The organism is Paractinoplanes tereljensis, assembly GCF_016862435.1.
Classification (GTDB): domain Bacteria; phylum Actinomycetota; class Actinomycetes; order Mycobacteriales; family Micromonosporaceae; genus Actinoplanes; species Actinoplanes tereljensis.
Genome location: NZ_BOMY01000011.1, coordinates 1 through 46,097 on the forward strand (window position 1 = coordinate 1; position 46,097 = coordinate 46,097).

Consider the following 46,097-nt stretch of genomic DNA (forward strand, 5'->3'; position numbering starts at 1 on the left):
GGCGCAGATGCGCCGCCCGCCGCCGTGAAGTGCTGACCGCCCCAGCGTCAGCACTGCTTCCATTGGAACTGGACCAGGGTGTAGACCTCGCCGTCCGAGGCGCGCATCGAGATGTAACTGCGCCGCGTCGAGGTGCCCGCGTAGACCCGCAGCTCGGTGTTGATGTTGAGACTGCGGGTGACCCCGCAGGGTGCCCAGACCAGATCGGCGGTCTCGGTGATGTCGGTGGCCCGCCAGCTGCCGTCGTACGGCCCGGTGAACGGGTGGTCGACGTAGTTGTTGTCGGACGAGCCCTGGAAGTAGTAGTTGGCCCGTTCCAGCGCGGTGGCCCCGGTTTCCAGGTGCATCTTGCCCCAGTAATCGGCCCGGGCAATCGCGAAGGTGAACCCCTGCGGGATGTGCACGAGCACGTTGACCTGGCAGTTCTTCCGGAAGGCGGTGGGGTCGGTGGTTCCGCCGTCCTCGGCCAGGTACTGCGAGTAGGAAATCTTGAAGGCGGTGTTGTCGGACTGCATCGCGGCCGACGCGGTGCCGGCCGGGCAGCCGGAGCCGTTGACGGTCTGCACGTCGAGCGTGACCTGACCGCTGGGCGGGGTGAGCACGGTGTCGGCCCGGGCCGGCCCGGACAGGGACAGCGCGGCGAGCACGGTGGCGGAGGCGAGTGCGGCCAGCCTGAAGGTCATCGGGGTTCCCTCCTCGGCGATCCAAGGTATTAGACATTGATCGATATGTATGAAGCGATCGAATGCTAGCCTCCCTCGCGAGCACTCAACAAGTGTTAATTAGTTTGCTTATCAAAGGTCTGATCAAATCAACGCATTGACGCTCATCTATGAAATGTCTACCGTGACCCGCATCCCGAGAGGTCGCTGGGGCCTTTTCTGGAAGGAGTCCAAATGCGAAAGGCGTTGTACATTTTCTGCGCCATGCTGGGGGTGTTCGCATCGGCCTTGATAGCCGGTCCGGCATCCGCGGTCGGCTATCTCGATCTACCCGTCCCACCACCCACCGACCGGATCGTCATCGACGTGGTGACGGTCAACGGTTCGGGCTGCCCGGCCGGCACGGCGGCGGTCGCGGTGTCCCCCGACAACACGGCCTTCACCGTGACGTACTCGCAGTACACGGCACTGGTCGGGATCGGCGCGACGTCCACCGACTGGCGGAAGAACTGCCAGCTCAACATCGTCGTGCACGTCCCGAGCGGCTTCACCTACGCGATCAGCAAGGTCGACTACCGCGGGTTCGCCTCCCTCGAAGCGGGCGCGACCGCCCTGCAGAAGGCGAACTACTACTTCCAGGGCCAGTCGCAGACCGCGTTCGTGACCCACAACTACGCCGGCCCGCTGGGCGATGACTGGCAGAACAGCGACGAGATCCCGATCGCGTCGATGGTCTGGTCGCCCTGTGGCGCGCTGCGCAATCTCAACATCAACACGGAACTGCGGGTGGCGGCCGGCACTTCCGACCCCAAGAAGACCACGAGCTTCATTTCGATGGACTCGACCGACGGCGCTCTGAACACCATTTACCACTTCGCCTGGCAGAACTGCCCCTAGAACGAAAGGGAAGGCGCCGGCCGGAATTGTTCCGGCCGGCGCCAAGCCGTGCCCAAAATCGAATTCAGCTGGCGGCCAGTGCCTCGGTCGGCGCCAATCGCGCCGCTCGAATCGCCGGATAGAGGCCCGCGATCGCGCCGATCACCACGGTCGCGCCGACCCCGCCGGCCAGGGCCCACAACGGCACCACGGTGGGCCACTTCTGGGTGGTCGAATACGCCCCGGTGACCAGATAGCCGAGCAGCACCCCGGCCGCCCCGCCGAGCAGCGACAGCAGCAGTGACTCGGTGACGAACTGCGTGCGTACCTGCCCCTTGGTCGCGCCCAGCGACCGCCGCAGGCCGATTTCCGCCCGCCGTTCCAGCACCGAGATCACCATGGTGTTCGCGACGCCGATGCCGCCCACCAGCAGCGCCACCGCGCCCAGTCCCAGCAGCAGGGCGGTGAAGGTGGCGTTCGCCGTGCGCTGCGCGACGAGCGCGTCGGACGGCCGGGACACCTTCACCTCGTTCGGCTGCTGCGGGTTGGCGGTCGGCCCAAGCACGTTCCGGACCGCCTCCACCTGCGACTCGATCGCCCGGGCGTAGACCGTGGTCGGGTGCCCGTCGAAGCCCAGGTAGGTGGCCGCCGCCGACCAGCCGACCAGGGCCGCCGAGTTCAGCTCGGGCGCCAGCGGCACCGGATCGAGCACCCCGAGCACGGTCCACACCCGACCGTTCAGATAGACCGTGGGCGGGTGGCCGAGCCGGCGGGCCGCGTCCGAACCGAGGACCACCGCCGGGTACCGGGCGGTGGCGGCGTTCAGCCAGGCGCCGCCGGACAGCGCGGCGCCGACCGTCTTGAGCAGGCCCAGGTCGGCGGCGAGCACGGCCAGGCCGCCGGTCTGCCCGGCCGGGATCCGATCGGTGCGGTAGACGTTCACGTCGTCCACCGACCCGGTCGCGGTGGCCGACAGCACCGGGCCGATCCGCCGGATCATCGGCACCGCGGTGTCCGGCAGGTCGGAATTCTTGCCGAACATCGTCTGCCCCGGCGTCACGGTCAGCATGTTGGTGCCCAGCGCGGCCAGGGCCCGATCGAGGTCGGCCTGGCTGGACGCCGAAATCCCGACCACCGCGGTCATCGCCGCGATGCCGATCGCGATCCCGAGTGCCGACAGCACCGCGCGCAGCGGTCTCGCCCGCAGCCCGGTGCCGCCCAGGCGCAGCAGGTCGGACGGGCGCAGCCGGGCCGGAGTGAGTGACACTCAGACCACCTCCCCGTCCCGCATCGGCACCTGCCGGGGCAGGCTTCCGGCGATCTCGTGATCGTGGGTGATCACCAGGACGGTGGTGCCGGTCGCGTTCAACTCGCGCAGCAGTTCCACCACCCCGGCCCCGGAGACCGAGTCGAGGTTCCCGGTGGGTTCGTCGGCGAGCAGCACGGCCGGATCCCCGGCCACCGCGCGGGCGATGGCGACTCGCTGCCGCTCGCCGCCGGAGAGCTGGTGCGGACGGTGGGTGAGCCGGTCACTCAGGCCGACCCGGACCAACGCGGCCTCCGCGCGCCACTCCCGCTCCCTTTTCGGTACGCCTGCGTAAAGCAACCCGTCCGCGACGTTGGCCACCGCGTCCCGCCCCGGCGCCAGGTGGAACTGCTGGAAGACGAAGCCGATCCGGCGGGCCCGCAGCGCCGACAGCTGCCGGTCGCTGAGCGTCGCCACATCGTGCCCGTCGATCTTCACCCGGCCCTCGGACGGCCGGTCCAGCGTGCCGATCAGGTGCAGCATGGTGGACTTGCCCGACCCCGATGGACCGACGATCGCCACCAGCTCGCCGTACTCCACGGACAAATCCACCGACCGTACGGCGGTCACGCCACCCGGGTAACTCTTGGTGACCCCGGACAGCTCGATCACCTGACTCATGCCGGCACCCCCACCTTGGTGCCGTCCTCCAGGCCCGGGCCGGTGACCTCGACCTTGCCGTCGGCGAACAGGCCGGTCTCGACCGCGACGATCCGGGTCGTGCTGCCGTCGACGACCTGCACGCCGTAACCGCCCTCGGCCAGCGCGAGCAGCGCCCCGACCGGCACGGTAAGCACGTTCTTGCGTTCCGACGACGTGAAGTAGACGGCCACCGACGCCTCGTCCAGGCCGGTCGGGGCGCCGGAGAAGCCGATCGTCACCTCGAGCAGAGTGGTGTCCGGCTGGTCGCCCTGGCCCTCCTGCACCGTCGTACCCACCTTGATGATCTTGCCGTTGATCTTTTTGCCGTCGGGCATCTCGACCTGGACCGCGGCACCCGGCTTGGCCAGCCGCTGCGAGGCCATCGTCATCTTCACCGTGGCGACCAGCACGGTGCCGGCGTACTTCAGCAGTTCCGTGCCGCTCATCGCGGCGGAACCGTTCTCGGCGGTGACCGAGTCGACCCGGATCGCGGTCGCGGCGTAGGCGATCTGGCTGGTCTCCACCCGGCCGGTCTCGCTGAGTCCGAGGTCGTCCTGCCAGTCCTCGACTGCGGCGGCGGTGGACGACGAATAGGTGCTGTCGACAGTGAATCCGCGATAGCCGAGCGCCCAGAGGTTCTTCTCGAACTGCTTCACGTCCGCGCCCTTGACCCCTGGCGCGAGCGTCCGATAGGACGGCAGCGTGCCGTAGAGCAGCACCACCGGCTTGTTGTCGATCTTGTAAAGGGTCTGCCCCCGTTTGACCAACGCGCCGGAGTTCGGCAGCCAGGTCACCGTCCCGTTCGACTTGGCGGCGAGCGTGCTGGTCAGGCCGTGGCCCAGGGTGCCGTCGTGGGTCTCCCGGTCGACAAGCGTCTCCCGGGCGATCTCGGCTGTGGTGGGCGTGGTGTTGTCGCTGGCCCCGGCGCTGTTCCCGGACGGGTCGGGCAGGTTGAACACGGTGACCGCGGTGGCCACCGCCCCGACCGCGACCACCCCGGCCACGATTCCCGCGGTCCGCCGGGCGCTCATGGGGCTTCCCTCTCGACCACGGTGCCGCGATCGTCGGTACCACCGCCGACCGACGTGCGCTTCTGGGCGCCCTCCGGCACGTACTTCGAACAGGCCTTCTCGGCCTTGTCGAAGGTCGGGTCGCCCGGCCCGGTGCCCAACTTGGTGGCGTCGATGGCGATCCCGCCATCCGGTTGCGGGTCCGGGAAGTTCGGCACGCCGTTCTCCCGCATGCACTTGGCCATGTTGCGCGACCGTTCGAGGTCCTCGGCACTCGCCTTCGGCGGCACGCCACCGTTCGGCAGGTACTTCTTGCAGGCCTCCTGCGCCGCCTCGACCTTCGAGCGGTCGACGCCCGGGGGCTCGACGACCGCCATCTTGCCGCCCGACGGATCGGGGAACCAGCTGAGGCCCTGGTCCCGCATGCACTGCGAGAACTTCACGTCCGAGTCCGGGTCTTGCGAGGTGGACACGCTGGCACTGGCGCTCGGCTTGGCGGTGCCGGTCTGTGCGCTCGCCACCTGCGGATCGTTCGACGTGGTACGCCCACACCCGGCGACCACAAGGGCCGACATGAGGGCGAGCGCCGCGACCGTCCGGGTTCGCATCGTCGTCTCCTTCACCGGCGGCCGGTCGGCCGCCACGGGACGAAGTACAGCGATCGACCGGTTTCCCCACCGTCACGAAAAAACGTGACGCCCAATTGACGCCCGCGCGCGGCACGATGAGAGGCATGCGCATCCTGGTGGTCGAGGACGAGCCGCTGCTGGCCGACGCGGTGGCTCAGGGTCTGCGCCACGAGGCCCACGCGGTGGACGTGGCGTACGACGGCGCGGCCGCCCTGGAACGCTTCGGCGTCAACGACTACGACGTGGTGGTGCTGGACCGCGACATCCCCGCGGTGCACGGCGACGACGTGTGCCGGGTCATCGTCACCCAGGGCGAGACCCGGGTGCTGATGCTGACCGCCGCGGCCGGCATCGACGACCGGGTCACCGGGCTGTCCCTGGGCGCCGACGACTACCTGCCCAAGCCGTTCGCCTTCCGCGAGCTCTCCGCCCGGGTCACCGCGCTGGGCCGGCGGTCCCGCCCGGCCGCCCCGCCGATCCTGCGCCGGGCCGGCATCAGCCTCGACCCGCATCGCCGCGAGGTCCACCGGGGCGGACGCTACGTTCCGCTGTCCCGTAAGGAGTTCGCGGTGCTGGCCGAGCTGCTGCGCGCCGACGGCACCGCGGTGTCGGCCGAGGTGCTGCTGGAGAAGGCCTGGGACGAGAACGCGGATCCGTTCACCCACGCCGTACGCATGACGATTTTGAAATTGCGCCGGAAGCTGGGTGAACCGCCCGTGGTGCTCACCGAGCCGGGAGTGGGGTACCGAATTCCATGAAACTCACCGTCCGCACCCGGCTGACCCTGGTCTACGGTGGCCTGTTCGTGCTGGCCGGCATGGTGCTGCTGGGCGTCACCTACGTGCTGGTGCAGCAGCGCCTGCCGACCGCGGTGGCCGGCGAGGCCTCCTTCTCCCGGTCCGAGACGCTGACCCCGGACAACGGCCCCGGCCCGCAGGCGGTCGAGAAGATCATCACCGGCACCCAGGACACCGCCCTGCACACCCTGCTGACCCAGGGCCTGATCGCGCTGGCCGTGGTGAGCGCGGCCGCGATCGCCCTGGGCTGGCTGATCGCCGGCCGGATGCTCCAGCCGCTGCACCAGATCACCGCGACCGCCCGGCGGATAGCCACCGCCCCCGACGCCGACCGCGGCCTGCACGAACGCATCGCCCTGACCGGCCCGACCGACGAGATAAAAGAACTGGCCGACACCTTCGACGTGATGCTGGCCCGCCTCGACCACTCCTTCGACGGCCAGCGCCGCTTCATCGCCAGCGCCTCCCATGAGCTGCGCACCCCGCTGACCCTGAACCGCACCCTGCTGGAGGTCGCCCTCACTCCCGACGGGGTCTCGGAGGAGGTCCGGCAGCTGGGCACCACCCTGCTGACGATCAACGACCGGCACGGCCGGCTGATCGACGGCCTGCTCCTGCTGGCCCAGTCGGACCGCCCGGTCTCCGAACGCTCCTATGTAGACCTGGCCGACATCGTCGACCACGTGGCCGTCTCCGACACGGTGAAGGTGATTGCCGAACCGGCCGAGGCGGCGGTGGCCGGCAACCCCGTGCTCCTGGAACGCCTGGTGCAGAACCTGGTGGAGAACGGCATCCGGCACAACATCCCGCAGAACGGCTGGGTCCGGGTCCGCACCGGAATCCGCCCGGACGGCTGGGTGATCCTCGAGGTGAGCAACTCCGGCCCGGCCATCCCCCGCTACGAGGTCGCCGGCCTCTTCGAGCCGTTCCACCGATACGGCAAAGAACGCCTGCACTCCCCGGGCGCCGGCCTGGGCCTGTCGATCGTCCGAGCGGTGGCCAAGGCGCACGGCGGCCAGGTGACGGCCACCGCCCGCGACGAGGGCGGCCTGATCGTCACGGTGCTCCTCCCGCGAGCCCTCTAGGTAGCGGCCGGCACGGCCTGGTCGGCTGGGGCGGCGGCGGTTTCGGTGGGGACGGTGGTGCGGCGGGCCAGACCGATCACGCCCAGGGTCATCACGATGGCGGCCACGGCGACGACGACACGGCCCTCGGTGCCGAAGCGGAAGGTCTCGTGGAAGACGACCACGCCGGCGATCGCGGCCACGATCGGGTTGGCGACGCTCACCGTGGCCAGCGGCGCGGCCAGGCCCGCGCCCCGGTAGGAGAGCTGGCTCAGGACGTAGCCGCCGATCCCGAGCAGCACGACCAGGCCGGCCTGGACCATGGAGACGTTCTCCAGGCCGTCGTCGGTGAAGGCCGCCATCACGGCCTTGGACAGGACCGACGAGATGCCGAAGGCCACCCCCGCGGCGGCCGCCAGCAACATCGCCCTGGTGCGGGGGCCGGCCGTGGTGGCCGCCCCGACCAGCCCGACCACCAGGATCAGCGTGATCAGCGCGAGATAGCGGGCGTCGGCCGAGGTGAGCAGGGACGGTCCGGCGGACTCCACCGAGAGCGACATGATCAGGCACAGTCCAGCGACGGTCAGACCGGCGTCTATCCACGCCGGGATGCTTATCTTGGTGCGATATCGAAGTGCCGAGATGGGCAGGGCGAACAGCAGGGTCAGCGTGCCCAGGGCCTGGACCACCGCGACCGTGCCGAAGTTCAGGGCGATCACGTGCAGGCCGACCCCGCCCGCCGTGAGCACCAGCGCCACCACCCAGCGGGCCAGACCCCGTTGGCCGTTCTTGGCCAGACGTTCCTGTGCGACGGCGGCCCCCGCATAACTCGCCGCGGACAAAACAGACAGCGTGACAGCCCAACCGAGCGAAGCCATAAACACCCCTCTTTGAGCTTGCCTCACGTACCCCCGTCTCAGCCTCTCGATTTCCTGGGATCTTGGCGTCATCCGCACGGTGTAAATCCATCTGCGTCAGTCGCGGTACAAGACCGAAAATGCCTTTCGGTACGCGGACCAGCACTGCCACGATCGTGGGCATGACGGACACGCCCCATACCCGGATCGGCTGGCTCGACCTGCCGGCGGCGGTTCGTTTCCGGATCGAGACGATTGTCGGTGGCGGCCGGGTCGAGACGGCCGTGTCGCAACGGGGTGGCTTCTCCCCCGGCACCGCCGATCGGGTCACCACCGAGACCGGCCGGAGAGCCTTCGTCAAGGCGGTGCACCCGGCGATCAACAGCCGCTCGGCCGAGCTGGCCCGGATGGAGACCCGGGTGAGCACCGCCCTGCCCCGCACCGCTCCGGTCCCGCAGCTGCTGGGCGCGTTCGACGACGATGACTGGGTGGTCCTGGTCCTCGAGGACGTCGACGGCGCCCAACCCCGTACCCCCTGGGTGGAAGTTGAATTCGACGCGGCCCTGGCCGCGCTCACCGAGTTGGCCGCCGCCGTCACCCCGTCGCCGGTCGGCGATCTGCCGACGACCGCGGAACGCTTCGCCGAGGATTTCGCCTCGTGGGACCGGATCGCCGCCGACCCGCCCGCCGACCTCGACCCGTGGCTGGCCGGGCGGCTGCCCGAGCTGGCCACCGCCGCGAAACGCTCGCTCGACGCCCTGAGCAGCGGAAACACCCTCGTGCACTGCGACATCCGGGCCGACAACATGCTGGTTCGCCACGACGACGGCCGGGTGGTGATCGTCGACTGGCCGTGGGGCGCGAACGGGCCCGAGTGGGTCGACCGGCTGCTTCTCGGCGTCAACGTCTACGTGCACGGCGGCGATCCGGCGCGGGCCCTGGACACCGTCGACCCGGCCGTGGTGACCGACTTCCTGGCCGGCCTGGTCGGCTATTTCGAGCACATCTGCCGCCTGCCGCCGCCGCCCGCGATCCCCACCGTGCGCGCCTTCCAGCGGAGGCAGGCCGACGCCCTGCGGCCCTGGTTGCGCGAACGCCTCTGATCCGAAAACCTCCCAGGGCCGTATAAATGGATACGGCGATCGCACCAGATGGGAGGTCCGGCACACCTGCCCGGACCAGGCCCGACCGCGCATTAGTCTGGGATGTCTGGGCTTCGGCGTGGCGGCCCGGACCGCCGAAAAATCCTCACACGGAACGGAACACGATGATCGACCAGGCCAAGGTGCGAGTCCTCCTGCTGGAGAGCATTCATCGCGACGCGGTGACCCGGCTGGAAGCCGAGGGGTACTCCGTCGAGTCCGTGCGCAACGCGCTGGACGAGGTGGAGCTGATCGAGCGGATCCAGGGCGTGCACCTGCTCGGCATCCGGTCCAAGACTCAGGTCACGGCGAAGGTGCTGGAGGCCGCCGACAGTCTCGTCGCGGTGGGCGCGTTCTGCATCGGCACCGACCAGATCGACCTGCACGCCGCGTCGGCCGGCGGGGTCGCCGTCTTCAACGCGCCGTTCTCCAACACGCGCTCGGTGGTCGAGCTCGCCATCGCCGAGATCATCTCGATGACCCGCCGGCTCACCGAGAAGAACGCGCTCATGCACGAGGGTGTCTGGGACAAATCGGCGGACGGCGCGCACGAGATCCGCGGCCGCCGGCTCGGCATCGTGGGGTACGGCAACATCGGCACCCAGCTCTCGGTCCTCGCCGAGAACCTGGGCATGCACGTGTCCTTCTACGACACGGCCGACAAGCTCGCGCTGAGCAACGCCCACCGCTGCGCCTCGCTGGAGGAGCTGCTGGAGACCTGTGACTTCGTCACGCTGCACGTGGACGGCCGGCCGGGCAACCTCGGCTTCTTCGGCGCCGACCAGTTCCGGCGGATGCGGCGCGGCTCGCTGTTCCTCAACCTCTCGCGCGGCATCGTGGTCGACCACGTGGCCCTGCGCGACGCCCTGGCCAGCGGCCACCTGGCCGGCGCGGCCGTGGACGTCTTCCCGACCGAGCCGAAGGGCCGCGGCGACGAGTTCGTCTCCGAGCTGCGCGGCCTGCCCAACGTCATCCTCACCCCGCACATCGGCGGGTCGACGGAGGAAGCGCAGTCCGACATCGGCGACTTCGTGGCCAACAAGCTGGTCCACTTCGTGGAGGACGGCAACACGACGCTGAGCGTCAACCTGCCGGGGGTGGCGCTGCCCGAGCAGGACGGCATGAGCCGCATCGTGCACGTCCACCTCAACACCCCGGGCGTACTCGCCAAGGTCAACAGCATCCTGGCCCAGCACGCGGTGAACGTCGAGGGTCAGCTGCTGAGCACCCGCGGGGAGTACGGCTACCTGATCACCGACATCAGCGGTGGCTACAGCGACGAGGTGCTCGACCAGCTTCGCAACATGGAGCAGACGGTCCGCCTGCGTGTTCTGTCCTGAACTGAGGTAAAGAGGGCCGGCCTGGAAGGGCCGGCCCTTTACGCGTTCTCGACCGTCAGTGACGTGATCCGGGCGCCGGCCGTGACGTCGTACCGGTTGGCGACATCCCAGCCCTTCGGCGTCAGCGTCGAACCGGCGGCCACGTCCTTGAGCGTCCGCGACCCGGCCACCACCGTCTGGGCACCGCCGCCGACCTTGATCCGCACCGGGTTGGCGGCCGGCGACTTCAAAATCAGCGAATCAACCGCGCCATTGATCTTCACCGGAACGGTTCCGGTCGGGCGGGACAGGGTCAATTGGGCCGTACGCATCCCGGCGACCATCTCCAGCCCACTGATCTGCCCACCGCTGACGTCGATGACCTGCTTCTCGGCGTACCCGGAGAACCGCAGCGCCCAGCGCACCTTGGCCGCCAGGACCACCTCGATCTCCCCGCCGGTCCCGTCGCCGTCCTTGCTGACCTGCAGCTTGATGTCGTCGTTGCGGATCGTCGGGTTGGGCAGGAAGCCGGCGTCGTCCGGTGTGGAGATCCGGTACAGGTCGTCGCCGAGCTCGCCGATGGTCACCTTCACCGAGTTGGCCCCGGCCAGCAGTTCGAAGCTCGCCTTGGTGCGGTTGTCGAGCGGCGCGCTCACCGTCCGCTTGCCGGGGTCGCCGGCGCCCAACTGCAGCACCCCGTCCAGCTTCTCGTCGGACCCGGAGAAGTAGACGACGCCGACCACCGCGCCGGCCAGCACCACGATGGCACTGAGCACGATCATGCCGATGGTGACCGCGCGTGACTGCCGCGGGGCCGGAACCGGCTCGGCGGCCGGTTCCCGTTCCCGATCGTGCCGGACGACCCGGCGTTCGCCGGTGTCCTTGCCCCAACTGGCGATCTCGCCGGAGGGAGCGCGAAGTGCACCGGACGGGCCGCGGAGCGCACCGGATCCGGATGAAGGCCAGTTCGGGACGGCGGCCGGAGCGGGCCGCCGCGAGTCCTGTCGCCGTACCGGAAGGTCGTCCTGGGAAACCGCCGAAGCCGGCGAGAACGCCGGCGGCGAATAGGCCGGCGGCCCGGAGATCGGCTGCCCGGCGGTCGGCGACGAGGTCGGCGAGAACTCGAAGGACCCGGAGAAGTCGTCGGACGCCATCGACGGCAGCGGCTCGTACCCTCCCGAGGAAGCCCCCGCGGAAGCGGGCGGCCCGGACGTGGGCGCCGAGCGCTTGGGTGAGATCGGTCCGTCGCCGAAGCCGAACGAGGCGCGACCCGAGCCCCGCGACGATGCGGCCCCGGAATCCGTCTCGGCCTCGGACGGCATGTCGGTGCCGTCGGTGAACCAGGATCCGCCGGTGGTCGAATCAGCCGGCGGGTGTGCGGGCGGACGGCGATAGAGGGTGTCACCCTCCCTGCCGCCCCGTCGGTTGCCGGTGGCCATCGGGTCGGCCACCGCCACATCGGACGCGTCGTCAGCTGCTTCTCGATCCACAGCGTGTCTCCCCTGTCGCATCGCCGGTCAACCCGGCTATCGCCGGTCAACCCGGCTACCCCGACAGAGGTACGTATTTGAAGTTCACGCGGATGAGTGCCGGTGCCAACTACTTAGAGTTAATGCCGATCCTGGCTGAGCAGGCCCCGCCGGGAGGCGATCGCGACCGCTTCCAGCTGGCTGTGCGCGCCCAGTTTGGCCAGCACCGCTTTCACGTAACCCCGGCAGGTGTGCAGGCTGATGCCGAGCCGCCGGGCGATGGCCCGGGCGTCCAGGCCGACCGCCATCAGATGCAGCACCTCGTCCTCGCGGACGGTCAAGCCGCCACCGCGCGGCGCGGCCACCGGGGTAGTGCTGCGCAGCAGCCGGGCGAGGATGTCGGTGGAGACGGTCATGCCGCCGCCGTGCGCGGTGCGCAACGCGTTCAACACGTCGCCGAGGGCACCGTTCTTGGAGAGGAAACCCGCCGCGCCGGCCGCCGTCGCGCGCCCGACCAAAGCCGATTCATCGCTCGCAGTGAGGATCACCACACGCGTGTCGGGCTGCCGTACGCGAATCAGCTCAGCAATCGCAATACCGTCCGCATCGGACAGTTCCGGATCGAGAAGGATCACATTGGGCTGGAGCTGTGCGGCCAGTTGCAGAGCTTCCGCACCGGTGCGTGCGTGCCCCACGTATTGCAGGTCGGGCTGGCCGGCCAGAGCGTGTCCGAGCAGCTCGGCAAACGTCTGGTGGCCGTCGACGACGAGGACGCTGATCGCTTCGCCGTTGTTCATGCGCCACCTTTCAACCGAACGGACCTCGGGAAGTCTACGGAGTACCGGCTCTCATCTTTGCCCTACCAACAGCCTGCCGCTGCGACGGGCCGGATCCGTTCCGCCGGTACGCCCGATGGCTGGATGAGGCTAACCGGCCGTGATCACCAATCTTTCGGTTGATCTGGCCCCCTCGCGTTAGGGCTTGCCGGTCAACTCTCTCAGACGCAGAGTTTCGATTCATGTTCGACATCCAGCTCTTCGGCCGCATCGAGGTTCGCACTCGGGGCGAGCGCCTGGCGGGCCGTGACTTCGGCGGCGAGCGCCCACGGCACCTCCTCGCCCTGCTCGCGCTACGTGGCGAGGCGTCCATCTCGGAGCTGGCCGAGCAGCTGGGCACGAGCAAGAAGTCCGTTGAGGCCGACTTGTCGGTTCTTCGGAAGCACCTCGAACCGGGCGTAAGCTCCCGCGACTCGGTAATCGGCAGCCACCGCGGCCGGCTGCGCCTCGACCCCGAGCGGGTCCGGGTCGACGTGGCCCGCTTCGAGGAGCTCATCGCCGCCGCCGAGGGCCGCCCGGCCGCGCGGGCCGCGAAACCGCTCACCGCCGCCGCGTTCCTGGCCACCCGCCCGCTGCTGGAGGACGAGGACGTCGCGTGGGCCGCCGAGGCCCGCAGCGAATACCGCGCCAAGCTCGTGATCGCCCAGCGCGCCGAGGCCACGCCGGTCAACTGACAGACTTGCGGGGTGACCACCCTGCTCCCCGTTCCGCTGGCTCCGGAGATCTCGCTCTACCTGGCCGGGAAGCGGGTCGGCCTGTTCGACCTCACCGGCGGCGAGTTCCGCAGCGACGTACCCCCGCCGTTCTGGGCCTTCGTCTGGGCCGGCGGGCAGGCTCTGGCCCGATATGTCCTGGACCATCCGGAAACCGTGGCCGGTAAACGCGTACACGATCTGGCCTGCGGTTCCGGCGTGGCGGCCATCGCCGCCGCCCGGGCCGGCGCCGCGCACGTGGCCGCCACCGACCTGAACCCGGACGCGGTAGCGGCCGCCCAGCGCAACGCCGCCGCCAACCAGGTCACCGTCAGTGACACCCCGGATCGTCCCGAGGTAATTCTGGCCGGCGATGTCTTCTACAGCCCCGCGGTCGCGCCCGCGATCACCAAAATTCTTCGCGAGGCTCGCCGAAATTCGGTCGATGTCCTGGTTGGCGACCCCGGACGGGGGTACTTCCCGGAGCGGCTCTTCACTGCGCTGACCGAGTACGTCGTGCCCGTACCGGCCGCGCTGGAGGAAGCCGAGACGCTCGCGACCACCGTCTGGCGGATGCGATGAGCGTCACTCTCCGCACGAGAAAACCGAGATGCGTTCATCACGCAACCAGTTGTACGCTGCACGCATCCACCCAAGGCCACTCAGGCAGGTAACGCACGTGCATGAATCGGACAGAGCTACTGGTCCGGGTCGTTTGGCCGACGAACTTGTGCGGTTCTTCCGGCTCGGCGCGCGGGCCAAGAGCATGCTCAACAAGGGCGACTTCGGCGCGGAGTTCTCCGCACTGATGCTGCTCTTCCCGCTGCGCTTCCACGGCCCGATGCGCGTGACCGACCTGGCCGAGGTCAAGCAGGCCGACCCCTCGACGGTCAGCCGGCAGACCGCTCAACTCGTCAAGGCGGGCCTGGCCCGCCGCGAGGCCGACCCGGAGGACGGGCGGGCATCGCGACTGGCGATCACCGAGGCCGGCCTGGACGCCTGCCGGCAACTGCACGACGCCCGCGAGGACATGCTCGCCGAGGCGCTCAGCAGCTGGCCGACCGAGCGCGTCGAGGCATTCATCGAACTTTTCACCGAATTCAACACGGCGGTCGAGACGCACCTCCGCAGCGCGCCGGCCGCGACACCAGCACGGGAGATCGCGTGAGCAACCCCGAAACCGCCGCACCACCGGCTGCCAAGCCGAATGCGGAATTCACCCACCGGCAGATCCTGACGATCCTCGGCGGCCTGATGATGGGCATGTTCCTGGCCGCCCTGGATCAGACGATCATGGCTACCGCGACCCGGACGATCGCCGACGACCTGCACGGCTTCGACATGCAGGCGTGGGCCACCACGGCGTTCCTCATCACGTCGACGATCTCCACGCCGCTCTACGGAAAGCTGTCCGACATCTACGGCCGGCGGCCGTTCTTCCTGTTCGCGATCGGCATCTTCATCGTCGGCTCGATGCTCTGCGGCCTGTCCCAGAACATGTACGAGCTGGCCGGGTTCCGCGCGATCCAGGGTCTCGGCGCCGGCGGCCTGATGTCGCTGGCCCTGGTCATCATCGGCGACATCGTGCCGCCCCGGGAACGAGCCCGCTACCAGGGCCTCTTCCTGGCCGTCTTCGGCACGGCCAGCGTCATCGGCCCGATCCTGGGCGGCTTCTTCGCCGGCGCCGACACCATCCTCTGGGTGGACGGCTGGCGCTGGGTCTTCTACCTGAACGTGCCGATCGGCATCGCCGCCATGGCGGTCGTGGCCCGGGTGCTGCACCTGCCGCACCAGCGCACCGACCACCGGATCGACTGGCCCGGCGCGCTCAGCCTGATCGTCGGCCTGGTGCCCCTGCTGACCGTGGCCGAGCAGGGCCGCGCCTGGGGCTGGGGCTCCGGCCGGGCGCTCGCCTGCTACGCGGTCGGCGTGATCGGCATCGTCGCGTTCATCTTCGCCGAGCGGGCCTACAAGGACGAGGCGCTGCTGCCGCTGCGGCTGTTCCGCAACCGCACGGTCGCCGTCGGTGCCACCTCCAGCACCATCCTCGGCATGGCGATGTTCGGCGGCCTGATGACCGTCCCGCTGTACCTGCAGATCGTGAAGGGCTCCTCGGCCACCATGGCCGGCCTGCAGATGATCCCGTTCGTGTTCGGCATCATGGCCGGCTCGATCACCGCCGGTCAGCTCATCGCCCGCACCGGCCGTTACCGCATCTTCCCGATCATCGGCAGCTCCCTGATGCTTGTCGCGCTGGGCCTGTTCGCCCTGATCGGCGCGGACACCCCGCTCTGGCAGACCATGCTGATCATGGTGGTGATGGGCCTCGGCCTGGGCGGCAACATGCAGCCGATGATCACCGCGGTGCAGAACGCGGTCGGCCCGCGGGAGATCGGCGTGGCCACTAGCTCGGTGACGTTCTTCCGCTCGATGGGCGGCACGCTCGGCACCGCGGTCTTCCTGTCGGTGCTGTTCAACGTGCTTCCCGGCAAGATCGGCAACGCGTTCAAGTCGGCCGAGTCGACCACCGACTTCCAGGCCGCCCTGGCCGCCAACCCCGACCAGGCGAAGATCCTGCAGCAGGCCACCGCCGGCGGCGGCAGCAGCGACCTGAGCGACACCTCGTGGATCAACAAGCTCACCGACGTCCTGGCCCACCCGTTCAAGGTCGGTTTCTCGGACGGCATCCACGTGGTCTTCCTGATGGCCTTCGCGATCATGGTGATCGGCCTGATCGTGGTCTTCTTCCTGCCGGAGATCCCGCTCTCCCAGCGCTCGGCCCAGCAGCAGCGGGCCGACGACATCCTGGCCGCCGAGAACAGCGACGGCGTGCCCGGCGAGGTGGGCGCCGGCCCGCTGACCGACAAGGTCAACACCTGAGATTCAACAACCACTTCGGGCGTACGCCCGGAGCACCGTGAAACGAAGCCGGGGCCGCCACGCGGTCCCGGCTTCGGCCGTTCTCAGCCTTTGCGGGCAGCCGCGGCCGCTACCAGCCGGTCGGCAACGGTTCGCCGGTCCAGGCCGAGCCGCTGAGCGGTCTCCCCCAGCACGTCGTAGGCCTCGCGGACCCCGCAGCCGCGCTGCGCGATGATCACGCCGACCGCCCGGTCGACGGTCGCGTCGGTGCTCGTCTGGTCCCGCCGGCGCAGCTCACCGAGCAGCACCTCGGCGTGGTTGACCAGGGCCATCGCGGTGATCAGCAGATCCGGCGCGAGAGCACCGGTCCGATCCAGGTAGAGGCTGACCGCGCCGACCTCGGCCCGCGGAACGTCCAGCGGGATGGCGACCACCGCGTGGATCCCGGCCTCCCGGGCCGGCCCCGCGAGCTGCGGCCAGCGCTCGTCGGCGGGCAGGTCGTCGGCCGTGGTGAGGGCCCGGGTCCGGGCCGCGTCGAGCCCGGGACCGATGCTCAGCTCGTGCCCGAGCTGGTCCAGCCGTTCCCCGGCGGCACCGTGCGCGGTGCAGGTCAGCGGCCCACCCTCGCCGATCAGCGTGACCGAGCAGCGAACCGTGCCGGGCACCGCGTCGAAGGCGTGGGCGGCCAGGCGCTCGAGGGCCGCAGCGAAGCTCTCCGCGCCGAGAAGCCGCACCGACAGCTCGTGCAGGAGACCGGCCAGTTCGACCGCGTGCGGGCCGTTCAGGGCCGCGGAACGCACACCGTTGCGGGTGCGCGCACGACGGCTCAGCAGGCGGGCGGGACCACGCCGCGGGGACGAAATCCGGCGATTCGGGGCAGACACCCGGCGCATATTGCCATGACCATCGACAGACACGGAAGTTCGTTGCCCCTACCGGGTGGTCTTGCCGGGTATGCGGGTCATGACGATCTTGATACCCACCCGGGAAGGCCCCCGAAACACAACAACGCCCCCGGGTAAACCCGGGGGCGTTGCCACAAGACGTCGGTGTGCATGTCGCCTCTCGGCGAGTGGCACAACACGGCTCCAGCCGAACGGTATTCCGTGAAGGCATTAGTGGTGAGGCCCGGGGACACTGGACACACCGACATCTGCTCTCAACGGTCGACCCTCGCCCGCGATTCCTTAGGGTGTTGTGACGCGGAGCACAATCGGGTCGCCGGTATTCTCGTGGGCATGAAGGGGCTGTGGACGCCGGCGTGGATAGCGCGGCATGTCCTGGCCCTGGCCGCCGTGACGGTGTCCCTCGCGCTGGGCTGGTGGCAGTTCAGCCGCGCGAGTGGGGGCAACTCACTCAGCTGGGGTTACACGTTCGAGTGGCCGGTCTTCGCCGGGTTCTTCGCGTTCCTGTGGTGGCGCGAGGTGCAGCTCGCCCGGCACCCCGAGAAAGCAGCCGCGAAACCGGACGAAGAGCCGGAACGACTCCCAGGCGGGCCTGTTACGGTCGGCCGGCCGGTCCGGGTGGCCGTCCGAGCCCCGCAGGCCGAGGACGACGCCGAGCTGGCGGCCTACAACGATTACCTGACCTGGCTGGCCGACAATCCGGGCGCCCGCCCCGTCGACTACCCCGGCCACTCGACGCCGACGAAATAGGACGTGGATCGTGCAGGGAGCCCTGACCCGCTACCGGATCATCGCGTGGATCGTCGGCGTGTGCCTGCTCGCGCTCGTCGTGGTCGGCATGCCGCTGAAATACCTCGGCGACAATGACGTCGTGGTGGCCACCGTCGGGCCGGCGCACGGTTTCCTGTTCATGGTCTACCTGGTGCTGACCTTCGATCTGGCCCGCCGGGCCGGGTGGGCGCTGCCGCGCATGCTGCTGGTGATGGCGGCGGGCACGATCCCGTTCCTCTCGTTCTGGGCGGAGCGTAAGGTGTCGCAGGTGTGGATCCCCGCCGAACTGGCGAAAAGTCCAGTTTGAACCGCTGAATAACGCGGCGTCTTCGGCAAATGACAATGTGTTATCGGGATCATTCCCGCATTCCTGACCTTTGTCTTAAATCCCGGGCCCAGATCTTGATTTTGTTTTCCGCGTCGATAAGTTGGTGCGGTTGGATCGGTCCGCAGTCACTCCCCTCGGTGACACCGGCCAACGCCGCCGAATCGGCGCGGTGACCCAGCGTGTTCTCCCCCGAACATGTGCAGGCCCCGCGACAGAACCGGGGAACCGCGTTTCTGGGGTGAATCCGCGCAAGCGGTAGGGCGATCTTCCGAGCCCGAATCCGTCAGCTAACCCGGTAGGCGGCAGCGGAAGAAAGGCCGACTTACCGGTGCCACACCCCCGAACCAGGCTTCGGTCACTCGTGGTCGCGGCGATGGCGTTCGCGCTCACCGGGTCCATGGCGACCTCGGCACACGCGGCGCCGTCCGAGACCGAGCTGAAGAAGAAGATCGAAACGGCTTCGAATCAGCTCGAGGACATCACCGAGTCGTACAACAAACTCAAGATCGACCTGGCCAAGACGGCGACCGACCAGAAGAACCTGGCCGCGTCGATCGCCCCGGCCAAGGCCAAGCAGCTGGTTGCCAGCGCGCAGGTCAACAACATCGCGGCCACGTCGTACAAGCAGGGGCGGATCGGCCCGATGGCCGCGATGCTCGGCGGCGGCGACCAGGGCAGCCTGGTCGACCGGATGGCCTACCTCGACCTCATCCAGCGCTCCAACCAGCGCGACATCGACGCGTACGCCGACACGACCGCCACCTACAACGAGCGGTCGGCCGCCCTGAAGACCACTCAGGCCAAGCAGGCGGCTCAGCTCAAGGCGATCGACACCCGGAAGAAGAAGATCGAGGGCGACATCAAGAAGCTGAAGGCCATGCGCGAGCAGGCCTACGGCAGCGCCTCCGAGACCGGCGTCGCGGGCGCCGCGGGCCCGGCCCCGGCCATCTCCGGCTCGGCCGGCAAGGCGGTCTCCTACGCCTACACCCAGGCCAACAAGCCGGCCTACTACGGCTACGGCGACTCCGGCCCGAACACGTTCGACTGCTCGGGTCTGACCATGATGGCGTGGGCGCAGGCGGGCAAGTCGCTGCCGCACAACGCCGCGGCGCAGTACAGCGCGACCGCCCGGATCAGCAAGGCCGACCTCCAGCCGGGCGACCTGGTCTTCTATCGCAGCCTCGGCCACGTCGGCCTGTACGTCGGCGGCGGCATGATCATCGACGCGTCCCGCCAGGGCGAGCCGATCAAGAAGCGGACGATCAACGTGATGACCCCGTACGGCTACGGCCGGGTCAAGTAGTTCCCGGACACGCATAAGGCCGGTACCCCTCGGGGTACCGGCCTTTTCGTCTGGGAAGGGGGGTTGTTACGCGGCCGTTGTTACGCGGCCTGCAGGCCCTCGGCCCGGGCCAGCTCGCGCAGCCGGCCGAGGGCCTGGATCTCGAGCTGACGGATGCGCTCCCGGCTGAGCGAGAAGCGCGAAGCCACCTCGGTCAGCGAGTGCTCCCGCCCGTCCTCGAGGCCGTAGCGGGCCCGCATGATGCCGGCCGACCGGTCGTCGAGGTGGTTCAGCAGACCCTCGATGCGCTGCCGCTCCAGTGCGGTCAGCACGATCTCCTCGGGCGACGGCGCGTCGCTGTCGGCCACCAGGTCACCGAGGTTGGTGTCGCCGTCGTCACCGACCGGCGTGTCCAGCGAAACGGTGTCCTGCGCCCAACGGGTGAGCTCGTTGACCCGCTCGACGGTGACGCCGAGCGCTGCCGCGATCTGGTCGGGCTCCGGGTCGGCGCCCAGCTCGCGAACGAGCTGCCGGGTGACGTTGCGCATCCGGTTGACGTCCTCGACCAGGTGCACCGGCAGGCGCACGGTGCGCTCCTGCTGGGCGATGGCCCGGCTGATCGCCTGACGCACCCACCACGTCGCGTACGTCGAGAACTTGTAGCCACGCTCGTAGTCGAACTTCTCGACCGCGCGAACGAGGCCGGTGTTGCCCTCCTGGATCAGGTCGAGCATCGGCATGCCCGACCGCACGTAACGCCGGGCGATCGACACGACGAGCCGCAGGTTGGCCCGGATGAACAGGTCCTTGGCCCGGCGGCCCTCGGTGACCAGGCGCTCCAGTTCCTCCCGGCTCACACCACGCGGAACCTCGCCCTCGTCGAGCAGGAACTCCGCATAGAGGCCCGCCTCGATCTGCTTGGAAAGCTCGACTTCCTGAGCCGCACCAAGCAGCGGCGTCCGGGAGATCTCGTGCAGGTAGACGCCGACAAGGTCACGCTCCTCGGCGACCTGGTCGGTCCTCAAGACGGTGTTCTTCTCCACGTTGCCCACGGTCCCCTCATTGCCTTAACTGCTAACCACGCCGCAACTGCTATTTCTTTGCGGTTACCGGCATCTACACAACAAATGACTGCCTGGACTGATTCCGGCTGGTGGGTCGAAAGTGTCACGAATGCCTGAGTGATACCTGAGAGCCGCGTACGATGTTCCTGAAGAGGGCTCCCGCCGGGGCATTCACGCGCCGCAGCCGTTCGTCGTCGCGCAGCAAGACTCCTACCCGCGTTGGTCTCAATGACACCATCGGCCCCTCATCCGTCGCAGCGACGGGCATCACCACGGACCTTGGGACGCTCGTCACTACCCAGTACGGCCAGGCGCCTTCCCGGGTTCACGTGCAGCATCGACAGCTTCGCGACCGGCTTGAACCAAAAGCCTCATCGAAAAGATCCCGACCAGAGCTGGCCGATCGGGACCACCTGCCACAATGCGGCACGAGACGCAGGACTTCACTCGCCCAGAAGAGTGATGCCCCGATAGGTGTCTCCCGCTGGGTGTAGTGACGAGAAACACAGGAAGATTGATCTTCATGAGCGACGAACGGACGGTAATCGTCACTGGCGGGGCCGGTGGACTCGGCACCGCCACGGTCTCGGCCTTCCTGGCCGGCGGGTGGCGGGTGGTCGCGCCGGTGCGGCCCGGCCGGCACGCGGCGGTGCCGGCCGGCGCGATCGTCGTCGAGGGCGATCTGAGTGACGCGGCGGACGTCACGGCCGCGGTCGCCATCGCGGCCGGGGACGCCGGGGCGCCACTGCGCGCGGTGGTCAACGTCGCCGGGGCGTACGCCGGGGGCGGGCTCATCGCGGACACTCCCATCGAGGACTTCGAGCACATGCTGACCGTCAACCTGCGGCCGACCTATCTGGTTACGGCGGCGGCGCTGCCTCATCTGGTGGCGGCCGGTGGTGGCGGGATCGTCTGCGTGTCGTCGCGGGCCGCGGTGGCGCCGTTCGCCGGGGCGGCCGGTTACGTGACGGCCAAGGCCGCCGTGCTGGCGTTCGCCGGGGCGGTCGCGGTCGAATACAAGAAGGCCGGGGTGCGCTGCAACACCGTGCTACCGAGCGTGATCGACACCCCGGCGAACCGGCGGTCGATGCCGGACGCCGACTTCTCCCGCTGGGTGCGGCCCGCGGAGATCACCCCGACCATCCTGTTCCTGGCCTCGGACGCCTCCGCGCCCACCACCGGCGCCCAGATCCCGGTCTACGGACAGTCGTAGCCCCTAGAGGGACTCAGCCAACTGCCAGCCGAGGGCGGTCATCCCGGCCAGCAGCGGGCCGCCGGCCAGCACCATCGTGCGCATCCGGGAGCCGGCCCGGGTGACCGTGGCCGGCAGCGGGAGGCGGCTGCGGATCTCGGCGGCCACCTCGTCGGGGGTGCCGTTCGCGTCGATCACCACGAAGTCGGGGTACTCCGGCAGGGTGCGGTAGGCGGCCGCGGCGGCGGACAGGTAGTCGATGCTCTCGTGGTCGTAGCCGCGGGCCTCGATGCGGTCCTGGGCGGTCTGCGGATCGACGGTGAGCAGGAAGGTCACGTCGGGCCTCGGGAACAGGCCGTAGGCCAGCCGGGCCCGGCGCTCGGCGGCCGGCCGGGCGGCCCGGGCGCGGAGCGAGGCGTACTGGCACACCGCGTACCGGTCCATCACGGTGATCTCGCCGGTGAAGGCGCGGCGCAACAACGTGCGCAGGATGGCCAGCCAGCGCAGCACCGACTCGACGAACAGCATGGCCCGGCGGCCGAGCAGATCCTCGGCGTCGTCGCCCCGGCCGAGGCGGGCGGACAGCCGGCCGAACCAGCGGCGGCCACCGGCATTACGCCGGTAGGCGGCGTTCAACCCGTCGGCGGCCAAGGCGTCGGCCAGACGGTGAGCCTGGGTCGTCTTGCCACTTCCGTCGATGCCGACGAGGGCGATCGTGCGCGGTTGGCGGGTCATGCCCACCAACGGTAACCGGGCCTGCCCAGAGCGTTTCACAGCAAGCACCGCCCACCCCGTACCAAAATGGGGTCAAGTCGTTGATTTGGCGCGCTCGGCCCCGGGACGTGAGGTTCAAGGGGAAGGGTGCTCGGGTAGGGGATATCGGCACGGACCCGCACACGTCGACAGGGAGAAATCACCATGCCGCACCACGTGGACGCCGGGCTGGCCACCACGCTCAAGCGGGTGGCCTCCACCCTCAAAGCCGGGGACATCCCGTTCGCGCTCGGCGGCAGCTTCGCGGTCTACGCGCACGGCGGCCACTCGAGCGACCACGACGTCGACTTCCTGATCCGGGAACAGGACAAGGAGACGGCGCTCAAGGAGCTCGCCGCGGTGGGCTTCCGCACCGAGCAGCCGCCCGAGGACTGGCTGGTCAAGGTCTACGACGAGGACCGGATGGTCGACCTGATCTATCGCCCGGTGGAGACGCCGGTGACCGCCGACACGCTTGCCGACACCGAGATGATCTCGGTCGAGGCGATCAGCATGCCGGTGATCTCGGCCACCCAGCTGATGGTGCACAAGCTCCTCAGCTACAGCCAGCACTACTGCGACTTCGCCACCGGCTTCCCGGTGGCCCGCTCGCTGCGCGAGCAGATCGATTGGGACCGGGTCCGGCGGGAGACGACCAATTCGCCGTACGCCGAGGCCTTCCTGATCCTGCTCGACCGCTTGGACGTCGTCCCCTTCCCGGGGGACAGGCCAGTAAGGGTAGGGGGATGAGATGAGCACCCAACTCGACGAATACCTGGAAGCCGAGATCCAGAGCCTGTTGACCGACGGGCGGATCGCGGAGCTGGGCATCACCGTGAACCGCCGGGAGCACCTGCTGGTGCTGGGCGGCGAGGTGGAGAGCCCGCTGCGGCGGGACGAGATCTGCCGGCAGATCAATCAGCGATTCCCGGACGTACAGATCGTCTGTGACATCGGCATCATCCGGGCCAGCGCGCCCAGCGAGGTGGAGGAGATTTCATGATCCGGATCGCCGCCGTTGGCGACGTCCATGTGGACAAGGATGTCCTCGGCCGGTTCCGGCCGGCCCTCGAGGAGCTGCCCGACCGGGCCGACGCGCTGCTGATCGCGGGCGATCTGACCCGGCACGGCACGGTGGACGAGGCACGCTCCTTCGTGACCGAGTTCGGCGGGCTGGGCGTGCCGGTCGTGGTGGTGCTGGGCAACCACGACCACCAGAGCGACCAGCAGGCCCGGGTGAGCGACGTGCTCACCGACTCGGGGATGACCGTGCTGGAGGGCGACGCCACCGTTCTGGAGCTGAACGGGCACCGGCTCGGCATCGCCGGGGTGAAGGGCTTCGGCGGTGGTTTCGCCGGCGCCTGTGCCAGCAACTTCGGCGAGCGGGAGATGAAGGAGTTCGTGGGCACCACCGAGGTGATCGCGGCCCGGCTCGAGCAGGCGCTCAACTCGGTGCAGTGCGACGCCCTGGTCGCGCTCACCCATTACGCCCCGGTGCCGGACACACTGCTCGGTGAGCCGCTGGAGATCTATGCCTTCCTCGGCTGTTACCAGCTGGGGCGGGCGATCGACTCGGCGCCGACCGCGCTGGCCCTGCACGGGCACGCCCACCACGGCTCGGAGCGCGGCCGCACGCCGGGCGGGGTCCCGGTGCGCAATGTGGCCCACCCGGTGATCAAGCAGGCGTACAACATCTACCAGCTGCTGAGTGAGACCGTCGACACAGAACTGGTCACCACGTAAAAGCGGGTTTTCGATTTGGGGGGCAGGGGTATCCGGATCGCATGGAATTTGTCCTCTGGATCCTCGCAGTCATCCTGGTGGTCGCCGGCATCCTCGCGCTGTTCCGGCGGCAGCTCCTCTGGGGCATCATCCTGATCATCGTCGGTCTCCTCGTCGGCCCCGGCGGCGTCAGCATCTTCACCTGATCCTCCCTCGGAACCCGCTCAACTCAATCCCCCAGAACCGGGACCGCCATATTGGTGGCCCCGGTTCTCTTTATGTGGACCCGCACACCAAGTGCGATGGATGTGCACGTATTTGACCGTAAATCACTCGGGCACACCCGTCGATCTTCGCGAGGTACCGCAGTGACCGAGGTCCATCACTTCACCTACGGGGTCTTCAACCCGATAGCCGCGTACCTACTGGCCTTTATGGGCTCGTTCTTCGGGCTGCTCTGCACGGCGCGGGCCCGGGACGCCCGGACCCGCGGCCGGCGCACCCGGTGGCTGAGCATCGCCGCGTTCGCGATCGGCGGCGGCGCCATCTGGCTCATGCACTTCACCGCCATGCTCGGCTTCGACGTGCCGGCCAGCCCGGTCCGGTTCGACATCGCCATGACCCTGGCCAGCCTGCTGTTCGCGGTCGTCGCGGTCGGCCTCGGCCTGATGATCGTCGGGCACGGTCCCCGACGGCTGTCCCGGGTGATCGGCGCCGGCCTGCTGACCGGCGGCGGCGTGCTGGCCATGCACTACAGCGGCATGGAGGCCATGCACGTGGCCGGCACCATCCACTACAACCTGGCCCTGGTGGTCGCGTCGGCGATCATCGCGGTGGTGGCGTCCTCGGTGGCGCTCTGGTTCGCCATCTCGGTGCGCGGCTGGGCCCCGGTCATCGGCGCCGCGGCCATCATGGGCATCGCGGTGTGCGGCATGCACTACACCGGCATGGCGGCCATGACGGTGAGCCTCAATCCCGGGCTGGTGGAGGTGCACGGCATCCGGCCGCTCACCATGATCGTGCCGATCATGCTGATCACCGCGGCCACCATCGTCGGGGTGGCGCTGAGCGCGCTGCAGGCGATGACCGAGGAGGAGTTCACCGACGGCGCCGGCACCCCCAAGCGGGGCGTGCACGCCGAGAACAACCCGTGGTCACTCAAGCAGGCGTCAATGGCCACTCCCGCGCGCCGTCCGTCACCTCGGCCGGGCCCGGTGCGGTCGACAACCAACGGGGAATCACTAGTCTGATCGACATGGCGACCCGGATGCTGTTGTCGATGCCACTGCATGCGATCACCGAGGTCTACGGCGAGGCGGGGCTGCGCGAGCGCTTCCTCCTGGAGATCGACTCCTTCCCGCCCGGAGAAGCCGCTCAACTGGTCTCCGCCCTCGACCTCGCCGCCAAACTGCACGCCGAGGACCGCCGGGTCCGCGAGCCGTACCTGAACCATCTGCTCCGGGTCGCCATCCGCATCATCAAGTACTACGGGGTGCGGGACGTCGACGTGCTGACCGCGGCGCTGCTGCACGACGCCGTCGAGGACCACCCGGCCGAGTTGGGCATGCTCGCCGACGGCAGCCACCAGGAGTTGACCGAGGCGGCGATCGCCGAGCTGGCCCGCCGGTTCAACCCCCGGGTGTCCGAGCTGGTCCGCTCGGTCACCAACCCGGAGTACGACCCGGACCGCGACCGCCACGAGCAGTACCGCGAGCACGTGGCGACGAGCCTCGAACACGACCCGTGGGCTCGGGTGATCAAGCTCTCCGACTTCACCGACAACGGGGTGGGGGTGGTGCACACCACCGCCGAGAAGGCTTACTCGTCGGCCACGAAGTACCGTCCGCTCGTGCCCAAGCTGCGCGAACTGGCCGGGCGGCCGGACACCCCGCTGTCGCTGGCGGCCAAGGACCACATCCTCGATCAGCTCGACCTGGCGGAGGAGCGGTTCGCCGCGATTCTGGACGATTAATCTGGCGACATGCCCAACGACTGGTGGCGTGAAGCCGTCATCTACCAGGTCTATCCCCGCTCCTTCGCCGACAGCGACGGCGACGGCATGGGAGACCTGCCCGGCATCACCGGGCGCCTGCCGCACCTCAAGCAGCTCGGCATCGACGCCGTCTGGCTGTCACCGTTCTATCCCTCGCCGCAGCACGACGCCGGTTACGACGTCGCCGACTACCGCTCGGTCGATCCGCGCTTCGGCGACCTCGGCGACGCCGACAAGCTGATCAGCGAGGCGCACCATCTGGGCCTGAAGTTCATCGTCGATCTGGTGCCCAACCACACGTCCAGCGAGCACGTCTGGTTCCAGGCCGCCCTCGCCGCCGCGCCGGGCAGCCCCGAGCGGGAGCGCTACATCTTCCGGGACGGCCGGGGCGACCAGCCACCCAACTCCTGGACCAGCATGTTCGGCGGCTCCGCCTGGGAGCGGGTGCCGGACGGCCAGTGGTACCTGCACCTGTTCGACGTCTCCCAGCCCGACCTCAACTGGGGCAACCCGGAGGTGCGCGCCGAGTTCCTCGACATCCTGCGGTTCTGGCTGGACCGTGGCGTCGACGGGTTCCGGGTCGACGTGGCGCACGGCCTGATCAAGGAGGAGACCCTCGCCGAGTGGACGCAGCCCTCGGCGATCCTCGGCGGCCTCGACCCGGTCGGCCCGCGGCCGCCGATGTGGGACCAGGACGGCGTACACGAGGTCTACCGCGATTGGCGGGCGGTCCTCGACGAATACCAGCCCGCCCGGATCCTGGTGGCCGAGGCGTGGGTGGCACCGGCCGACCGGCTGGCCCGTTACGTGCGCCCCGACGAGATGCACCAGGCGTTCAACTTCGAATACCTGGAAGCCGCCTGGCGCGCCGCCGACCTGCGCCGGGTGATCACCTCGACGATGGCCGCCAACGATTCGGTCGGCGCGCCCACCACCTGGGTGCTGTCGAACCACGACGTGGTGCGGCATGCGACCCGGCTCGGCTACCCGGTCGGCAGCGGCCGGACGAACGGCATCGGCGCCGCGGATCCGCAACCCGACACCGCGCTGGGCCTGCGCCGGGCCCGGGCGGCCACGCTGCAGATGCTGGCCCTGCCCGGTTCGGCCTACCTCTACCAGGGTGAGGAGCTGGGGCTGCCGGAGCACACCACGATGCCGGACGACGCGCGCGAGGACCCGACCTGGAAGCGGTCCGGCCACACCGAGCGGGGCCGGGACGGCTGCCGGGTGCCGATCCCGTGGGAGGCCGACGCACCCTCGTACGGCTTCGGCCCGGCCGACGCGAGCTGGCTGCCGCAGCCGGCCACCTGGGCCGAGTACGCACTGGACCGCCAGGCCGGGGTGCCCGGATCGACCTGGGAGCTGTACCGCCGGGCGCTGGCGATCCGGACGGAGCACCAGCTCGGGCACGGCTCGCTGACCTGGCAGGAAACATCGTCGGACGCGCTCGCCTTCCGCAACGGCGACGTGCTGGTGATGACCAACTTCGGCCAGTCCGCGGTGGCGTTACCGGCCGGGGCTCGGGTCCTGCTCACGAGCGAGCCTCTCGACGCCGACGGCCGGCTCCCCGCCGACGTCACCGTCTGGGCGGTCGTCTGAGGTTCCGGCCGCGGCCAGCAGGGCGGTGTGCGTATCGGTCATGTCCTTCGCCACCGTCCTGCTCGCCAGCCAGAACATCACCCCGGTCGGCACCCAGAAGAACTGGAAGCCGGCCAGCCCGACCGCGTAGTTGAGGGGCGGCGGGAACGCGCCGGCCAGGGCCCGGAAGACCACCGCCACCATCGCGTTGCCGCCGGCCCGGCCGAAGCCGTTGACCAGGTTGCCGAGGCTGTAGACGGTGCCCCGGTGCTCGGGTGGGTTCACGTCGGCGATCAGGGCGAACCAGTTCGGCGAGTTCGCCGACGTGAGCATCAGCGCGAACACCGCGGTGGCCAGGCACAGCCCGACCGACGGTTCGGTGAAGACGTCGATCAGCACGGCCCGGATGACGGTGCCGGAACCGGCCCCGTCCGGCACGTCGATGGTCATCGGGACGAAGAACAGCACGACGTAGAACGGCACGGCGGCGAGCACGCCGACGCTCGCGACCAGGGCCCGGCCCCGGGGCGTACGCCGTTGCAGCCGGTCGCCGGCCAGCCCGCCCAGGATGCTCAGCGCGCCGCCGAGCTGGAACAGGGTGGCGAAGACGCTGCCGATCAGCACCGCGGTGCCGGCCGTGTAGCCCTGGTCCTCGGCCCGGGCCTGGAACAGCACCGGCAACCACACCAGCGAGCCCAGCGCGATCTGCGCGGTGGCCCCCTGCAGGATCAGCCAGATGTTGGTGCGCCGGCCGAGGATCACCGGCAGGTCCCCGGTGTGGATCCGCTCGTCGTAGTCGATCCCGGCCAGTTCCGGCTGGCTGTCGCCGCGCGGCACGTTGTAGGTGAACAGGTAGGCGACCGTGGCGACCACCCCGGCGGCCGCGGTGACCAGGAACGGCTCCCGCCAGTTGGCGTGCCCGAGCAGGCCGCCCAGCATGGTGCCGGCCAGCGTGCCGACGCCCTGGGACAGCCCCCAGAAGCTCATCACCAGGCCGCGCCGCTTCGGTGAGATCAGGTCGCTGACCACCGCGAAGCTGACCGACGCGACGGCGCCGAGGCCGAACGCCGCGACCACCTGGGCGAGCAGGAACGAGGAGTAGCTGTCGGCCAGGCCGGACCAGACCGTGCCGGCCACCCAGATCGCGGTGCCGACGATCAGCACCGGTTTACGGTCGGTGCGATCGCCGGCGTACGCGAATCCGATCGCCGCCACCGCGCTGATCAGGAACATGGTCGTGGTGGCCAGCGCGATGTGGCCCTTACCGACGCCCAGCGAGTCGCCGATGCTGCCGTAGAGCGGCGGCACCAGCCCGATCGCCACGTTGTCCAGCGACGCCAGGATCACGAAGACCGCGACGCTGTACACCCGGTGCGCCGGGCCGCCCTTCATCACCGGAGAAGGTTAGCGACCTTTTGGTACTGCTCCCGAATCTGCGGGACGGCCACCGCCTCGTACGCCTCCGGGGGTTCGGCCGACCAGGCCGGCGGTTCGTCGCCGCCGAGCGCGATCCAGGCGGCCTGGCGGGCCGCGCCGTCCGCCACATACTCCCCCGGGGGCGGGACCAGGACCGGCAGGCCGAACAGCTCGGGGGCGATCCGGCGGACCGCCTCGCTGCGGGCGCCGCCGCCGACCAGCACGATGCGGTTGGCCTCGGCGCCGCGCTCGACCAGGGCGTCGAGACCGGCGGCGAGGGCGCAGAGCATGCCCTCGACCGCGGCCCGGGCCAGGTGGGCCGGGTCGGAGGTCTTCAGCGTGAGGCCGTGCAGCGAACCGGTCGCGTCCGGCAGGTTGGGGGTGCGCTCGCCCTCCAGGTAGGGGATCAGCACCAGGCCGTCGGCCCCGGGCGGCGCGGTCAGCGCGAGCCGGGACAGTTCGTCGTGGTCGACGCCGAGCAGCTTGGTCGCGGCGTCGAGCACCCGGGCCGCGTTGAGCGTCACCACGATCGGCAGGAACCGGCCGGTGACGTCGGCGAAGCCGGCCACCGTGCCGCTCGGGTCGTCCGGGGACACCTCGGCCGAGACGAAGACCGTGCCCGAGGTGCCGATCGAGACGACCACGTCGCCCGGGCCGGCGCCGGTGCCGAACAGCGCGGCCGCGTTGTCGCCGGCGCCCGGGCCGAGCGGTGCGCCGTTGGGCAGGTGACCCGCGATGCCGGTCGGGCCGAGCACCTCGGGGGTCTTGATCAGGCGCCCGAAGCCCAGCTCGAGCAGGTCGGGACGGTACTGGTTGGTCTTGGCCGACCAGTACAGTGTGCCGCTGGCGTCGCTGCGGTCGGTCTTGATCGTGTTGATGTCGGTCGACCCGGAGAGCTTCCAGGTCAGCCAGTCGTGCGGCAGGCAGACCGCCGCGACCCGGGCCGCGTTGGCCGGCTCATTCCGGGCCAGCCAGCGCAGCTTGGTCAGGGTGAAGCTGGCGACCGGGACGATGCCGACCGCGTCGGCCCATTTCTCCCCGCCGCCCAGCTCCTGGATCAGATCGGCGGCCGCCCCGGCGCTGCGGGTGTCGTTCCACAGCAGCGCCGGGCGGACCACCTCGCCGTTCTCGTCGAGCACCACCATGCCGTGCTGCTGGCCGGCCACCGAGGCGGCGGCCACGTCGTCCAGGCCACCGGCCTGCTCGATCGCTTCCTGCAGCGCGGCCCACCAGGCGTCCGGATGCACCTCGGTGCCGTCCGGATGCGCGGCCCGGCCCTGCCGGACCAGCTTGCCGGTCTCCGCGTCGCGGATGACCACCTTGCAGGACTGGGTGGAGCTGTCGATCCCGGCTACGAGAGTCATGTCTTCCCTTTGCTCGACGCTCAGCTGGCGCGAAGAACGTGGTCGATGGCGAGCTGGTGCAGCTTCACGAAACCGTAGCCCTGGGCGCCGACCGCGTCGACGTCGAAGTCTTCCCAGGCGCTCTTGTCGGCGAGCAGGTCCTGGTAGGTCTCGCCGGCGTTCAGCGTGGGCTGGGCCAGGTCGAGAACCTTGCTCTCGGCCAGGGCGGCCTGCACCACCGGGTCGGCCCGGAACTCCTGCGCGCGCTCCTTGAGCAGCAGGTACATCCGCATGTTGGCCTTGGCCGACTCCCACACCCCGGTGAAGTCCTCGGTGCGGGACGGCTTGTAGTCGAAGTGGCGCGGTCCGTCGTACTTCGGGCCGCCGCCGACCGGGCCGTTCTCCAGCAGGTCGACCAGGGCGAACGCGTTGAGCAGGTCGCCGTGGCCGAAGACCAGGTCCTGGTCGAACTTGACCGAGTGCTGGCCGTTCAGGTCGATGTGGAACAGCTTCTTGTGCCAGAGCGCCTGCGCGATGCCCTGGAAGAAGTTGAGGTTGGACATCTGCTCGTGGCCGACCTCGGGGTTGATGCCGAACAGCTCGGGCCGCTCGAGTTCGTTGGTGAACGCGATGGCGTGCCCGAGGGTGGGCAGCAGGATGTCGCCGCGGGGCTCGTTCGGCTTCGGCTCGATGGCGAAGCGCAGGCCGTAGCCCTTGTCCTCGGAGTACTGCGCGAGGAGGTTGAGGCCCTCGCGGTAGCGGTCGAGCGCGGCGTAGATGTCCTTGGCCACGTCATATTCCGCGCCCTCGCGGCCGCCCCACAGCACGAAGGTCTTGGCGCCCAGCTCGGCGGCGAGGTCGACCTGGCGGAGGATCTTGCGCAGCGCGTAACGCCGGACCGAGCGGTCGTTGCTGGTGAACGCGCCGTCCTTGAACACCGGGTGGGTGAAGGTGTTGGTGGTGACCATCGGGACGACCAGGCCGGTCTCCTCGAGGGCCTTCTTGAACCCGGCCAGGATCGAGTCGCGAGTCGCCGCGTCGGAGCCGAACGGGATCAGGTCGTCGTCGTGGAACGTCAGGCCGTAGGCGCCGAGCTCGGAGAGCTTGTGCACCGCTTCGACCGGGTCGAGCTCGGGGCGGGTGGCGTCACCGAAGGCGTCGCGCGCCTGCCACCCGATCGTCCAGAGGCCGAAGGTGAATTTGTCTTCGCGTGTGGGCTGGACCGGCACGGTTACCTCCACGTAACAAGTGGGATTTGTTTATTGGTTGAATTATTTGGAGCCCGTGTGGCATTGTCAAGGGCGTGACGGGCCGGATCATGACTGCCTCGGGGACTCCCGTGCGGCAATCAAGCGTGCGCGCCCATAATCTCGCGCTGGTGCTGCGAACCGTGGCGAACAGCGCAGATCGGCCATCCCGGGCAGCGATTTCGCTGGCTACCGGCCTGACCCGGGCTACCGTGTCCGCTCTCGTCGACGACCTGATCGCGGGCGGCCTGCTCACCGAGCACGACCCGGCCCCGCGCACCGGAGCCGGTCGGCCGGCGGCCGGCCTGGCGCTGAGCCCGTCCGGCCCGGCCGGGCTCGGGCTGGAAATCAACGTCGACTACCTGGCCGCCTGCGTGGTCGACCTCACCGGCGACGTGCGTCACCGGTTCGTCACCCAGGGTGATCAACGGCCACTCTCCCCCAGCGCGTCGCTGGCCTCCCTCGGCGGGCTGGCGCTGCAGGCCCTGGAGGCGGCCTCGGCCGACGGCCTCGCCATCGCCGGGGCAGCCCTCGCGGTGCCCGGCCTGGTGGCGCCGAACGGCATCGTCCGGGTCGCGCCCAACCTCGACTGGCAGGACGTCGACGCGCCGGCCCTGTTCAACGTGCTGCCCGGCCTGAGCGATCTGCCCATCACCGTCGACAACGAGGCAAACCTGGCGGCCCTGGGCGAGCTGTGGGCCGACGGCGGCGAGCAGTCGTTCCTCTACGTCTCCGGCGAGATCGGCATCGGCGCGGGCATCGTTCTCGGCGGCGAGCTCTATCGCGGTGGCCGGGGCTGGAGCGGCGAGATCGGGCACGTCACCGTCTATCCCGACGGCCGCCCGTGCCGCTGCGGCGCGAACGGCTGCCTGGAGCAGTACGCGGGCCAGGAACAGATCGCGGCCGACGCCGATCTGGCCGCCTCGGCCCTCGGCATCGCCCTGGCCGGGGTGATCAACCTGCTGGACATCTCGGTCATCGTGCTGGGCGGCACCTACGCGACGGAGTTCCCCCGGCTGCGCGCCGGGATCGAGGCCGAGCTGGCCCGCCGGGTGCTGACCGCCGGCCTGGCGCCGGTCACCCTGCGTGCCGCGGCGCTGGGCCCGGACGCCGCGATGCGCGGCGCCGCCGGCGCGGTGATCCAAGAGCTGATCGACGACCCGGCGGCTTTCCTGATGCGTACGCCGTAGGAGCCGGCCAACCGCAAGCCTCGGGTTACGCGGTGCGGGCCGAGGCGGTGCCCTCGCCCGCGTTCTCGTCGGCGGCCGCCGTGGCGAACTCGGAGAGGCCGCGGAGCAGGGCGGCCCGGCCGGCACCGGACATCTTCTCCAGCGTCGCCGACAGGGTCAGGCGGCGGGTGCGGCGCAGTTCGGTCAGCAGGGACCGGGAGGACGGGGTCAGATAGAGCGCGATCTCGCGCCGGTCGGCCCGGCCGGGGACCCGCTCGACCATGCCGGAGGCGACCAGGCGATCGCAGAGGCGGCTGGCCGAGGAGAGCAGCATGTTCATCTCGGCGGCCAGGCCGCCCAGGTTGACACCCTCGGAGCGCTCGACCGTGAGCAGGGCGTTCAGCTGGGCCCAGGACAGCCGCGGGGTGACCTGCTCGCGTGCTTGGTCCCAAGCGGACAGCAAGGCTTGCGCAGCGTCGTCGATCGCCGCCGCGTGCATCGGGTCCGGGCCGTCGTGAACCGCCATGGTGCAGCAGAGACTACCCTGCGCCGGGCCCGGCGGGATGCTTGCGGGCCGTGCCGACGTACGGCGCCGCCGCGAGTCGCGGCACCCGGCCCGGCCACTTCCGGAAGCCGGCGTCCCGAGCGGCAGCAACGGCCGCTACCTCAATGGGTAACGGCCGTTGCCTCGTACGTCATGGGTGTTGGTTCGGGGTTAGTTGGCCCCGGAGCGGGAGGCGATCGCCTCGAGGAAGATCTCGCCGATCTTCGCCGGGTCCTCGGCGATGAACACGCCGCCCGCCGAGGTCGGCTTCACGATGGTCTCGAGTTCCTGGCGGTTGACGCCGGTACCGATACCGACGATGACCACCCGGACCGGGCGCTTCGGGTCGTTCAGCGCCTTCAGCTTGGCCACCAGGGCCTGCTGCGAGATGCCTTCCTTGCTGTCCTCACCGTCGGTGAACAGGATGACCGAGTTGATTTTTCCGGGCTGCCAGGAGTTCTGAACGTTCTGGTAGGCCGCGAGCAGAGTGTCGTAGAGACCGGTCTGGCCGCTCTTCTTCGGAATGATCTGCTTGATCGAGTCCTGCAGCTTCTGCCGGTTCGATGAGAGCGGGCTGATCGGCACGATCTCCTTGTACGGCTTCTTGCCGTTCATCTCGGTGGAGAACAGCCACACGCCGACGGCCCACTTGTCGTCGAAGAGCGCCAGACCACCGGAGGCCGCGCCTCGGGTGACCGCGGCCCGGTCGGCGCCACCAGCGGTGGGCACCGGTTCGAGCATCGAGCCGGAGACGTCGAAGACGGCGAGCACCCGGCCGGGCAGCGTGATCGCGGCCCAGCTGCCCAGGACCTGGCTGACCGCGCTGGCGTCCAGACCGGACGCGGCGGTGCCGCCCTCCGACTTGGCACCGGCGCTGGCGCTGACCGCCGGCGATGCGTCCGGCGCGCCGAGCGGGGCGGCGAAGCCGGAGCCGGCCGAGCCGTCCGGAGACCGCAGGCCCGCGCCGGCCAGCGCGTTCTTGAACGACGCGGTCTGCAGCTGCTGACGCAGCCCGGTCGCGGCGGCCGACTTCTGCAGGTCGACCTCCGGCATGATCGCGTACGGGTAGTCGAGCGACATCGGGCTCGGGTCGAGGTAGAGCGCGGTCAGCGGGACCGGCGGCTTCTCGGCGTTGTAGGCGATCACGTCCTCCTCGGACAGCGGAGCAGCGCTGAGGCTGGTCGCGATGTCGTTGGCGTCCCCGGAGTGCGGGAACTTCTGGAGGAGGTCGTCGCGCAGCGCCGAGGCCGACTGGGCCAGCGCCTTGATCGCCCCGACCTTGGCCGCCTGGGCCTGCTGGCCGGTGCCGGCCGCCTGGCCGAGCGCGAGCAGACCGGCGAGACCGGCCGCGTCGCGAGCCGGGTCGACGACGCCGACCCGCATCTGGGTGCTGGTAGTCACCTGGCTGAGCAGGTCTTTCCAGGTGAGCTTCTTGTTGGGCCAGCCGACCTGCTCAGCGATCGGCTGAGGCATGGCCACCACGACCGGGCTCTGGGCGACCGGCTTGCCGTCGGTGGGCACGAAGCCCGGCGCCTCGGTCTTGAGGCGCAGCAGCCAGGTCGACGAGTCCGCGATCCAGACATCGGGAACCTTCACCGACTCGGGGGCGGCGCCGAGGCCGGTCAGCGTGACCTTGTGTTCGCTGGCCACGGCCGCGGCCATGGTCGCGGGGTTCACCGGGGTCACGGCGACAGCGACGCACGTCCCGTTGACGTTCGCGCCGTCCTGGATCCACTTCTGCGCGGTCTGTTCGACGGCAGGAGCGATCTCCGGTGCAGCAGCGACGGTCAACCGGACAGAGCCGGAGCAACCGGAATCGGAGAGCTGTTGGTAGCCCAGGTATGACCCGGCAAGCACGACGACGATGGCCATCGCGGCTCCAACTACGCCTGCTCCTCGGAAATTGAAGTTTCTACGATGGCGACCTGACACGCGCTCTATAGTGCGCATCACAAGAGCTGAGCGCCATATACGTTTGGCGGAAAGTTACTCGGATTAGGTCAGGTGCCCGACAAAGTGACCTTGGGTAGTGACGCCCTCTCGATCAGTGCGGGAGTCTGACCGGTTTTTGGCGATTCGTCGCAAGGGTGTTGATCGCCCTATCTCGCGAATCATCTGATGGACGTCGATGTCCAGCGCAACAGGCACGTGGGGCTGGCCTCGGCCATCAGGTCTCCCTGGGCCGCAGGGATGCCGGTCTCGGGATCGATCCTAAGCGTTGTAACGCTGTGTGACAATTGGTTGGTTACATAGAGGTGATCCCCGAGCAGGATCATGTGCCTCGGCCACTCCCCGCCGGTCGGCGTCTCGGCCACCTTCACCGCGTCGTCGCCGTCCCAGGTGAACGTGGTCACGGTGTTCGGGCCACGGTTGGCGACGTAGACGAACCGGCCGTCCCGGCCGCAGGCGATCTCCGACGGATAGGTCGGGCCGTCCTGGTCACTCACCGGCACCTCACCGGCCAGCTCCAGCGAACCGTCGGCCGCCGGGCGGTACCACGTCAGGTTGGCCGCCAGCTCGCCGACCAGCAGCAGGGTGCCGTCGGGGGCGATGCGCAGATGGCGCGGGCCGGTGCCGGGCTTCGCGGTCACCGCCGGGGCCAGCATGGTCAGGCGGCCGCTGACCGGGTCGAGCCGGGCCCGCCACACCCGGTCGGCGCCCAGGTCGGCGATCAGGATGCTGCCGCGGTCCTCGACCACCATGTGCGCGTGCGGGCCGCGCTGGCGCTCCGGGTCGGGGCCGGTGCCCTCGAGGTCGAGCAGGTCGGTGCGCTCGCCGGGAGCGCCCTCCGCGTCGAGCGGGTGCACCGCGACCGAGCCGCTGGTGTAGTTGGCGACCAGGAGATGACGGCCGTCCGCGGTGATCGACAGGTGGGCCGGGTCGGAACCCCCGGTGGGCTGGATCGACAGCGGGGCCAGCGTGCCGTCGGCGGCCACCGTGAACGCGCTGATCGTGCCGTCGGTGTCCAGCTCGTTCACCGCGTACAGAATCGGGAGCGTCGGGTGCTGGGCCAGGAAGGACGGGGACGGGGTGCGGGCCGCCACGCCGAGGCGGGTCAGAACACCCGAGGCCGGGTCGCGGCGCAACAGGCCGATGCCCTCGGCCTCCCCGCCCTTGTCACCCGTGTAACCACCGACGAAGACGAACTCAGCGTGGGAACCCATGCCCCAGATCCCACCACATCCGGGCGCATTCCTCAGATGGCTTCCGCGGCGAGTTGCCGGGCCGCGCCGAGGCAGGAACCGGTCAGCGCCAGCGGATGGTCGGCTACCAGGAAGTTCCCGCGCAGGGTGACGGTGCCGTCGACGAACGGGTAACGGTCGGTCAGGCCCAGCCGGCCGATCATCCGGGGCAGCGGAACCCGGTCGGCTCCCATCGCGGTCCGCAGCGCGGCGGCGTGCGCGGTTCCGGCCTCCGCCAGCGGCGTACGGATCCGGAACGGCGGGACGGCCAGGACGGCGTACGGGAAGGAGGCCAGGCCGCCGTCGGCGCGCCAGAGATGAAAGCGCCGGGCGGCGCGGCTGCTGTGCAGCCGCCATCCGGCGCCGGCCCGCCAGCGAGGCCAGCGCTTCAGGTGGTACGCCTCGACGGCGGCCGCCCAGCTGCGGGCCGCGCCGAGTTCCTGGAGGCAGAGCACGTGGCAGGGACCGGGCAGTACGCCGGTGCCGGGCGCCAGCATCCAGGGCAGGGCGGTCCAGTCGTGGCCGGTCAGGCCGAGCACCGGGCGCCCGCAGAGCGTGCAGTCGATCACGGTTCCCCAATCCGGTCGGCGGCCGCGCGAGCCCCGTGACCCCGCGCGACCGCCTCATCCCCCCGGATCAGCCGTTCAGGAACTCGTAGGCGGCGGCGGTGGCCTTCTGCTGGTCACCGGCGGCCGGCTCGGCCACCTTCGGCGTGGAGTCGTAACCGGAGTAACTGACCGTGTAGTCGTGGGCCTTGGTCTTGCCGGCCGCCGGAATCTTCACGACCAGGCTGGTCAGATGACCGCCGTCGACGACCGCGGTGAACGGCGCCTTGGTGGCCGCGGCCCCCATCGCCTTGAGGCCGGCCGCGTCGACGATTTCCGCGGCGTCGGCCTTGGTCAGGTCGGTGGTACCGGTGAAATGTCCGGCCGAGGTCACCTTGAGGCCGGCGGCGTTCTCCACCAGCAGCCCGACATAGCCGGGGTCCAGCTGCTGTCCCTCGTCGAAGATCGACTTGTCGGTCAGCTTGGCCTGGTCGAGGAGCATCCATTTCTTCGGCAACTTCGGCAGGCCGGCGACGTTCGGGCTGAACGCGATCCGCACCCAGCCCTTCTGGCCCAGCACCAGGAAGCCCAACTTCAGGGTGGTGCCGGCTTCCTTGATCTCCTCGGCCATGTTGACCTCGTAGGCCTTGGCCGGCCCGTCGACGACGCCGGAGATCGGAGTCTCGCTGCCCTTCACCTTGAACGTGTAGGGCGACGCGTCCACGCCGGGCACGGCATTGAGAAGTACCTCACGCGGGTCGGCGGCGGTGCTGGCGGCGGCCTCGGTCGCGGGTGTGACGGAATCGGTGCTGGTGCCGCAGGCGGTCAACGCGAAGGCAGATACGGCGGTAACCGTGGCAAAAGTGGCGAGGTGGGTCAGGCGTCCAGTAGTCATGGTCGTTCTTTCTGCGGGTGGTGTGTCCTAGCCGACGGATCACAGACTGGACCGGGGCAGCACCCGACCCGCTGCCGTTATGCTGCTGCCCTCTGCGGTTCCGCTGCCGCAGCGACGTCAGCGCAGGTCGGGGGGTGCGGGGTGGTTGGCACGGCGCTTCGCTTCGAAATCCTCGGCGAGGTGCGGGTGTTGCGCGGCGGTGTCGCACTCCCCCTCGGACCGGCCAAGCAGCAGGCCGTACTGGCCGTGCTGCTGCTTCAGGCGGGCCGCCCGGTGCCCACCCACCAGATCGTCGACGCGGTCTGGGGCGACGATCCACCGGAGAACGGCGCCAACGTCGTGCAGAAATACGTGGCCGGGCTGCGCCGGGTGCTCGACCCGGAACGAGCGCCGCGCACCCCCGGCGAATTGCTCGCCCTCACCGGAAGTGGATACGTCCTGCGCGCCGACGGCGGGGTGGACGCCGATGACTTCGCGGCCGCGATCACCCGGGCCGAGGCCGAGCAGGCCGCCGGGCAGGCCGCCGCGGCCGCCGGGACGCTGCGCGCCGGGCTGGCGCTGTGGCGAGGCGAGGCGCTCGCCGGGCTGACCGGACCGGTCTTCGACGCGGCGCGCACCCGGCTGGCCGACGCCCGGGCCACCGCCTGGGAACGCTGGGCCGAGCTCGGGCTGGCCCAGGGACAGGCCGCCGCACTGATCCCGGAACTGGCCCGGCTGATCGAGGAATTCCCGCTGCGCGAAGGGCTGCGGGTGCAGCAGATGCTGGCCCTGCACCGCACCGGCCGGCAGGCCGAGGCACTCGCCTTCTTCCAGAACACCCGGGAGTTCTTCCTCGACGAGGTCGGCGCCGAGCCGGGCGAACGCATGCAGGCGGCCCATCTCACGATCCTGCGGAACGACGTCCCGGTCTCGCCGGCACCCGTCCCGGCTCCCGTTCCCGCTCCCCGGCCCGCGCCACCCGCCGCACCCTGGCCGGTTCCCACGCCGGTCCCGGCCCCGATGTTCATGCCGAGCGTGGCCGGCTACATACCGCCGCGCCGAGGCCCACAGACCGCCTTGGAGATCGTCTTCGCGGTGATCGCGCCGCTGTTCACGTGCGGCGTGGCCGCCTGGGCCTACCTGCTGTACGCCGGGATCCGGCGCCGCAGCCCCTGGCACATCCTCGCGGCCGGCGTCTACTTCGCGCTCTTCGTGACCGGGTTCATGGTGTTCGTCTTCATCGACCCGTTCGGCACCATGGCCACCATCGACAGCGACGAGATGACCACCGGCGACAACATCGAGATGTTCTACTTCGTCGGCCTGATGCTGGTGGCCACCGTGCACAGTTCGATCGTGGCCATCCGGGCCGACAGCATCCACCGGCGCGACCAGGCCCGGCAGTTCGCCATGTTCGCCCCCGACCGGGCCCGGGAGGTCGGCATCGGCCGGCCCGACCTGCAGATGCGGCTGATGGACGACGGCGGGCTGCTCGATCTCAACCACATCGGCGGGCTCGAACTGGCCCGGGCGACCAAACTGCCGCTGGGCCAGTGCATGGCGATCGAGCAGGACCGGCAGGCCCGCGGCCTGTTCTATCGCCCCGACGACCTGGTGAGCCGGGGGCTGGCCGACGCGCGTACCGTCCGTCGGCTCGCCGCCCGGCTCATCTGTCTCCCGCCGGGGCCGGCGCCGGCCCCGGCGATGGTGGCGTGGCCGCCACGCTGATCAGCGGGAGCCGGCCGCGGTCAGCTGGCGGCGAGCCACGTATTCGACCAGTTCGATCAGGACGTTGCGGGCGCCCAGCGGCTCGCGCGCGTCGAACAGCACGACCGGAACCCCCGGGTCGAGGTCAAGCGCCCGGCCCACCGCGTCGGCGGCGAAGCGCTGCTCCTCGAAGCAGTTGACCGCCACCACGAACGGCGTGCCCCGCTGCTCGAAGTAGTCGATCGACGGGAAGCAGTCGGCCAGCCGCCGGGTGTCGGCCAGCACCACGGCACCGAGCGCACCCTGCGACAGCTCGTCCCAGAGGAACCAGAAACGGTCCTGCCCGGGCGTGCCGAAGAGGTAGAGCTGCAGGTCCTCGGTGATGGTGATCCGGCCGAAGTCCATCGTCACGGTCGTGGTGGTCTTGCCCTCCACGCCGTCGACGCTGTCCGCGCCGGGGACGCCGGTGAGGACCTCCTCGGTCTGCAGCGGACGGATCTCGCTGACCGACCCGACCATGGTGGTCTTCCCGGCGCCGAAGCCACCGGCAATCAGGATCTTGAGCGCGACCGGGATGCGCGACGACGCGCCGTTACGGTCAGAGCGCACGGAGTCCATTGACAACCGCCTTGAGTACATCGACGTCGTGCGGCCGGGAGGCCGCTTGAGGTTCGTGCATCGAGATGAGCCCTGCCGAGCGTAGATCACCCAGTAGGACCCGGACCACGCCGACCGACAGGTCGAGGGTCGAGGCCAGTTCGACGACCGGGATCGGCTCCCAGGCGGCGGCCACGATGGCGTCGTGTTCCGGCTGCAGCCGGGCACCCTGATGGTTCACGGGTGCGGTCGCCACCACGAACGCCAGCATGTCGATGGCGTCGCCGGTCGGCGACACCCGGCCCTGCGTCACCGCGTAGGGCCGCACCACCGGGCCCGCGTCGTGATCGAGCCAGTCGTGCGCGAGGCCGGGCGAGTCAGCCGGCATCGGAGGGTGCCACCGCGGCGCGTTCCGGCGCGCTCATGCTCTGACCCACCCGGGTGACCAGCATCGCCATCTCGTAGGCGATCAGGCCCAGGTCGGCATCGCTGGCGGCGAGCACGGCCAGGCACGCGCCCTGGCCGGCGGCGGTGACGAAGAGGAAGGCCGACTCCATCTCGACCACCGTCTGCCGCACCGGCCCGGCCCGGAAGTGCCGGCTCGCGCCCTTGGCCAAGCTCTGGAAGCCGGCCGCCATCGCCGACAGGTGTTCTGCGTCCTCCCGCTTGAGCCCGGCGGAGGCGCCCATCAGCAGCCCATCGGCCGACAGCACCACCGCCTGCTGCGCGGTGGGCACCCGCTCGACGAGATCGTCGAGGAGCCAGGTGAGGTTCGCGCTCTGGTTGGTCGTCTGCGTCACTTTGTGTCCTTTTCCGGCCTGGTCACAGGGTCTTGCTCGGAGTTTTCGGTGCGGTCGCCGGCCGCGCCGTTGCCCCGGCGTGCTGCTGCCTCCCCGTTGGCGATCGCGACGTTCACGATCGCCGGGAAACTGACGGTAGCCGCATCCGCGAAGGATGGACCGCCGGGAGATCCCCCGTTGCCCTCTTTCTCCGGCTTCGCGCGATCTTCAGATGAAGAGTCGCCAACGAATTTGGAAGCTTCGATACGTCCGCGGGTGGTGCCCAGCTGCAGAGCGCTCATGATGCTGCGGATCTGCTCGGGCGAGCGTAGCGGGACGGTCGGCTCGTCCGGCTCGACCTCGACCGGGTGCCGCAGCTGGGGCGCCAGGTTGGCCTGCCGGACCCGCTTGGGCAGACCGTCCTCGGTGGCCTCCGCCTTTGGCTGCGCGGGCGGGGCCTCCGCCGGCCTCCGCTGCGCGGGCGGGGCCTCCGCCGGCCTCCGCTGCGCGGGTGGGGCCGATGTCACCGGGGCGATGCCGCGTTTCCGGCCGGCGCCCGGCTTCGGCAGGGCCTTGGTGGTCTCGCCGAGATCGGCCGGACGGCGCACCCGGCGGCGCTGCACCAGACCGTCGGCGCTGAGCCCGTCCGCCACCGAGGCGGGCACCGGCCCGCCCGGCACGGCCTCGGGGCTCTCCCGCTGGGCCGGGATCCGCGGCAGGTCGGCCTCGGGGTGCGCGACGATGCCGTTGATGGTGACCGGCTGCCCGGTGGCGGTGAGCTCGCGCAGCTGTTCGGTGCCCTGCCACTGCAGCTCGGCCAGCGAACTGCGGGACGGGTCGGCGCTGCCGGAGCCGACCAGCGGGCGGTCCGGCCCGGCCGGCAACTCGGCCGGGCCGGGACCGGTGACCACCAGCTCGCCGGGAACCAGCACGATCGCGGTCACCCCGGCGTACGGCGACTGGCGCAGCGAGACCCGGATGCCGTGCCGGTTGGCCAGCTGGGCCACCACGAACAGGCCGAGCCGGGCACTGTCGGCCGGGTCGAAGTCGGGCGGCTCGACCAGGCGCCGGTTGGCCTCATCGATCGCGTCGTGGGTCATGCCGAGGCCGCGGTCCTCGATCTCGATCGCGTAGCCGTTGGGCAGCACCTGACCGGAGACCTGGACCCGGGTGTGCGGCGGCGAATAGGAGGTGGCGTTCTCCAGGAGCTCGGCGAGCAGGTGGATGACGTCACCGACCGCGCGGCCCAGCACCGCCGACGACTCGATCGAGCGGATGTCGATCCGCTTGTAGTCCTCGACCTCACTGATCGCGCCGCGGACCACGTCGATCACCGGGACCGGGTTGCGCCAGCCGCGGCCGGGGGCGGCACCGGCCAGGATGACCAGGTCTTCGGCGTGCCGCCGCATCCGGGTGGCCAGGTGGTCGACGCGGTAGAGGTCCTCGAGCTCCTGCGGCTCGGTCTCCCGGCGCTCCATCCGGTCGAGCAGGGCGAGCTGGCGGTGCAGCAGCGTCTGGCTGCGCCGGGCGATGTTGAGGAACACCTCGTTGAGCCCGCGCCGGACGTTGGCCTCCTCGACCGCCGACTGCACGGCGGTCCGCTGCACGTCGTTGAACGCGTGGCCGAGCTGGCCGATCTCGTCCTTGCCGTACACCAGCGGGGGCGTCTCGACGTCCACGTCGACGTTCTCACCGCGCTGAAGGCGGCGCACCACATTGGGCAGCCGCTCGGTGGCCATCTCGAGCGCCTCGCCGCGCAGCCGCCGCAGCCGACCGACCATCGACCGGCCCACCTTGACCGACACGGTCACCGAGACGACGAAGGCGATCAGGCCGAGCAGCGCCGCGAGCAGCAGCTTCAGGATGATGGTGAGGGCCAGCGAGGAGGCCCGGTCGGCGAGCGTGTCGATCGCGTCGTTCTCGAAGTCGCGCAGCTGCTGGCCGGACTTCTCGTAGGCCGGGTGCCAGCTGTCCGCGCCGACCGGCGAGAGCTGACCCGACCGGCTCTGCACGATCAGCCTGTCCATCATGCGGTTGAGCTGGACGAACGCGTCACCGGCGGCGATTTGCTGATATTGCGCGCGGCTGGCCTCGGGCATGTCCTCGACGCCCTGGGCGAGCAGGAACCGGGCGGTGCCCACGTCCTGCACCAGAGCCATCCGCAACTCGTCGGTGAACTGACCGGTCACCGTGACCGCGGCCAGCAGCGAGTCGACCCGGCTCAGGTATTCCTGGCCGCGGCCGACCGTGGACAGCGCGCGGATCCGCCGGTCGATCTCGTCGTCGGGGAAGGTGGCGGTGGCCGCGAACATGTCGAAGCCGGACTGGATCATGCCGTTGTAGAGGTTTTGTGCGCCGAGCGGATCGAGTTCCCGGCGGTCGACGTGCCGGCGCTGCGCGGGCAGCGTGTTGATCTCGGTGAAGACCTGCTCGATGCGGTGGCGCAGGGTCTCGCTCGAGTCGCGCCAGGCGTCGCCGCCCTCGGCCGCGGTGCGGAAGTCGCTGATCGCCCGGTCGGTGGCGGTGCGCTGCTGGCCGAGCAGGCCGACCGAGGCGCTCGGGTCGGCCAGGAACTGCACCGTGAGGCGGCGCTCCCGCTGCAACTCGCCGATGATGACCTCACCCGGGTTGCCCACCGTGTTGGCGAGCGTGCGGGCGGCGAGCAGGTTGAGGGCCGGCCCGGCGGTGAGCGCGGTCGCGAAGATCCACAGTGCGAGCAGCGCCACGAGCGGAACCGTGACCATGGTGATGATCTTCGAACGGATCGACCAGTTGCGGGTTCTCATCAGGCTCCGCCCGAAGGGTTGACAGGTCGCTGGACGTCACCGACCGCGTGCGCCTTCGCGAGAATACGTAAATCCTTCAACCGGAGCTACCGTCAACCAATAGAAATATGTGTTAACTGTCCTAATTGTCCAGGGAGATTGGCATCTCGGAGAGCGCGCTCCCACAGTCGTTCATGTGACAGACCCGCAACATCCCGCTACGGATGAGCGGAAAGGGGATTGACGACCGGCAGTGAGTGGGAATACCGGCGGTGAAGAAGGAGGAGGCCGATGTCCCCCACACTCACCATCGTCCTGATCATCGTCGTCCTGGTGGTCATCGCCGCGATCGCGTACGGCGTGCAGGCCGGCAGACGCAAGAAGCTGCAGAGCACCTTCGGGCCGGAGTACGACCGTGTGGTGGCCGACACCGGCAACCGCACCGAGGCCGAGAAGGAACTGCGCGAGCGAGAGAGGCGGCACGCCGAGCTGGAGCTCAAGGAGCTCAGCCCGGAGGCGCAGGCGGAGTACCGCACCGCGTGGGAAGAGGTTCAGATTCAGTTCGTGGACAGCCCGTCCGAGGCCGTAGGCACCGCCGACGAACTGGTCACCCGGCTGATCGCCGAACGCGGTTACCCCACCGGAGAGTACGACGAGCAGCTCGGCGCACTGTCGGTCGAGCATGCCAGCACGTTGCAGCACTACCGCGACGCGCACGAGATCAGCGAACGGAACACGGGTGGCGCGGCCAGCACCGAAGACCTCCGCCAGGCCCTGGTGCACTACCGGGCGCTGTTCGCCGACCTGCTCGGAACCGCCGCGGTATCGACGAATCCTGGTACTACTACAACCGTTCCCGAAGAAGCGCCGGCGCCCGCTCCCCGGACGGCCGCCGACATCGACGCCGCCCCCGACAAGAGCCGCTGAGGGAGTCATCTGCCATGAAGTTCTTCTCCAACGAGGCCAAAGAGAACGACCCCGGTTACGACCGCTCGGACGTGGCGACGTCCGAGCCGGTAGCCGTGCCGCAGCAGCGCGCCGGCTCCCCCTGGAACGACAGCCCGGGTGACTCGGACTTCCACGAGCCGCAGCACCGCGACCCGTCCTCCGACTCCGATTCCGACTCCTCCACCGAGGATGACCGGCCGACCGACAGCGTCACCACCGACGACGAGGTCGCCGACCAGGAAGACCGCGACCGGACCGACGAGGAGCCCGAGGTCGAACGGCTCTCCGACCCGATCACCACCACCTACGGCCCGGACGGCGCCGTGACCCACTCGGACGACCCGGTCACCGAGGACGAGACCGACTCGTCGCTCAAGGACGAGGAGTTCGACCGCCCCGAGGCGGCCACCGACGAGCCCCTCTCCGACTCCGACTCCGACTCCGACCGCGACGACCCGGACCGGGACGACGAGACTCTCGTCGACTCCGATCGCGACGGGGAGCCGGATGCCGTGGTCGAGGAGCCGCCTGCCGACGAGCCCTTGGTCGAGGAGCCGGTCGCCGAGGACGAGCCGAAGTCCGAGATCAACGGGGCGCCGGTTGCCGTCGACCCCGAGCCGGTGCCCGCCCTCGACACCGAGGAGACCCCGGTCGTGGCGGCCGTGCCCGTCGGCGCCACCCCCGGCAGCGTGCCGGCGACGCCGCTGGATCGGCTCTTCACCGACGGCGACTCGTTCGCCGAGCGGTTCCGGGACATCCAGCTGCGCTTCGTGGACAGTCCCAAGGAAGCCACCGCCGAAGCGGCCACGCTGGTCGGCGAGGCCGTCGACAAGCTGACCTCGGCGCTGAACTCGCAGAAGGAATCCCTCGGCGGCGAGTCCGACGACACCGAGCAGCTCCGGGTCCAGCTGCGCGGCTACCGCGACCTGCTCAACCGGTTGACCGGCCTCTGACCGTCGCAAGCAAAGAAGGGGAGCCCTCGGGCTCCCCTTCCTTCGTTTCCGCGTTGCGGCACCGGCCGCGACCCGCTTCCCGGTCGTGCCGGTCGCCGCCTGATCGTCACTGCCGTTTCACTGCCGTCCCACTGCCGTCGCCCTGACCAGCAACTTTGCCCAGCGAAGGGCCGGCCCCAAGCGGGAGCCGGCCACACGATGCCGCCGGGCAGGTCAGCCCCGCGCTTCGCGCGGCTCGCGCCACGATGCCGCAGGGTGGGCCAGCTCGCCGCGATGCCGC

The 46,097-nt window shown here is 69.8% G+C and carries 47 protein-coding genes and 1 riboswitch; of the genes, 24 read left to right on the forward strand and 23 right to left on the reverse strand.

Annotation, left to right across the window (positions count from 1 at the left end):
- Window positions 1–47 precede the first annotated feature (47 nt).
- Window positions 48–683, reverse strand: coding sequence for a DUF4360 domain-containing protein (locus tag Ate02nite_RS08115; protein WP_203801536.1), 636 nt, complete (start codon window positions 681–683; stop codon window positions 48–50).
- A 225-nt stretch (window positions 684–908) separates the two neighbouring features.
- Between Ate02nite_RS08115 and Ate02nite_RS08120 the strand changes: the two genes are divergently transcribed.
- Window positions 909–1,559 (forward strand): DUF4360 domain-containing protein, encoded by a 651-nt coding sequence (locus Ate02nite_RS08120; protein WP_438871167.1) that lies wholly within the window; start codon window positions 909–911, stop codon window positions 1,557–1,559.
- 64 nt (window positions 1,560–1,623) lie between these two features.
- Here the strand turns inward: Ate02nite_RS08120 and Ate02nite_RS08125 are convergent, their stop codons facing one another.
- Genes Ate02nite_RS08125 through Ate02nite_RS08140 form a run of 4 tightly spaced genes read right to left on the reverse strand, consistent with a single transcriptional unit; the run spans window position 1,624 to window position 5,140 of the window.
- Window positions 1,624–2,805 carry an ABC transporter permease gene (locus Ate02nite_RS08125; protein WP_203801541.1) on the reverse strand — a complete coding sequence of 394 codons (1,182 nt, stop codon included), beginning with the start codon at window positions 2,803–2,805 and terminating at the stop codon, window positions 1,624–1,626.
- The gene (locus tag Ate02nite_RS08130; RefSeq protein WP_275422817.1) at window positions 2,806–3,456 is read right to left on the reverse strand and encodes an ABC transporter ATP-binding protein; all 651 of its coding nucleotides are present in this window, start codon (window positions 3,454–3,456) and stop codon (window positions 2,806–2,808) included.
- 5 nt (window positions 3,457–3,461) lie between these two features.
- Window positions 3,462–4,517 carry a peptidoglycan-binding protein gene (locus Ate02nite_RS08135; RefSeq protein ID WP_203801545.1) on the reverse strand — a complete coding sequence of 352 codons (1,056 nt, stop codon included), beginning with the start codon at window positions 4,515–4,517 and terminating at the stop codon, window positions 3,462–3,464.
- On the reverse strand, window positions 4,514–5,140 hold the full coding sequence (locus tag Ate02nite_RS08140; RefSeq protein WP_203801547.1) for a hypothetical protein: 627 nt from the start codon (window positions 5,138–5,140) through the stop codon (window positions 4,514–4,516). Before Ate02nite_RS08140 ends, Ate02nite_RS08135 begins: the two co-directional genes overlap by 4 nt.
- 89 nt (window positions 5,141–5,229) lie before the next feature.
- Between Ate02nite_RS08140 and Ate02nite_RS08145 the strand changes: the two genes are divergently transcribed.
- Together Ate02nite_RS08145 and Ate02nite_RS08150 are read left to right on the forward strand one after the other, a co-directional pair.
- On the forward strand, window positions 5,230–5,883 hold the full coding sequence (locus Ate02nite_RS08145) for a response regulator transcription factor (protein WP_203801549.1): 654 nt from the start codon (window positions 5,230–5,232) through the stop codon (window positions 5,881–5,883).
- Window positions 5,880–7,007 (forward strand): sensor histidine kinase, encoded by a 1,128-nt coding sequence (locus Ate02nite_RS08150; protein ID WP_203801551.1) that lies wholly within the window; start codon window positions 5,880–5,882, stop codon window positions 7,005–7,007. Before Ate02nite_RS08145 ends, Ate02nite_RS08150 begins: the two co-directional genes overlap by 4 nt.
- Here the strand turns inward: Ate02nite_RS08150 and Ate02nite_RS08155 are convergent.
- Window positions 7,004–7,864 carry a DMT family transporter gene (locus Ate02nite_RS08155; RefSeq protein ID WP_203801554.1) on the reverse strand — a complete coding sequence of 287 codons (861 nt, stop codon included), beginning with the start codon at window positions 7,862–7,864 and terminating at the stop codon, window positions 7,004–7,006. The genes Ate02nite_RS08150 and Ate02nite_RS08155 overlap by 4 nt on opposite strands.
- Before the next feature lie 161 nt (window positions 7,865–8,025).
- Here Ate02nite_RS08155 and Ate02nite_RS08160 point away from each other — a divergent pair, with 161 nt between their 5' ends.
- Together Ate02nite_RS08160 and serA are read left to right on the forward strand one after the other, a co-directional pair.
- The gene (locus Ate02nite_RS08160) at window positions 8,026–8,946 is read left to right on the forward strand and encodes a phosphotransferase (RefSeq protein WP_203801557.1); all 921 of its coding nucleotides are present in this window, start codon (window positions 8,026–8,028) and stop codon (window positions 8,944–8,946) included.
- Window positions 8,947–9,110: 164 nt separating this feature from the next.
- The gene (gene serA / locus Ate02nite_RS08165) at window positions 9,111–10,325 is read left to right on the forward strand and encodes a phosphoglycerate dehydrogenase (RefSeq protein ID WP_203801572.1); all 1,215 of its coding nucleotides are present in this window, start codon (window positions 9,111–9,113) and stop codon (window positions 10,323–10,325) included.
- A gap of 38 nt (window positions 10,326–10,363) precedes the next feature.
- On the opposite strand, the gene Ate02nite_RS08170 is transcribed toward serA, so the two are convergent.
- Window positions 10,364–11,794 (reverse strand): hypothetical protein, encoded by a 1,431-nt coding sequence (locus Ate02nite_RS08170; RefSeq protein ID WP_203801575.1) that lies wholly within the window; start codon window positions 11,792–11,794, stop codon window positions 10,364–10,366.
- 119 nt (window positions 11,795–11,913) lie between these two features.
- Complete coding sequence (locus Ate02nite_RS08175; protein WP_203801578.1) at window positions 11,914–12,570, reverse strand: response regulator; 657 nt, start codon at window positions 12,568–12,570, stop codon at window positions 11,914–11,916.
- A gap of 221 nt (window positions 12,571–12,791) precedes the next feature.
- Between Ate02nite_RS08175 and Ate02nite_RS08180 the strand changes: the two genes are divergently transcribed.
- The 4 genes from Ate02nite_RS08180 (at window position 12,792) to Ate02nite_RS08195 (ending at window position 16,181) form a co-directional block, all read left to right on the forward strand.
- Window positions 12,792–13,283, forward strand: a complete 492-nt coding sequence (locus Ate02nite_RS08180; RefSeq protein WP_203801581.1) for an AfsR/SARP family transcriptional regulator — start codon at window positions 12,792–12,794, stop codon at window positions 13,281–13,283.
- Between the two features lie 12 nt (window positions 13,284–13,295).
- On the forward strand, window positions 13,296–13,883 hold the full coding sequence (locus Ate02nite_RS08185) for a class I SAM-dependent methyltransferase (protein ID WP_203801584.1): 588 nt from the start codon (window positions 13,296–13,298) through the stop codon (window positions 13,881–13,883).
- A 133-nt stretch (window positions 13,884–14,016) separates the two neighbouring features.
- Entirely contained in the window at window positions 14,017–14,469 is a 453-nt protein-coding gene (locus Ate02nite_RS08190) for a MarR family winged helix-turn-helix transcriptional regulator (protein WP_239147222.1), read from the forward strand.
- Complete coding sequence (locus tag Ate02nite_RS08195) at window positions 14,466–16,181, forward strand: MDR family MFS transporter (RefSeq protein ID WP_203801590.1); 1,716 nt, start codon at window positions 14,466–14,468, stop codon at window positions 16,179–16,181. Before Ate02nite_RS08190 ends, Ate02nite_RS08195 begins: the two co-directional genes overlap by 4 nt.
- Before the next feature lie 83 nt (window positions 16,182–16,264).
- Here Ate02nite_RS08195 and Ate02nite_RS08200 read toward each other — a convergent pair whose 3' ends face one another.
- A complete protein-coding gene (locus tag Ate02nite_RS08200) occupies window positions 16,265–17,044 on the reverse strand; it encodes a GAF and ANTAR domain-containing protein (RefSeq protein ID WP_239147223.1) in 780 nt (259 codons plus the stop codon).
- 354 nt (window positions 17,045–17,398) lie between these two features.
- Here Ate02nite_RS08200 and Ate02nite_RS08205 point away from each other — a divergent pair, with 354 nt between their 5' ends.
- The 3 genes from Ate02nite_RS08205 (at window position 17,399) to Ate02nite_RS08215 (ending at window position 19,467) form a co-directional block, all read left to right on the forward strand.
- A complete protein-coding gene (locus tag Ate02nite_RS08205) occupies window positions 17,399–17,815 on the forward strand; it encodes a hypothetical protein (protein ID WP_203801596.1) in 417 nt (138 codons plus the stop codon).
- 10 nt (window positions 17,816–17,825) lie between these two features.
- Window positions 17,826–18,143: a DUF3817 domain-containing protein gene (locus tag Ate02nite_RS08210; RefSeq protein WP_203801599.1), complete on the forward strand. Its 318-nt coding sequence runs from the start codon at window positions 17,826–17,828 to the stop codon at window positions 18,141–18,143.
- A gap of 198 nt (window positions 18,144–18,341) precedes the next feature.
- A riboswitch (cyclic di-AMP (ydaO/yuaA leader) is annotated at window positions 18,342–18,481 on the forward strand.
- Window positions 18,482–18,537: 56 nt separating this feature from the next.
- On the forward strand, window positions 18,538–19,467 hold the full coding sequence (locus Ate02nite_RS08215) for a C40 family peptidase (protein WP_203801602.1): 930 nt from the start codon (window positions 18,538–18,540) through the stop codon (window positions 19,465–19,467).
- Window positions 19,468–19,547: 80 nt separating this feature from the next.
- Here the strand turns inward: Ate02nite_RS08215 and Ate02nite_RS08220 are convergent, their stop codons facing one another.
- The gene (locus tag Ate02nite_RS08220) at window positions 19,548–20,498 is read right to left on the reverse strand and encodes a sigma-70 family RNA polymerase sigma factor (protein ID WP_203801605.1); all 951 of its coding nucleotides are present in this window, start codon (window positions 20,496–20,498) and stop codon (window positions 19,548–19,550) included.
- 535 nt (window positions 20,499–21,033) lie between these two features.
- Between Ate02nite_RS08220 and Ate02nite_RS08225 the strand changes: the two genes are divergently transcribed.
- Entirely contained in the window at window positions 21,034–21,723 is a 690-nt protein-coding gene (locus Ate02nite_RS08225; protein ID WP_203801617.1) for an SDR family NAD(P)-dependent oxidoreductase, read from the forward strand.
- A 3-nt stretch (window positions 21,724–21,726) separates the two neighbouring features.
- Here the strand turns inward: Ate02nite_RS08225 and Ate02nite_RS08230 are convergent, their stop codons facing one another.
- Complete coding sequence (locus Ate02nite_RS08230) at window positions 21,727–22,437, reverse strand: dTMP kinase (RefSeq protein WP_203801619.1); 711 nt, start codon at window positions 22,435–22,437, stop codon at window positions 21,727–21,729.
- 183 nt (window positions 22,438–22,620) lie between these two features.
- Between Ate02nite_RS08230 and Ate02nite_RS08235 the strand changes: the two genes are divergently transcribed.
- The 7 genes from Ate02nite_RS08235 (at window position 22,621) to Ate02nite_RS08265 (ending at window position 27,769) form a co-directional block, all read left to right on the forward strand.
- Window positions 22,621–23,205 carry a nucleotidyltransferase gene (locus Ate02nite_RS08235; protein WP_203801621.1) on the forward strand — a complete coding sequence of 195 codons (585 nt, stop codon included), beginning with the start codon at window positions 22,621–22,623 and terminating at the stop codon, window positions 23,203–23,205.
- A 1-nt stretch (window position 23,206) separates the two neighbouring features.
- Entirely contained in the window at window positions 23,207–23,458 is a 252-nt protein-coding gene (locus tag Ate02nite_RS08240) for a hypothetical protein (protein ID WP_203801625.1), read from the forward strand.
- Complete coding sequence (locus Ate02nite_RS08245) at window positions 23,455–24,198, forward strand: metallophosphoesterase family protein (protein WP_203801634.1); 744 nt, start codon at window positions 23,455–23,457, stop codon at window positions 24,196–24,198. The genes Ate02nite_RS08240 and Ate02nite_RS08245 overlap by 4 nt, the downstream gene beginning before the upstream one ends.
- Before the next feature lie 41 nt (window positions 24,199–24,239).
- Window positions 24,240–24,383 carry a GPGG-motif small membrane protein gene (locus Ate02nite_RS08250; RefSeq protein WP_203801636.1) on the forward strand — a complete coding sequence of 48 codons (144 nt, stop codon included), beginning with the start codon at window positions 24,240–24,242 and terminating at the stop codon, window positions 24,381–24,383.
- A gap of 162 nt (window positions 24,384–24,545) precedes the next feature.
- On the forward strand, window positions 24,546–25,427 hold the full coding sequence (locus tag Ate02nite_RS08255) for an MHYT domain-containing protein (RefSeq protein WP_203801638.1): 882 nt from the start codon (window positions 24,546–24,548) through the stop codon (window positions 25,425–25,427).
- 5 nt (window positions 25,428–25,432) lie between these two features.
- Window positions 25,433–26,149 carry an HD domain-containing protein gene (locus tag Ate02nite_RS08260; RefSeq protein WP_203801640.1) on the forward strand — a complete coding sequence of 239 codons (717 nt, stop codon included), beginning with the start codon at window positions 25,433–25,435 and terminating at the stop codon, window positions 26,147–26,149.
- 9 nt (window positions 26,150–26,158) lie between these two features.
- The gene (locus Ate02nite_RS08265; RefSeq protein WP_203801642.1) at window positions 26,159–27,769 is read left to right on the forward strand and encodes a glycoside hydrolase family 13 protein; all 1,611 of its coding nucleotides are present in this window, start codon (window positions 26,159–26,161) and stop codon (window positions 27,767–27,769) included.
- On the opposite strand, the gene Ate02nite_RS08270 is transcribed toward Ate02nite_RS08265, so the two are convergent.
- The 3 genes from Ate02nite_RS08270 to xylA are packed head-to-tail and all read right to left on the reverse strand — an operon-like array spanning window position 27,677 to window position 31,736.
- Window positions 27,677–29,140 carry an MFS transporter gene (locus Ate02nite_RS08270; RefSeq protein WP_203801689.1) on the reverse strand — a complete coding sequence of 488 codons (1,464 nt, stop codon included), beginning with the start codon at window positions 29,138–29,140 and terminating at the stop codon, window positions 27,677–27,679. The two genes, Ate02nite_RS08265 and Ate02nite_RS08270, sit on opposite strands and share 93 nt — an antisense overlap.
- Window positions 29,140–30,528, reverse strand: a complete 1,389-nt coding sequence (xylB, locus tag Ate02nite_RS08275; protein WP_203801651.1) for a xylulokinase — start codon at window positions 30,526–30,528, stop codon at window positions 29,140–29,142. Before xylB ends, Ate02nite_RS08270 begins: the two co-directional genes overlap by 1 nt.
- Before the next feature lie 20 nt (window positions 30,529–30,548).
- Entirely contained in the window at window positions 30,549–31,736 is a 1,188-nt protein-coding gene (gene xylA / locus Ate02nite_RS08280; RefSeq protein WP_203801657.1) for a xylose isomerase, read from the reverse strand.
- Between the two features lie 89 nt (window positions 31,737–31,825).
- Here xylA and Ate02nite_RS08285 point away from each other — a divergent pair, with 89 nt between their 5' ends.
- Window positions 31,826–32,944, forward strand: a complete 1,119-nt coding sequence (locus Ate02nite_RS08285; protein ID WP_203801692.1) for an ROK family protein — start codon at window positions 31,826–31,828, stop codon at window positions 32,942–32,944.
- A 25-nt stretch (window positions 32,945–32,969) separates the two neighbouring features.
- On the opposite strand, the gene Ate02nite_RS08290 is transcribed toward Ate02nite_RS08285, so the two are convergent.
- The 5 genes from Ate02nite_RS08290 to Ate02nite_RS08310 all read right to left on the reverse strand — a co-directional run bounded on the left by Ate02nite_RS08290 (window position 32,970) and on the right by Ate02nite_RS08310 (window position 38,089).
- Window positions 32,970–33,449 carry a MarR family winged helix-turn-helix transcriptional regulator gene (locus Ate02nite_RS08290; protein ID WP_239147224.1) on the reverse strand — a complete coding sequence of 160 codons (480 nt, stop codon included), beginning with the start codon at window positions 33,447–33,449 and terminating at the stop codon, window positions 32,970–32,972.
- A 189-nt stretch (window positions 33,450–33,638) separates the two neighbouring features.
- Window positions 33,639–35,339, reverse strand: a complete 1,701-nt coding sequence (locus Ate02nite_RS08295) for a VWA domain-containing protein (protein ID WP_203801665.1) — start codon at window positions 35,337–35,339, stop codon at window positions 33,639–33,641.
- 239 nt (window positions 35,340–35,578) lie between these two features.
- Window positions 35,579–36,631 (reverse strand): lactonase family protein, encoded by a 1,053-nt coding sequence (locus Ate02nite_RS08300; protein ID WP_203801668.1) that lies wholly within the window; start codon window positions 36,629–36,631, stop codon window positions 35,579–35,581.
- 32 nt (window positions 36,632–36,663) lie between these two features.
- Window positions 36,664–37,218 carry a hypothetical protein gene (locus Ate02nite_RS08305; protein WP_203801671.1) on the reverse strand — a complete coding sequence of 185 codons (555 nt, stop codon included), beginning with the start codon at window positions 37,216–37,218 and terminating at the stop codon, window positions 36,664–36,666.
- Between the two features lie 67 nt (window positions 37,219–37,285).
- On the reverse strand, window positions 37,286–38,089 hold the full coding sequence (locus Ate02nite_RS08310) for a hypothetical protein (RefSeq protein ID WP_203801674.1): 804 nt from the start codon (window positions 38,087–38,089) through the stop codon (window positions 37,286–37,288).
- Between the two features lie 141 nt (window positions 38,090–38,230).
- Between Ate02nite_RS08310 and Ate02nite_RS08315 the strand changes: the two genes are divergently transcribed.
- Window positions 38,231–39,796, forward strand: a complete 1,566-nt coding sequence (locus Ate02nite_RS08315; RefSeq protein ID WP_203801677.1) for an AfsR/SARP family transcriptional regulator — start codon at window positions 38,231–38,233, stop codon at window positions 39,794–39,796.
- Here the strand turns inward: Ate02nite_RS08315 and Ate02nite_RS08320 are convergent, their stop codons facing one another.
- The 4 genes from Ate02nite_RS08320 to Ate02nite_RS08335 are packed head-to-tail and all read right to left on the reverse strand — an operon-like array spanning window position 39,797 to window position 43,937.
- The gene (locus tag Ate02nite_RS08320) at window positions 39,797–40,393 is read right to left on the reverse strand and encodes a GTP-binding protein (RefSeq protein ID WP_203801679.1); all 597 of its coding nucleotides are present in this window, start codon (window positions 40,391–40,393) and stop codon (window positions 39,797–39,799) included.
- Window positions 40,374–40,760: a DUF742 domain-containing protein gene (locus Ate02nite_RS08325; RefSeq protein WP_203801681.1), complete on the reverse strand. Its 387-nt coding sequence runs from the start codon at window positions 40,758–40,760 to the stop codon at window positions 40,374–40,376. The genes Ate02nite_RS08320 and Ate02nite_RS08325 overlap by 20 nt, the downstream gene beginning before the upstream one ends.
- A complete protein-coding gene (locus Ate02nite_RS08330) occupies window positions 40,750–41,172 on the reverse strand; it encodes a roadblock/LC7 domain-containing protein (protein ID WP_203801683.1) in 423 nt (140 codons plus the stop codon). The genes Ate02nite_RS08325 and Ate02nite_RS08330 overlap by 11 nt, the downstream gene beginning before the upstream one ends.
- Window positions 41,169–43,937, reverse strand: a complete 2,769-nt coding sequence (locus tag Ate02nite_RS08335; protein WP_239147225.1) for a sensor histidine kinase — start codon at window positions 43,935–43,937, stop codon at window positions 41,169–41,171. The genes Ate02nite_RS08330 and Ate02nite_RS08335 overlap by 4 nt, the downstream gene beginning before the upstream one ends.
- Before the next feature lie 270 nt (window positions 43,938–44,207).
- Here Ate02nite_RS08335 and Ate02nite_RS08340 point away from each other — a divergent pair, with 270 nt between their 5' ends.
- Together Ate02nite_RS08340 and Ate02nite_RS08345 are read left to right on the forward strand one after the other, a co-directional pair.
- On the forward strand, window positions 44,208–44,843 hold the full coding sequence (locus tag Ate02nite_RS08340; protein WP_203801685.1) for a hypothetical protein: 636 nt from the start codon (window positions 44,208–44,210) through the stop codon (window positions 44,841–44,843).
- 14 nt (window positions 44,844–44,857) lie between these two features.
- Window positions 44,858–45,817: a hypothetical protein gene (locus Ate02nite_RS08345; RefSeq protein ID WP_203801687.1), complete on the forward strand. Its 960-nt coding sequence runs from the start codon at window positions 44,858–44,860 to the stop codon at window positions 45,815–45,817.
- The last annotated feature ends 280 nt before the right edge of the window (window positions 45,818–46,097 follow it).

Coding starts and splice junctions, on each gene's coding strand:
- Ate02nite_RS08325 (WP_203801681.1), bottom strand. CDS start 40,760: ATGCCGGCTGACTCGCCCGGCCTCGCGCACGACTGGCTCGATCACGAC.
- Ate02nite_RS08300 (WP_203801668.1), bottom strand. CDS start 36,631: ATGGGTTCCCACGCTGAGTTCGTCTTCGTCGGTGGTTACACGGGTGAC.
- Ate02nite_RS08145 (WP_203801549.1), top strand. CDS start 5,230: ATGCGCATCCTGGTGGTCGAGGACGAGCCGCTGCTGGCCGACGCGGTG.
- Ate02nite_RS08155 (WP_203801554.1), bottom strand. CDS start 7,864: ATGGCTTCGCTCGGTTGGGCTGTCACGCTGTCTGTTTTGTCCGCGGCG.
- Ate02nite_RS08160 (WP_203801557.1), top strand. CDS start 8,026: ATGACGGACACGCCCCATACCCGGATCGGCTGGCTCGACCTGCCGGCG.
- Ate02nite_RS08250 (WP_203801636.1), top strand. CDS start 24,240: ATGGAATTTGTCCTCTGGATCCTCGCAGTCATCCTGGTGGTCGCCGGC.
- Ate02nite_RS08270 (WP_203801689.1), bottom strand. CDS start 29,140: ATGAAGGGCGGCCCGGCGCACCGGGTGTACAGCGTCGCGGTCTTCGTG.
- Ate02nite_RS08340 (WP_203801685.1), top strand. CDS start 44,208: ATGTCCCCCACACTCACCATCGTCCTGATCATCGTCGTCCTGGTGGTC.
- Ate02nite_RS08290 (WP_239147224.1), bottom strand. CDS start 33,449: ATGGCGGTTCACGACGGCCCGGACCCGATGCACGCGGCGGCGATCGAC.
- Ate02nite_RS08235 (WP_203801621.1), top strand. CDS start 22,621: ATGCCGCACCACGTGGACGCCGGGCTGGCCACCACGCTCAAGCGGGTG.
- Ate02nite_RS08215 (WP_203801602.1), top strand. CDS start 18,538: ATGGCGTTCGCGCTCACCGGGTCCATGGCGACCTCGGCACACGCGGCG.
- Ate02nite_RS08135 (WP_203801545.1), bottom strand. CDS start 4,517: ATGAGCGCCCGGCGGACCGCGGGAATCGTGGCCGGGGTGGTCGCGGTC.
- Ate02nite_RS08230 (WP_203801619.1), bottom strand. CDS start 22,437: ATGACCCGCCAACCGCGCACGATCGCCCTCGTCGGCATCGACGGAAGT.
- Ate02nite_RS08205 (WP_203801596.1), top strand. CDS start 17,399: ATGAAGGGGCTGTGGACGCCGGCGTGGATAGCGCGGCATGTCCTGGCC.
- Ate02nite_RS08265 (WP_203801642.1), top strand. CDS start 26,159: ATGCCCAACGACTGGTGGCGTGAAGCCGTCATCTACCAGGTCTATCCC.
- Ate02nite_RS08260 (WP_203801640.1), top strand. CDS start 25,433: ATGGCGACCCGGATGCTGTTGTCGATGCCACTGCATGCGATCACCGAG.
- xylB (WP_203801651.1), bottom strand. CDS start 30,528: ATGACTCTCGTAGCCGGGATCGACAGCTCCACCCAGTCCTGCAAGGTG.
- serA (WP_203801572.1), top strand. CDS start 9,111: ATGATCGACCAGGCCAAGGTGCGAGTCCTCCTGCTGGAGAGCATTCAT.
- Ate02nite_RS08175 (WP_203801578.1), bottom strand. CDS start 12,570: ATGAACAACGGCGAAGCGATCAGCGTCCTCGTCGTCGACGGCCACCAG.
- Ate02nite_RS08225 (WP_203801617.1), top strand. CDS start 21,034: ATGAGCGACGAACGGACGGTAATCGTCACTGGCGGGGCCGGTGGACTC.
- Ate02nite_RS08115 (WP_203801536.1), bottom strand. CDS start 683: ATGACCTTCAGGCTGGCCGCACTCGCCTCCGCCACCGTGCTCGCCGCG.
- Ate02nite_RS08295 (WP_203801665.1), bottom strand. CDS start 35,339: ATGGCCATCGTCGTCGTGCTTGCCGGGTCATACCTGGGCTACCAACAG.
- Ate02nite_RS08335 (WP_239147225.1), bottom strand. CDS start 43,937: ATGAGAACCCGCAACTGGTCGATCCGTTCGAAGATCATCACCATGGTC.
- Ate02nite_RS08320 (WP_203801679.1), bottom strand. CDS start 40,393: ATGGACTCCGTGCGCTCTGACCGTAACGGCGCGTCGTCGCGCATCCCG.
- Ate02nite_RS08240 (WP_203801625.1), top strand. CDS start 23,207: ATGAGCACCCAACTCGACGAATACCTGGAAGCCGAGATCCAGAGCCTG.
- Ate02nite_RS08310 (WP_203801674.1), bottom strand. CDS start 38,089: ATGACTACTGGACGCCTGACCCACCTCGCCACTTTTGCCACGGTTACC.
- Ate02nite_RS08285 (WP_203801692.1), top strand. CDS start 31,826: ATGACTGCCTCGGGGACTCCCGTGCGGCAATCAAGCGTGCGCGCCCAT.
- Ate02nite_RS08245 (WP_203801634.1), top strand. CDS start 23,455: ATGATCCGGATCGCCGCCGTTGGCGACGTCCATGTGGACAAGGATGTC.
- Ate02nite_RS08180 (WP_203801581.1), top strand. CDS start 12,792: ATGTTCGACATCCAGCTCTTCGGCCGCATCGAGGTTCGCACTCGGGGC.
- Ate02nite_RS08345 (WP_203801687.1), top strand. CDS start 44,858: ATGAAGTTCTTCTCCAACGAGGCCAAAGAGAACGACCCCGGTTACGAC.
- Ate02nite_RS08150 (WP_203801551.1), top strand. CDS start 5,880: ATGAAACTCACCGTCCGCACCCGGCTGACCCTGGTCTACGGTGGCCTG.